Here is a 55,976-nt window from a genome sequence, read left to right as displayed (position 1 = left end):
ATGAAGAACGCTGTACGGTCGGATCAGGATTTTTGTGGGGCTGACGCGGCGGCTGGCGCGCCGGGCCGTCCATCCTCTCGACGACTGGTCGAAGATCAGTTCGCTGATGCCGACGTCATGCAGCATCAGACGATGCAGCAAGAAGCGATTGATCCCCCCGGCGTTCGCCTGCCGCACGACATCATTTCCGAAATGGAGGCGGCGCTCCAGCAGCAGGTCGATCGGCTTGTCGCGAGACGACATTAGCCAGCGCTATCTCGCCTGCCGATGATGCTCCAGAAGATCGCGGCGCCTGGAAACTCGAAGCAAGATCCCCGCCGGATCGATGGAGTCTTGATGGGAGCGATCCTTGGGCGCGCGATCTTCCAGGTCATGGTCGTTCTGGCGGCGGTCGGCATCGTTGCCCTCGCTTGCATGGCGGTCCACGGCGGCTACGCGCGTGCGGCGGCGCAGCTTGCAGCAAGATCACTCCGCCATTTTGATCCATCCGGCGGCTTGCTCATCCCGCGCAACGGAGTACGCTGATGCGCATTAATCGATCCGGATACAGATTATGCGCAAACTTCTTTTGAGCCTCCTCGCCGTCACGGCGTTCGCCGCCGCCTTCACCCCTCCGGCCGCCAACGCCGTGTTCTGGCGCGGCGTCACGGCCCCGATGAATATCGACATCCACGGCTACCCCATCATCAAGGAGCCGCCTCCGAGCACATGCCAGTTGATCCATGTGAACGGATACTGGGTCCGGCAGTGCCTGGAACTGTCGCGCCGCTATTGGCGATGAACGAGACGGCGCCGGAATCCCGGCCTCTCCCGCGAGGAGAGAGGTCGAGTTCGAGGCTAGTTCGACCCGCCCGGCGAATCGTCGAGCGCCTTGAAGGCCTCTTCGAGCTGCGGTGACATCGCGACGTTGAGCTTCTCGCCGGTCGGCAGGCGGGCGACGAACCACTTGTTGTAGAGCGGGACGATGTCGCGGTTCGAGGCGAGCTTGCGGAATGCACGCTCGACCACGTCCTTCATCTGCGGTTCGCCCTTGCGGTACATGATGCCGTAGGGATCGTAGGACAGGTAGTCGCCGGTGACGCGGAATTTGTCCTGCGACTTGTGCCGCGCGATCAGGCCGTAGAGCAGGATGTCGTCGGTCGCGAACGCATCCGCCTTGCCGTCCACCAGCATTTGGTACGACTGCTCGTGGTCGGGTGCGGTGACGATGTTGAGGCCAAGCTGCTGCTTGGCGTCGACATTGTGCATCGCCTGCTCGTTGGTGGTGCCTTTGGTCACCACCACCGTCTTGCCCTTGAGGTCGGCGACCTGGTTGACGCTGGACGCCTTCGGCACCATCAGCTTGGTGCCGGCGACGAACATCAGCGGCGAGAACGCGACCAGCTTGCCGCGCTCGGAATTCGCCGTGGTCGATCCGCATTCGAGATCGATCTTCTTGTCGACGACCGCGGGAATGCGATCGTCGGAGGTAACCTTGACGTAGTCGACCTTGAGATTGGCGTCGTCGACCTCGACCCCGATCTCGTCGACGATCGCATCGCACAGCTCGAGGCTGTAGCCGATCGGCCGGTTGGAGTGGTCGAGGAACGAGAACGGCGGCGAACTCTCGCGATAGCCGATCCGCACCGCGTGCGTGGCCTTGATGTTGGCGAGCGTGGGGCTCAACCCCTCGCCCGCCGGCTGTGCGGCGGCCGGTCCGGCGAGCAGGCCTGCCGCCAGCAGACATGCAGACAGCAGGCAGGTCGACAGGTGAGGCCCCTCAACCCGTACCGGCCTCCAGCGGGCGCGATGCATGCATCCCTCCCGTCAATGGCCGGCCATCACGGCACCGGGCACCGCATCCTGCGGCACCGCATCGTCGGGCCCGAGCTCGTGCTCGGCCTTCAGCTCGCCCTCCCACTTGGCGACCACGGCGGTCGCCAGCGAGTTGCCGATCACGTTGGTGGCGCTGCGGCCCATGTCGAGGAAGGTGTCGATGCCCATGATCATCAGCAGGCCCGCCTCGGGGATGCCGAACTGCGACAGCGTCGAGGCGATCACCACCAGAGAGGCGCGCGGCACGCCGGCCACGCCCTTCGAGGTGATCATCAGCGTCGCCAGCATCGCGAGCTGCGTGCCGAGCGACATCTCGATATGGTAGGTCTGCGCGATGAAGATGCTGGCGAAGGTGCAGTACATCATCGTGCCGTCGAGGTTGAAGGAATAGCCGAGCGGCAGCACGAAGGCCGAGATCCGCGAGGAGGCGCCGAACCTGTTCAGCCCCTCCAGCGTCTTCGGGTAGGCCGCCTCCGAGGAGGCGGTCGAGAACGCGATCATCAGCGGCTCGCGGATCAGCCGGAGCAGATGGCTGTAGCGTGGCCCGATCACCACGAAGCCGACCGCGACCAGGATGCCCCACAGGATCAGCAGCGACAGATAGAAGCCGCCCATGAAGACGATCAGCTTCCAGAGCACGCCGAGACCGTTCTTCGAGACCGTCGCCATGATCGCGGCCCACACCGCGATCGGCGCGAACAGCATGACGTAGCCGGTGACCTTGAGCATGATGTGCGCGAGATCGTCGATCAGGCTCATGATCGGCTTGGCCCGCTCGGGCATGGCGCCGAGCGCAACCGCGAAGAACACCGCGAACACCACGATCTGCAGGATCTCGTTCTGCGCCATCGCATCCGCAATCGAGGTCGGGATCAAATGGGTCAGGAATTTTTCGATCGAGAAGGCCGAGACCGGCAGGCCCGTGGACTGGGCCTTGTCGGGCAGCGTGCCGGGGAAGTTGGCGCCGGGCTGCAGCAGGTTGACCATCACGAGGCCGAGCAGCAGCGAAACGAACGAGGCGGAGACGAACCAGCCCATGGTCTTGGCGAAGATCCGCCCGAGCTTGGCACCGCTGCCCATATGGGCGATGCCGCCGACGAGGGTCGCAAACACGAGTGGTGCGATGATCATCTTGATCAGGCGCAGGAACAGCATCGCGATCAGGTTGACGTCTGCTGCGATCTCGGCGCGGCTGTCAGGCAGATAGTTGAAGACGATCGTCCCCATCGCGATGCCAAGGACCATCGCAATCAGGATGTACTGCGTAAACCTGTTCGACATTCTCTTACCCCCGTAAGTTCCCGGCGAACGGCAAGTGTGGCAGATTTACGCAGCTACGCAACACGCTTCGCGTCGAGCGGGACTTTGCCGAAACGTTCCCGTTGTGGAATGCCAGCGTGCGGACTAGCGTTCATGCAGCGCACAATCTGTGCAAGGAGCTGCGCACGCGGCAGCCAACTGCATGCGAAACGACCAAAGCGAGGGGAGACATCCATGAACGACACCGTCAATCGCCAGATCCTGCTTGTTGAAAAGCCGACCGGCAAGCTCGGGCCCGAGCATTTTCGCCTGACCAATGGTGCGGTCCCCGCGCCGAAGGACGGCGAGGCGCTGGTGCGGACGCGCTACATCTCGCTCGACGCCGCCAACCGCGCCTGGATGCACGGCGCCACCTACCGCGCTGCGGTGGAAGCCAACACCGTGATGGCCGGCGGCAGCATCGCCGAGGTGGTGTCGTCGAACGACCCGAGCCTGAAGCCGGGTGACATCGTGTTCGGCGACACCGGCTGGCAGGACTATGCCGCCGTGCCGGCCAAGCATCTCGCCAAGATGCCGAAGCTCGAGCCGATGACGCATCTGCTCAGCGTCTATGGCGTGGCCGGCCTGACCGCCTATTTCGGCCTGCTCCATGTCGGCAAGCCCAAGGAGGGCGAGACGGTGGTGGTGTCGGCCGCCGCCGGCTCGGTCGGCTCGATCGTCGGCCAGATCGCCAGGATCAAGGGCTGCCGCGTCGTCGGCATCGCCGGCGGCGCGGACAAGTGCCACTGGCTGACGTCAGAACTCGGCTTCGACGCCGCGGTCGACTACAAGGACGGCGCCACCTACAAGGCGCTGCGTGCAGCGGCCCCCAAGGGCATCGACGTCTATTTCGACAATGTCGGCGGCGACATCCTGGAGGCCTGCCTGGCGCAGATGAACAACCGCGGCCGCATCGCCTGCTGCGGCGCGATCTCGCAATATGACGGCGTGCCCTCCGCGCACGGCCCGCGCGGCGTGCCCGGCCTGATCGTGGTGAAGCGGCTGATCATGCAGGGCTTCATCGTGATGGACTACATGGACCAGCGCGACGCCGCGCTCGCCGAGCTGCAATCCTGGGTCTCCTCAGGCAAGCTCAAGGTGCAGGAGGACGTCATCGACGGCATCGAGAACACGCCGCAGGCGCTGATCGGGCTGCTGGCCGGCGAGAACCGCGGCAAGCGCATGGTGAAGGTGTAGTTGGAAGCTCGGTGCCGTAGGGTGGGTTAGCGCAGCGTAACCCACCGGCTTCGCGCCGCGGAGAAGATGGCGGGTTACGCCTTCCGCCTTCGCTCGTTGAGCTACGGCGGACGCAGTCGGCTAACCCGCCCTACGCAGGTGCACAGCGAGCTCTCATTCCCGTCATCCTGAGGTGCGAGCGGAGCGAGCCTCGAAGGATGAATCGGCCCCAATGCGGCGGCGCGGAGAGAGATGGGCCGTTCGCCCTTCGAGACGGCCGCTGCGCGGCCTCCTCAGGGTGACGGGGATAGATTTGGTGCGCGGAGCTAATGCACCGTGCCTGACGCCTGCGGTGCGGCTTGCGGCGCCGCCGCCTTCCCCTTCTTCGCCTTGCGCCAGTTCTCAAAACTCTGCACCACCACGAAGAACGCCGGCACGAACAGCACCGCGAGGCAGGTCGAGGCGATCATGCCGGAGAACACCGTGATGCCGATCGACTTGCGGGCGTTGGCGCCGGCGCCGGTCGCGAGCACCAGCGGCAGCACGCCGAGGATGAAGGCGAACGACGTCATCAGGATCGGCCGGAATCGGGCGCGCGCGGCGTCGATCGCCGACTCCAGCACCGGCTTGGCGTCGCGCACGTGATGTTCGATCGCGACCTCGACGATCAGGATCGCGTTCTTGGCCGACAGCGCGATCAAAAGGATGGTGCCGATCTGGGTGTAGAGGTTGTTCTCGATCCGCAGGCTCAGCAGCACCAGTGTCGGGCCGAGCAGCGACAGCGGCACGGCCAGGATCACCGAGATCGGCGCGTACCAGCTCTCATATTGCCCGGCGAGCACGAGATAGACCAACAGCAGTGCCAGCGCGAACACATAGTAGATCTGGCCGCCGACCTCCTTCTCCTGGTACGACATCGCCGTCCATGCGAAGCCGGTGCCCGGCGGCAGCGTCTTGGCTGCGATCTCCTCCATCAGCGTCATCGACTGGCCGGACGAGTAGCCCTGCGCCGGCAGCCCGATGACGGAGGCTGACGGATAGAGGTTGTAGAGGCTGATCAGCGACGGACCGACCGACGGCGTGATCCTGGCCACCGTGCCGAGCGGGATCATGTCGCCATTGCTGTTGCGCACCATCATGTTCTCGATGTCGCGCAACGACAGCCGGTACTGGGCCTCGGCCTGGGTGTAGACCTGGAAGGTGCGGCCGAACTTGGTGAATTGGTTGACGTAGCTGGCGCCGACATAGGTCGACAGCGCCGCGAAGATCTGGTCGGGGGTGACGTGCAGGGTCTGTGTCTTGACCCGGTCCACATCGACGTCGAATTGCGGCACCGTCGCGCGGAACGACGACTGCACCCGTTGCAGCGCGCTCTGGGTCTGCGCATTGGCCACGATCGCGCCGGTAATCGCCTGCAGTTTGGCGTAATCGGCATTGCCGTCGCGCAGTTCGACCTGCATGGCAAAGCCGGCGGCATTGCCGATGCCCTGGATCGGCGGCGGCGGGATCACCAGGATGCGCGCCTCCGGGATCACCGCGAGCTTGTCGTTCAGCCCATAGACCAGCGAGCGCAAGTCCTCGCCCGGCCCGCGCGCGCTCCAGTCCTTCAGGATCAGGTAGGCGACGCCGGCATTGGCGAGGCTCGACGAGTTGTCGAGCGCGGAAATGCCCGCGATGCTGATCACCTGATCGACACCCGGCGTCTTGCCGGCGATCTCGGTGACCTTGTCGAGCACGTGCTGGGTGCGGTCGAGCGCGGCGCCGTCGGGCAATTGCACCGCCGCGAGCAAATAGCCCTGGTCCTCGATCGGGATGAAGCCGGTCGGCACCCGCGACAGGCCGTAACCGGCCAGCCCGATGATGACAAGCGCAATGGCGACGGAGGTCTTGGCATGCCCGGCGATGCCGCCGACCACCCTTGTATAGCCGCGCTCCAGCCGGTCATAGACCGCGTTGAAGCCGCGATAGAAGAAGTTGCGCTGTTCGGGCGGCGCCGGAGGACGCAGCCACAGCGCGCACTGCGTCGGCTTCAACGTCGCGGCATTGACCGCGCTGAGCAGCGCGGTGGCCGCGATCACCAGCGCGAATTGCGCGTACATCCGCCCGGTCAGCCCGGGCAGGAAGGCTGCCGGCAGGAACACCGAGATCAGGACAAGCGTGATGCCGACGATCGGCGCGAACAACTCGTCCATGGCCTTGATCGCGGCGTCGTGGCCGGACATGCCGCGCTCGATATTGTGCGCGGCGCCCTCGACCACGACGATGGCGTCGTCGACCACGATGCCGATCGCCAGCACGATCGCAAACAGCGTTGACAGATTGATCGTGAAACCCAGCACGGCCATGCCCGCGAACGCGCCGATGATGGTGACCGGCACGGTGGTCGCCGGCACCAGCATGGCCCGCCAATCCTGCAGGAAGACCAGGATCACGACCAGCACCAGGAGGCCGGCCTCGATCAACGTCTTGTAGACCTCCTCGATCGAGGCGTTGACGAATTTGGTGGTGTCGAACGGGGTGTCGTATTTGATGTCCTGCGGAAACTGCTTGGCGAGCTCCGCCATCTTCTTCTCGACGGCCTTCTCGACCTGCAACGCGTTGGCGCCGGGCGACTGGAACACGCCGATGCCGGTCGCGGGCTTCTGGTTCAGCGAGAAGATCTGGCTGTAGGTCTGGGCGCCGAGCTCGACCCAGCCGACGTCGCGGACGCGGGTGACGTCGCCGACAGTGCCTGACTTGACGATGATGTCCTCGAACTGGCTCGTGTCGTCGAGCCGGCCGTTGACGTTCAGCGTGTACTGGAACGCCTGCCCCGCCGGCGTCGGCGGCGCGCCGACCTGGCCGGCGGTGACCTGCTGGCTCTGCTGCTGGATCGCCTGGATGACGTCCTGCGGCACCAGCCCGCGCACCTGCAGCTTGTTCGGATCGAGCCAGACCCGCATCGAGTATTGCCCGGCGCCGAACACCGTGACGTTGCCGACCCCTGGCAGCCGCGACAGCTCGTCACGGATGCTGATGGTGGCGTAATTCGACAGGAACAGGCTGTCATAGGTCTTGTTCGGCGAGGTCAGCGTCACGAACAGCAGGATCGAGGTCGACTTCTTCTGCACCGTGACGCCCTGATTCTGCACCGCGGACGGCAGTTGCGCCAGCGCCGAAGAGACCCGGTTCTGCACCAGCACCTGCGCGAAATTCAGATCGGTACCGATCTTGAAAGTCACCGTCAGCGTGTAGGTGCCGTCGGCGCCGGCGTAGGACTGCATGTACAGCATGTCCTCGACGCCGTTGACCTGCTGCTCGATCGGCAGTGCCACGGTGTCGACCACCGTCTTGGCCGAGGCGCCGGGATAGCGCGTCGTCACCTGCACCGTCGGTGGTACCACGTCGGGATATTGTGCGACCGCGAGATTATACAGCGCCACGCCGCCAAGCAGGATCATCAGGATCGCGATGACGTTGGAAAGGACCGGGCGCTCGATGAAGAATTTCGAGATCATGGCGCGTGCGTCCTACTTGGCCGCGGTTGGCGGCGCCGCATCGGCCTTCTGCACCTGCGGATCGACCTTCTGCCCGGGGATCGCGCGCAGCAAGCCGGCGGTCACGACGCGGTCGTCGGCCTTCAGCCCGCTCTCGATGACGCGCAGTCCCTCCTCGAGCGGGCCGGTCGTCACCTTGCGCTGCTCGACCACGTTGTCGGCATTGACGACCAGCACGTAGCGGCCGGCCTGGTCGCTGCCGATCGCGACATCGGGCACCAGCAGGGCGTCCTCCTGCTTGTCGAACGGCACGCGAACGCGAACGTAGAAGCCGGGCAGCAGGGTGCGGTCCGGATTTGCGAACACGCCGCGGACCGCCAGCGTGCCGGTCGACTGGTTGAGGGTCGGCGAGATGTAATCGATCTTGCCCTTGTGCGGATAACCGGTCTCGGTCTGCAACCCGACCTCGACGGGCAACTGCCGCAACTCGTTCACCGACATGCCGCGACGCCGCGCTTCCTCGCGCACGCGCAGCACGTCCTGTTCATTGACGTTGAAATTCACGTAGATCGGATTGAGCTGCACGATGGTGGCAAGCTGGGTAGGCGACGCCACGCCGACCAGTTCGCCGACCGAGACCAGATGGTTGCTGACGATGCCGTCGAACGGCGCGGCCACGTTGGTGTAGCCGTAATTGACCGCGGCGAGCTTGGTGTTGACCTGGGCCTGTTGCAGACCAGCCTGCGCGTTGTCCCGCGTTGCGGTCGAGGTTTCCAGCGTCGCCTGCGACACGGCCTGGCGCTGCACCAGGTCCGTCTGCCGCTTGAAGTCGGCATCGGCCTGCTTCACGGTCGCCTGCGCGCCGACCTCGGCGGCCTGCGCCTGCTCCAGCTTCAGCTTGTAGGTCTCCGGCTCGATGGTGAACAGGGTGGTCCCTTCCTTCACGAAGGAGCCGTCCTGATAATTGATCGATTGCAGAAAGCCCTGCACGCGCGCGACCAGATCGACGGTCTTGATCGGCGCGGTGTTTCCGGTGGCATCCAGATAGCGGGTGATGGCGCGCTGCACCGGCGGCGCGACCTCGACCTTGGGCGGCGGCGGCGCAACAAAACTGTTTTGCTCGCAGGCACTTAAACTGACAAAGCCGGATATGACCAAAGCGGCGCGCGCCAATCTCGGATTTCGCAGCCGCACAAAATCGCTCTGACTGAAATGTGCCGATGCGCGCGCATGCCTCATTTCCGAGCCTCGATTCAAATGACTTAATTCAAAGCCGTATTCAAAGCCGTCGTGGCGGGCAAAAAAATCCGCCTGCTCATCCATAGCAACAATCCGCTTGCAGCGGAACTCGAAAGCGAAAATGATGTCGCTCGCCGAGGTTGTTACACCAAGACTTTTCAGAGCTCAGTTCAGTTGAGCCGGAGACATCCGGCGCGACCAGAGGATTTATTCAGATGATCAATGCGTTGACACGTGCAACGAAGCTGTCCGCTTGGCTTGCGCTTGCGGCCTTCATGAGCACCGCACCAGCCTTGTCGCAGGCGCCGAGCCAGGCGCAGCGCGACGCCATCAAGTCGCAATGCCGCAACGACTACATCGCACACTGCTCCAGCGTACCGCCGGGAGGCGAAGCCTCACTGCAATGCCTGCAGAAGAACATGGCAAGCCTCGCCCCGGGCTGCGCCAGCGCCGTGAAGGCCGTGGAAGCACCGGCCGCCGCGCCGAAGGCCGACACCGCACCCGCAGCAGCCAGGACCGAAGCGGCGCCCGCGGCGACGGCCAAGCCGGCCACCGAGGCCGCCGCACCGAAGGCGGCCGGGACGCCGTCCAGCGCGCAGATCTCCGCGATCCGCAGCGCATGCCGCTCCGACTACCCCAAGGTCTGCGCCGGTGTACCGACCGGTGGCGCGCCGGCGCTCGAGTGTCTTGAGAAAAACAAGGCGAAGCTTTCACCGGCTTGCGGGAAGGCGGTGGCTGCTGCCGGCGGCGGTGGCGCCGCGCCGGCCGCGGGTGCAGCGGCGACGGCGGCACCGGCCGCTGCTCCTGCGGTCATCATGCTGCGGCCGCTGCGGCCGCGCGAAGAGCTGTTCGTGCTGCGCTCGGCCTGCGGCGCCGACGTGCGCTCGATCTGCGGCGGTGTCCAGCCGGGCGGCGGGCGGATCGTGCAATGTCTGGCGACCAATGCCGGCTCGCTCTCGCCGGCGTGCCGCGACGTGCTGGCGCCGTTCGCGGCACGGTGATCCTGTTGTCACGCGACTTGACCGGAAAAGGGAGCGAACGATGCTACGTATCGTCCTGACCGCCGCACTGCTTTGCGGCTCGACCGCCGTCTACGCCCAGGAAATGACCGCCGCGCAGCGCAACGCCTGCATGGGCGACTATGAGAAGTACTGCAAGGGCGTGGAGCCCGGCGGCGGGCGCATCATCGCCTGTCTCGCCAAGCAGAGCGACAAGCTGGCGCCGGCCTGCAAGAAGGTGCTGGCGGCCGCGGAAAAGAAATAGCCGCGCAGGCGGTGAGACGAGATGTGCCCGGCGATTTGCCGGGCACGCAGCCGGAGCACCTTATTGTCACCTAAAGGCCAACCATACCTCACTCCGGGAGAGGGAATATAATGCGTTCACTATTGCTGAGCGCCACGGCCCTGCTGTCCTTTGCCGCGACCATGACTTTTGAATCCTCCGACGCCAACGCCGTCGTGTGCGGCCGCGGCCCCTATCGTGCCGGATGCGCCAGCACGCGCGGCGCGGTCGTCGTCCGCAAGCCGGTCGTCGCCGGCTGCCGCTGGGTATGGGTCGACGGGATCAAGGTCCGCCGCTGCTACTGAGCCTTTCGACCCCGCGCGGGGTGTCGCCGCGCATTTTCCCTCTGGCGTTCCCGCCAGAGGGCGATTAGTCTGGAGCCAAATTGTAAGTACACTGTCAATCTGGGAGGCAGACGTTGCGGATCGCCGTGATTGGCGGAGGGCCCGGTGGGCTCTATTTCGCCTATCTCTGGAAGAAGCGTCATCCGGACGCCGAGATCGATCTGTTCGAGCAGAATGCGGCCGGCGCCACCTGGGGCTTCGGCGTGGTGTTCTCCGAGCAGGCGCTGGACTTCCTGCGCGCCGACGATCCCGAGACGGTCGACGCCATCACCCCGCGGATGGAGAGCTGGAAGAACATCACGCTCAATCTGCGCGGCGAGAGCGTCGAGATCGACGGCGTCGGCTTCTCCTCGATCGGCCGGCTGGCGCTGCTGACCATCCTGCAAGAGCGCGTGCGCAGCACAGGCGTCACGCCGCGGTTCGACACCGTGGTGCAATCCGTCGATCAGCTCAGGGGTTACGACCTGATCGTCGCCGCCGACGGGCTGAACTCGATGGTCCGCCGCGGCTTCGAGACCGCGTTCGGCGCGTCGGTCACGCATTCCACCAACAAGTTCGCCTGGTACGGCACGACGAAACCCTTTGCGACGCTGTCGCAGACTTTCGTGGCGACCGACCGCGGCAGCTTCAACGCCCATCATTATCGCTACGCCCGCGACATGAGCACCTTCCTGGTCGAATGCGACGCGGCGACCTGGGCGGCCTACGGATTTGCCGACAAGACGATCGAGCAATCGCAGGCGATCTGCGAAGACGTGTTCGCCGCGACGCTGGACGGTCACCGGCTGATCTCGAACAAATCGGTGTGGCGCAATTTCCCGTGGATCTGGAACGAGCGCTGGTCGCACGGCAACATGGTGCTGATCGGAGATGCCTTGCATTCGGCGCATTTCTCGATCGGCTCCGGCACGCGGCTGGCGATCGAGGACGCGATTGCGCTGACCAAGGCGCTGGAGACCGAGGGCAGCGTCGCCGCCGCGCTTGCCCGCTACGAGGCCGAGCGCAAGCCGATCGTCAAGAAGCTCGTCACCGCGGCGCGGACCAGCGCCGACTGGTACGAGCATTTCCCCGCGCACATGAAGCTCGACCTGATGGATTTCGCCTACAGCTACATCACCCGCTCCGGCCGGATCGACGATGCGCGGCTGCGCGCGATGTCGCCCGGCTTCATGGCCCGTTACGAAGCCGCAAAGGGACGCTCATGACTGGGATCGCCGACCAGGTTCCGCCTGATAATCCCGGTGCGCGCGAGATCGGCTTTACGATCGCTGAACGCTACAATGCGAGCCGCATCCTGTTCGACAATCTCGGCAACGGCAATGCCGAACGCCTGGCGCTGACCGGCCCGGCCGGCACCCGCAGCTATCGCGAGCTATGCGCCGATGCGGCGCGTTGGGGGCACGCCTTCCTGTCGCTTGGACTGAAGCGCGGCGACCGCGTGTTGCTGTTCCTCGACGACACGCCGGCCTATCCGGCGGCATTCTTCGGCGCGGTGCGCGCCGGATTTGTGCCGCTGCTCATCAACACGCTGACGACACCGGAGCTGCTGCAATTCTATCTGTCCGATGCCGGCGCGCAGGTCGCGGTCGCCGACGCCGAATTCTGCTCCCGCTTCAACGCCGAAGCCTGCAAGGACACGCCGCCACGTACGCTGGTCGTGGTCAACGGCCCCGCGGGCGATCACGCGGTTGCCGAAACACGCGTGGCGAGCGAATGGCTGCAAGGGTTTCCGACCGAGCTCGATGCAGCCGACACCCACCGCAACGAGATGGCGTTCTGGATGTATTCGTCGGGGTCGACCGGCCGCCCCAAGGGCATCGTGCATCTGCAGCACGACATGGCCTATAGCGAGCTCGCCTTTGCCCGCAATGTGCTGAAGCTCAAGCCCGGCGACATCTGCTTCTCGGTGCCGAAGATCTTCTTCGCCTATGGTTTCGGCAACTCGATCACGTTTCCCTTCTCGGTCGGCGCCGCCACGCTGCTGCTGCCGGGCCAGCCGAAGCCGGCCGCGATCTTCGCGGCGATCGGGCAATATCGGCCGACCGTGTTTTTCGGGCTGCCGACGCTCTACATCTCCCTGACCAAGGCTGAAGGCGCTGATACCGCCGATTTTTCCTCGCTCCGCATGGCGGTCTCGGCGGCGGAGGTGCTGTCAGCCGATGTCTTCAACGGTTGGAAGCGGCTCACCGGGCTCGAAATCATCGAAGGCCTCGGCTCGACCGAAGTGCTGCACGTCTATCTCAGCAATCGTGCGGAACGGAAGAAGCTCGGCGCCGCGGGCCTGCGCGTGCCCGGCTACGAGATCATGCTGCGCGACAGCGACGGCCGCGAGGTCGGCGACAATGAGGAAGGCATTTTGTGGGTGCGCGGCGATTCCGCAACCCCGCTGTACTGGAACCGGCCGGACAAGACCGCCGAGACGGTGCGCGAGGACGGCTGGATCTACACCGGCGACCGCTTCATGCGCGACAGCGACGGCTTCCACTTCTTCCGCGGCCGCGCCGACGATCTGATCAAGATTTCCGGCCAGTGGGTCTATCCGCTGGAGGTCGAGCTCTGCCTCGCCGATCACCCCGACGTCCGTGAATGCGCCGTCTACGCCGCCGAATTGCCGGATCGCCGCATGACGCTGCGCGCCGTGGTGGTGATGAACAAGACCGGCTTCGACACCAATGAGGCGACGCGACGACTGCAGGATTACGTCAAGGCAAAGCTTTTGCCGTACAAATATCCGCGCGAGGTGACGTTCACCGACGAGCTGCCGAAGACCGGTACGGGGAAGATCGACCGGCAGGCGGTGATGCGGATGTGAGGGCGCGCGGGGATAGCGCGCCACGAGCTCCTTTCGAGCCGAAGTCTCTATCGTCTCGCCCGGGGCCACCCCTCTCCCCACCCTCCCCCGCAAGGGGGGAGGGAGCCCAACGGGCGCGCTCACCTCACACCTACCCATCCGACCGATAATTTGCCGCCAGCAATCGATGCTATCCAGCACCGACGTAAGGGACGCGCCGGCGGAAGGGTTCCCTCCCCCCTTGTGGGGGAGGGTTAGGGAGAGGGGTGCCGCGCGGGTGCTCTCTCCGCATCCATTCACACGACAGGATCAGGCCTGCAGCCCCGTGCCGCCATAGAGCCACGCGATATCGTTGCACCATTCATCCTGCGACTTCGCGCTCATGATCGCGTTGCGGATGCGGGCGTGCTCGCCGGCAGGATGGTAGACGTGCTCGCCGATCGCGCGGGACATCAGTTGCACCCGCGCGGTGCGGGGGAAGCGCTGGGCGCTGTAGGCCTCCAGCGCAGCGGCCTGATCGTCGTGATTGGCCAGCATGTGCGACAGGCAGACCGCGTCCTCCATCGCCTGGCAGGCGCCCTGCGCGAAATATTGCATCATCGGATGCGCGGCGTCGCCGAGCAGCACCACGCGGCCGTCGACCCAGCGCTCGTCGGGATCGCGGTCGCACAGCACCCAGAGCTTCCAGTTGGTGCCGTGGCGGATGATGTTCTGCGCGCGCTCGTGGACGTGGGTAAAGCCCCTCATCACCTCTTCCTCGGAGACCGGCTTGCCCGCAACCGGCTCCGGCGCGTTGTTGTGATAGGTGACGACGAGGTTGAACACCTTCCAGCCCGACAGCGGGTAATGCACGATGTGGCATTTCGGTCCGGCCCACAGCGTCGCTGCATTCCAGCGCAGATCCTCCGGCATCCGCTCGGTCGGAATCACGGAGCGATAGGTGGTGTGGCCGGAGACGCGCGGCGGGCCATCTGATGTCACCTGCTTGCGGATGTTCGACCACAGGCCGTCGGCGCCGATCAGGAGGCGTCCGTCGATGCGCTCGCCACCCGCAAGTTTGGCGGCCACGGACGAGCCGTCCTGCTCGTAGCCTGTCACCTCGCTGGATACGCGCAGCTCGATCAGCTCGTGGCTCTGGCAGGCGCGCAGGAACACGCCGTGCAGATCGCCGCGATGCACCACGGCATAGGGATTGCCGAACCGGGCGCGAAAGGCATCGCCGAGGTCGATGTGGGTGATCTCGTCGGCGGTCAGCGCATCCATCAGCCGCAGCTTGTCGATATAAACAGCCATGTTGCGCGCGGCCTCGCCGACGCCGAGATAGTCGAAGGCGTGGAACGCGTTCGGCCCAAGCTGGATGCCGGCGCCGATCTCGCCGAGCGCGGCAGCCTTTTCCAGCAGGATCGAACGGATACCCTTTTGCGCGAGGCCCAGCGCCACGGCGAGGCCGCCGATGCCACCGCCCGCGATCAGGACCGGTCTCGTCTCCGCCATCAGCCTGACCTCCCGAGATGTTCGAGCGCATCCTCGGCGCGCAGCGGCACCCGCGATGCCTCGTTGTTGAGATCGACAAGTTGGGTCAAAAGCGAGAGGAGCGTCTTGCGGTCGGCCGGTTTCAGCGGCTGCAACATCCGCGCCTGCGCCTTGTCGACCGAGGGCATGATCTCGCTCAGCACCGCGGCACCTGCCTTGGTAAGATAGAGCAGCTTGACGCGTTTGTCCTCCGCCGCCGGCTTGCGGACGATGAAGTCCTTGGCCTGCAGCCGCTCGATCACATTGCCGAGCGTGGAGCGGTCGAATGCGATCACGGCGGAGAGCCTTGTGGCGTCGATGCCGGGATGGGTCGAGATCGTGACCAGGGCGGCGTATTGCACCGGCGTCAGGTCGAACGCCCTGCACTCCTCGATGAACAGCGCGACCGCGATCTGCTGCATCCGCCGGAACAGATAGCCGGGCGCGGTATAGACCGCGTCCATGGTAACGGGCGTCGGCTTGCTATTCGGCATCGGGCTGCTTGTCCGGCGCGGCGTCGGCGAACGCCTTGACCTGCTTTGCCGCGGCCTCCGCCTTGAGCAGGCGCGGATAGGCCGAGACATCGACGCCGAAGCGCCGCGCATTGGCGAGCTGCGGCACCAGGCAGAGATCGGCAAGGGTCGGCTGATCGCCGAAGCAGAACGGCCCGGCCTCGTCGGCGATCAGGGTCTCGCAGGCCGACAAGCCCTCGCGGTTGGCCCAGGCCGCCCATTCCGTCACCTGTTCGTCCGGCAGGCCGAGCTGACGCAGCCGCGCCAGCACCTTCAAATTCTGCACCGGGTGAGTGTCGCAGGCGATCGCCTGCGCGAACGCCCGCACCTTGGCGCGGCGCAGCGGATCCTTCGGCAGCAGCGGCGGAGCGGGATTGGTCTCGTCGAGCCATTCGATGATCGCGAGCGACTGGGTGAGGATCGCGCCGGCATCGCTCTCCAGCGTCGGCACCAGCCCCTGCGGATTGATCGCGAGATAGGCCGGCGCGCATTGCTCGCCCTTGCGCAGATGATGCGGCAGGTGCTCCGGCGTCAGCCCCTTCAGATTAAGGGCGATCCGGACCCGGTAGGACGCGCTGCTCCGGAAATAGCCATGCAGCTTCATCGGAACCTCCCTTGCATTTTCGTCATTGGTCTCGTTGATTGACGCTAGCCATATTGTCAGTATACTGTCAATTAAATTGCACCAAACAAGAACGATGGGAGGCTTGCCATGGAAGCCGTGCAGAAGACCCCGGAGCGCGAGGCATTCTACAAGAAGATCGACGGCCAGAACCTCTCGGCGCTGTGGAACGTGATGAACGATCTGATCACGCCGGAGCCGAAAAGCGCCTGCCGCCCGCATCTGTGGAAGTTCGACCAGATCCGCGACTACATGAACGAGGCCGGCAAGCTGATCACGGCCAAGGAAGCCGAGCGTCGCGTGCTGGTGCTGGAAAATCCCGGCCTGCGCGGCCAGTCCAGGATCACGACCTCGCTGTTCGCCGGCGTGCAGATGGTGGTGCCGGGCGACATCGCCCCTGCGCATCGCCACGCGCAATCGGCGCTGCGCTTCGTGCTCGAGGGCAAGGGCGCCTTCACCGCGGTCGATGGCGAGCGTACCGCGATGTCGCCGGGCGACTTCGTCATCACGCCGTCGATGACATGGCACGACCATTCCAACGAAACCAACGAGCCGATGTTCTGGCTCGACGGGCTCGACATCCCGATGGTGCAGTTCTTCGACTGTTCGTTTGCCGAAGGCGCCAAGGAAGATCAGCAGTCAATCTCCAAGCCGGCGGGTGCGAGCTTCGCGCGCTACGGCCACAATCTGCTGCCGATCGACCAGAAGCGGACCTCGAAGACCTCGCCGATCTTCAACTATCCCTATGAATACACCCGCGAGGCGCTGGAGAAGGCCAAGGTCAGCGACGAGTGGGACGCCTGCCACGGCCTCAAGTTGAAATTCTCCAACCCCGAGACCGGCGATTTCGCGATGCCGACCATCGGCACCTTCATCCAGCTGCTGCCGAAGGGTTTCAAGACCGCACGCTATCGCTCCACTGATGCGACCGTGTTTGCCGCGATCGAAGGCAAGGGCCGCACCCGGGTCGGCGACCAGACCTTCGAATGGGGCCCGCGCGATTTGTTCGTGGTGCCGAGCTGGCACTGGGTCACCCACGAGGCCGACGCCGATGCCGTGCTGTTCTCGTTCTCGGACCGTCCGGTGCAGCAGAAGCTGGATCTGTTCCGCGAGGACAGGGGGAACGCGTAGCCAGGAATGCGTAATCGTCGTCCCGGCGAAAGCCGGGACGACCGCGCAATTTGTGGCGAGCGACGCGTCTCACCGCCAGTGCAGCAGCCGCGTCTCCAGCAGATTGATCAGCTTGCCGACCACAAGCCCGAACAGCGACAGGATCACGACGCCGGCGAGCAGCTGATCGGTCTGCATCAGATTGCCGGCCTGCAGCACGAACGCGCCGATGCCGTATTGCGCGCCGATCATCTCGGCGCTGACGACGAGCAACAGCGCGACCGACGCGGTGATGCGGAAGCCGGCGAGGATCGACGGCAGCGCGCCCGGCCAGATCACCCGGCGCACGATGGCGTGGAACGGCACGTTGAAGCTCTGCGCCATCCGGATCAGGTTGCGGGGCACCGCATCGACGCCGCTATAGACCGAGATCGCGGTCGAGAAGAACACCCCGAGCGCAATGGTCGCGATCTTCGGCTCCTCGCCGATCCCGAGCCACAGGATCAGCAGCGGCAGCAGCGCGATCTTCGGGATCGGGAACAGCGCCGAGATGAAGGTGATGCCGACGCCCCGCGCCATGGTCGACAGCCCGATCGCGAATCCGACGATGATTCCGGCGGCCGTGCCGATGATCCAGCCGGCGCCGATCCGCATGATCGACCACGAGAGATGCTGCCATAGCGCACCCGACATCGCGAGCTTAGTGATCGCGACCGCGATCGCCGACGGCGCCGGCAGGAACAGCGGGTTGACCCAGCCTGCGCTGCCCGCGAGTTGCCAGACTGCGATGACAAGCGCGAGCGCGATCCAGCCGGCGTGGCGGCTGCCGCTCGGGGTGAAGCCGGCGCCGCGAAACGCGACCGGCCGCGTCGCTTCCGCCGATTGGTCTTTGGCGTCCTGCGGCGCACGATCAAGCATGCTGGACCTCGCGCTCGGCATCGATCGCTTCTTTGCGGATCAGCGACCACAGCTCACTTTGCAGCGCAGCCATCGGTCCGCGTGCGTCCGCCGTGCCACGCTCGGCACGCGTCATCGGGATGGTCACGATCTCCCTGATCCGCCCGGGGCGGCGCGACAGCACGACGACGCGATCGGCGAGCCGCACCGCCTCCTCGAGATTATGCGTGACATAGACCGCGCCCATCGCGCCGTCAGCCAGCAGGCGCACGAAATCCTCCATCAGGAGCTCGCGGGTCTGCGAATCCAGCGCCGACAGCGGCTCGTCCATCAACAGGATCGCGGGACGCACCGCGAGCGCACGTGCGATACCGACGCGCTGGCGCATGCCGCCGGACAGCTGCTTCGGATAGGCTGCGCGGAAATCCGTCAAGCCCGTGCGGCGCAGCGCATCGTCGATCACCGCGCGGCGCTCGCCGGCGCTCAAGCTCGTGTGCAACAGCGGAAACGCGACATTCTCCTCGACCGTATTCCACGGCAGCAAGGCAAAATCCTGGAACACGAAGGTCAGCGGATTGAGGCTGCCGGCCGGCGCCGCGCCGCGCAGCTCGGCGCCACCCGCAGCTGGCCGCAGCAGGCCGCCGAGGATCGACAGCAGCGTGCTCTTGCCGCAGCCGGACGGGCCGACGATCGCGACGATCTCGCCGGCGCGCACCGTAAAGGAGACGCCGTCGAGCACGTCGAGCGCGCCGAAGCGATGGCTGATATGGTCGGCGATCAGGTCCATTCAGTGCCCCACAACCCAACCCGTCACCCTGAGGAGCGCGCACTTGCGCGCGTCTCGAAGGGTCGACGGCCGAGCTGCATCCGGGCCGTCGACCCTTCGAGACGCCGCTGCGCGGCTCCTCAGGGTGACGGGGATAGAGTGGCGTGTGCGGTCTACCATCAATCCGCCTTCACATAATCCTTGGCGATGATCGCATCGGCATCAAAGCCCTTGTCGACAAAACCCTGCCCCTGCAGCCATTTGATCTGGTTGTCGAGGTTCTTCACGTCGAGCTTGCCGTCGGGATCGATATAGGCGCAGTTGCCGACCACCTGCTCGACCGGCAGGTTGGTGTACTTGGCGATGATCTCGAGCAGCGGTTTCGTCTTGTCGTTGATCGGCGCCACGCCGCCCTTGATCGCGGTGAGGATCACGTCGTGATATTCGTGGTCGGCACGGGTCAGCGCCGTGAGCAGCCGGGTCACCAATTGCGGGTTGGTCAGCGTCTTCGGCGAGGCGAAGATGGCCCCTAGCTGCCACGGCGTCTCGTCGCCGACCCAGCCGAGCAATTTTGCGCCGTTGGAATCCATCAATGTCCGCGCGGTGGAGACCGGCAGCAGCGCGGCGTCGACGGTTTCGCCCTTCAGCGCCGCGGCCGCGTTCGACAGCGACTGTAGCGGCACGATTTTCACGTCGGACAGCTTGAAGCCGTATTTGTCGGCGAGCAGGCCGAGCGAATAGTGGAAGCTGGAGCCGACCTGGGTCACCGCGACGCGCTTGCCCGCCAGATCCTTCGGCGTCTTGAGGCCGGCGGCATAGGCGTTGTTGCTGGCGAAATAGCCGATCAGGGGATAGCCGGCCTTCTCGCGGCTCATGCCGCCGATCACCTTCAGCGTGCCCTTGCCGGCGAGATTGTAGAGGCCTGCGGTGACGGCGGTGACGCCGAAATCGACGTCGCCCGACGCGGTCGCGACCGCGATCGGCTGCGCGGCGTCGAAGAACTTCAGCTCGACGTCGAGGCCGGCGTCGCGGAAATAGCCCTTGTCCTGCGCGATGAACACCGGCGCCGAGGACGACAGCCGCAGCACGCCGATCTTCGCCTTCAGGAGATCATCGGCCCGCGCGATGCCGCTTGCGGCCCACACCAGGAGACCCGCGAGTGCGAGCCGCGCCCAACCCTTCATCCCAGTACTCCGCTTATAGTCCCTCGGGCACGGCCTGATCGCGGCCGATGAATGCGCCCTGCATGCTGAGCTGTTGTTGCAACTTTTCGACGGAAATGTCGCGCGGAATCGTATTGCCCGACAGCGCCAGCGCAGCCGCGGTTCCCGCCGCCTCGCCCATCACGAAGCAGGCACCGGAGACGCGCGCCGCCGATTGCCCTTCATGGGTCATCGAGGCGCAGCGGCCGGCGACCAAGAGATTGTCGACACCGTCAGGCACCAGCATGCGGTACGGCAATTCGTTGAAGCCGCGGCTCTCCGGGATCGGCGGAAACTCGAAGGTCACATCGCCGGGTACGTGCTTTTCCATCGGCCAGCCATTGACGCCGATCGAGTCGGCGAACGAGGCGCAGCCCAGCACGTCCTCGCCTGTGAGCATGTAGCCGCCGATCACGCGCCGCGTCTCGCGGATGCCGAGCTGCGGCGGCAGATCGACGATGTAGGAATTCTCGAACCCCGGCACCGTGCGCAGGAACTTGAATGCTTCGACAGCCTGGCGGCGGCCTTCGATCTCGCCGCGCGTCATGTCGTCGGGATCGATACCGGAAATGGCGCCGCCGTCGCTGCGCGTCACCTGGGTAAAGTTCACCCGCCATTCGATCTGCGATTTCTGTGGCCGCACGATCGCCGACTTGCGCGGAAATTTGTGCGTGCCGGCGGCCTCGGCCTGCGCCATCCGCTCCGGGATCGTGCGCCACGCATCACCGGCCTTCGCCGGATCGATGCCGTTGAGGCGGAACATCATCGAGGGGTAGAGCATGCCGCCGGCATTATCACCGACCTCATAGGGCGCGCCGGCCCACACCGCGAGATCGCCGTCACCGGAGCAATCGATGAAGATGCCGGCGCGCACCGCCTGACGGCCGGCCTTGGTCTCGACCATCAGCGCACGGATGTGCGTGCCGTCCATCACGACGCCGGCGCCGAGCGCGTGGAACAGGAGGTCGACCTTGTGATGCGCCAGGAGATCGTCCGCCGCGATCTTGTAGGCCGCGGTGTCATAGGCCTGCGCAAAAATCTTGCCGAGGATCAGATGCGGCGCATTCAAGCCGCCGAGCCGGTCGATCCGCGCGAGCAGGTCGGAGGCAATCCCCTGCACCACGCGGTGCATCTCGCCGAAGATGTTGGCGTGCAGCCCGCAGAAGTTGGTCACGCCCGCCGCGGTGCCCATGCCGCCGAGAAATCCGTACCGCTCGATCAGGAGCGTCCGCCGTCCGGCACGCGCTGCGCCGACCGCTGCCGCGATGCCGGCCGGTCCGCCGCCGAGCACCGCCACGTCATATTCGCCATAGACCGGAATCTGCCGCGCAGGTTCTTCGATCGTGCTCGCTCGCATCATTTTCCGCCCTGAACAAAGTTATTGGGCCAACTATGAATTGATGCGGATTGCAGTACAATCCACCAAATTATGTAATCAGCTTTCACGAATCGAGAAAGGCTCGGGCAAGGCGGATGGATACGCTGATCAATCTCGAAGCCTTCCTCGCCACCGCCGACGCCGGTGGCTTCTCCGCCGCGGCGCGCAAGCTCAACGTCGCGACATCGGTCGTCGCCAAGCGCGTCACCCAACTTGAGGAGCGGATCGGCACCGCGCTGTTCCACCGCTCGACCCGCCAGTTGCGGCTGACCGAGGCCGGGCTGCAATATGTGCATCGCGCCCGCGGCGTCGTTGCCGATGTCGGCGATCTCTTGTCGCGGATGGGCGAGAAGCAGCGCGACCTCTCCGATCATCTGCGCGTCAAGGCGCCGACCTCGCTGACGGTGGCGCGGCTCGCCGATGCCTTCACCATCTTCCAGCGGCAGAACTCGAGCGTGAAGCTCGAGATCGTGATGATCGACCGTCCGGTCGATCCGGTGACCGAAGGCTTTGACATCGCGATCGGCGCCTTCCCGCACTCCTTCGGCGGTGTCGTCGACGAGCCTTTGTGCCGGCTGCCGCGGCTCCTGTGCGCCTCACCGGCCTATCTGAAGAAGCACGGCACGCCGAAACATCCGCGCGATCTTGTCGATCATCGCTGCCTCAGCTTCCTGCCGACCGGGCCGGAATGGCCGTTCGAGGGGCCGCGCGGCCGTATCAATGTCCAGGTGCGGCCGATACTCTCTTCGAACGAGGGCCGCGTGCTGACGCAAAGCGCGATCGCCGGCAACGGCATCGCGCTGCTGTCGCATTATCTGGTCGCCGACGCGCTGCGCCACCGCGCGTTGCAGCCGGTGCTGGTGGACTTTCCGATCCCGGAACTATGGGTGAAAGCGGCCGTTCCCGAGCGCCGCATCGACGCCGCCGCGGTGCAGGCGCTGCTGAAGACCTTGAAAACGTCGCTGGCGCAGCCGCTGTGACACGGCGCAGGCCTTGCCCCTCGCATGCCGACCTGAGACAAGGACAGGATAAGGATCCGTCGCTTGAAACTCCTGATCTCAATGTCGCTCGGTCTCATCATCGCCGGCCGGACCCGAGGCCGCGATCGAGACCTGCCGCTTCATCGAGGCCAAGGCGGAGCGCGAGGCTTGCTATCATCGGCAGGAGCAAGAGCTGGCGGCCCGGCGCAAGCCCGAGCCGTCGATCGCCCGGTCGAACGAATCCAAAACGTTCGAGTCGCTGCAACAGATGCGCCGCGACGACGCAGAGGTCTATCGCAGCATGCGCGGCATCTGCAACGGCTGCTGAGCGGGCTTACGCGCCGCCGCCCCAACGGCCCGCACGCTTCTCGGCAAAGGACGCAAGCCCTTCGGCCGCCTCGGCGGTCTGCCGCTTGGCCGAATGCAGATGGACCAGACGCTTGTAGGCCGCATCATCGACGGCCATGCCGCCGAACGAGCTTTCCATCGCGAGCTTCTTGGTCTCGGCCATCGCATCCGGAGCGTTGCCGAGCAGTTGCTCCACGACCCTGGCACCGGCGCTTTCGAGGTCGGCAAGCGGCACGACTTCATGCACGAGGCCGATGCGGCGCGCATCCTCGGCGCCGAAGCGTTCGCCAGTCAGCGCATAGCGGCGCACCTGGCGGACGCCGATCGCGTCGCAGAGCTGCGGGATGATGATCGCAGCGGTTAGGCCCCAGCGCACCTCGGTGATCGAGAACAGCGCATTGTCGGCCGCGATCACGATATCGCAGGCCGAGATCACGCCGGTGCCGCCGCCGAAGCAGCCGCCCTGCACCAGCGCGACGGTCGGGACCGGCAGCGTGTTGAGGCGCTGCACCGCCTCGAAGGTGGCGCGCGACGCCGCCTCGTTCTCCTCTGACGATTTCGGCCGCACGCCGTTGATCCATTTCAGGTCGGCGCCAGCCTGGAAATGCTTGCCGTTGCCGTTCAGCACGACGACGCGCACCGGCTTGGTCGAGAGATCGTCGATCGCGGCCAGCACGCCCGCGATCAGCGCGCCGTCATAGGCATTGTTGACCTCGGGCCTGTTCAGCGTGACGGTCGCGACCCCGCGCGCATCGAGGCTCCACAGGACTGGGCTGGCCGACATGAATTTTCTCCCTCGTTCGGCATTGCTCTTGCCCGGCACTATGGCGAGAGGCACTGCCGTGATCCATCACTTTCGGGCGCGCGCGGCCGCGCCACGCGCATGACGGGTTGCACGATGCCCTGCGCTTGTGGAAACTGACGCGACACGTTGCAAGGACTAGTTCCACTGATGCGTATTTGTATTTTCGGCGCAGGCGCCGTCGGCAGCCACTTCGCGGTCCGGCTGGCCCACGCCGGCCACGATGTGTCCTGCGTGATGCGCGGAGCACATCTCGACGCGGTCAGGACCAACGGGCTGACGCTGAAGGTCGGCGAGGCCAGCATCACGGCCAAGGTGAAGGCATCGGCGGATCCTTCGGATCTGGGGCCGCAGGACGTCGTCATCAGCACGCTGAAGGCGACCGGCATCGGCGCGCTCGCAACCGGGCTGCCGCCGCTGCTCCAGCACGACACATCGCTCGTGTTCGCACAGAACGGCATTCCCTGGTGGTACGATCTCGGCCTGCCGCCGCAGCATCCCGCGATTTCCGATCTCGGCTTCCTCGATCCCGGCCGGCGTCTGCGCGGCGCCATCCCGAAGCAGCGGATCATCGGCGGCGTGATCTTCTCCTCCAACGAGGTGGTCGCACCCGGCGTGGTGGCAAACCTGTCGCCGGAGCGCAATCGCCTGCTGATCGGCGAATGCGACGATCGCCGGAGCGAACGCATCGCCGGGCTGCGTTCGGCACTGAATGACGCCGCGATCGAATCGCCCGAGGTCAAGGAAATCCGCGAGACGATCTGGTCGAAGCTGCTCACCAACATGTCGATGTCGGTGCTCTGCCTATTGACCGGGCTGACCGCGCGCGGCGTCCGTGACGATCCCGACATGCAGGACGTGATCCCGCGGCTGCTTGACGAGGCCAATGCTGTTGCGACCCACTACATTCCCGGAGTCAAGCGCGTCACCCGCTCAGGACCCGCACCGGACCACAAGCCCTCGATCCTGCAGGATTACGAACTCGGCCGCGCCATGGAGATCGACGTGTTGGTCCGCGCACCGGCGGCGTTTGCCCGCGCAGCCGGCATTCCGACCCCGATGCTCGACCTGATGGCCGCGCTTGCGATCCAGAAGGCGCGTGACAAGGGGCTGTATCAGGGCTGACAATCCGGACACCACGACAACAAGCAGGGATATCGAACCATGCAAGTCAAGGACAAGGTCTGCATCGTCACCGGCGGCGCCAGCGGGATCGGCGAGGCAGTGGCGCGGGCCTATGCCGAGGCGGGCGCGCGCGGCGTCGTGGTCGCAGACCTCAAGACCTCGCGCGACCGGCTCGCCAGCGTCGCCGGCGATATCGACGGACTTGCAGTCACCGCCGATGTCGGGCTCGAGGAGGACATCAAGGCGCTGATCGCCGCGGCCGAGGACAAGTATGGCCCGGTCGACGTGTTCTTCTCCAATGCCGGGCTGTCGCGCAAGGGACAGGAGACCGCGTCGGACGCCGACTGGGATGTGAGCTGGCGCGTGCATGTGATGAGCCACGTGTTCGCGGCTCGCGCGCTGGTGCCCGGCATGCTCGCGCGCGGCTCCGGCTATCTCATCAACACCGCATCGGCCGCGGGGTTATTGGCCTCGCTGAACTCGATGCCTTACGGCGTGACCAAGAATGCCGCGGTCGCGCTCGCCGAGCATCTCGCCATTCAGTATGGCGATCGCGGCATCCGCGTCTCCGTGCTCTGTCCGCAATCGGTGCAGACCGGCATGACCACGCCGGGCCCGAGCGCGGCGCGCGTCGACGGCGTGCTGCAGCCGGGCGAGGTCGCGCGGATGGTGATCGAGGCGATGGTTGAAGAGCGCTTCCTGATTCTCTCGCATCCGCAGGTGCAGGAATACATGCAGCGCAAGGCCACCAATCGAGACCGCTGGCTGTCCGGCATGCGCCGCCTGCGCGACCGCATCTACGGCGGCGCGGCGTCGTGACGGCTCCATCGTCATTGCGAGGAGCGACACTGTTTCGCAGTTGACGCGTTGCCCGGATGAGCGGAGCGATATCCGGGACTGGCGTCACCCGGCATGCAGGCCCCGGATGTCGCTTCGTTCATCCGGGCTACGGATGCGACCTGCTCACGAATGCTTCGCGACCCAGGCCGCGAACGCATCGAGCACCTCGGCCATCACCTCGCGATCGTTGCGGCCGGAACGCTTGAGAACATGGAAGGAATGGTCGGCCTCCCGTACCAGATGCAAGGTCGCGCGCGCGCCGAGCCCCTTCACGACGGGTTCGAGCAGATCGAGCTCGGCCAGCGCGTCGCGCGTGCCCTGCAGGAACAGCATCGGGATCTCGACCTCGGCGAGATGCTTGGCCCGCTCGCTCGCCGGAGTGCCGGCGGGATGCAAAGGGAAGCCGAGAAATGCCAGTCCGCGCACGCCGGCGAGCGGCGTTTTCGCCTGCGCCTGCGAGGTCATGCGACCGCCGAACGATTTTCCGCCGGCGAACAGCGGCAGGTCGCCGCAATGACGTGAGGTCTCCGCCACCGCGGCGCGCACCGTCGCCTGCGCAACCGCAGGAGGATCGGGCCGCTTGCTGCCCTTCTCCATGTAGGGAAACTGATAACGCAAGGTCGCGATACCGCGCTCCGCCAACCCCTCGGCGATCTCGGCCATCGACGGATGCGTCATGCCGGCACCGGCGCCATGGGCGAACACATAGGCGCTACGGGCCTGCGCCGGTCGCAGCAGCAGCGCGGACACCGTGCTATCCGAGACGGCGATCGTGAGCGGTTGTGCAGCTGACGCGTTCAAGATGACATCTCGAAGAATTGTTGCGCCGCTATTTCTAGCCTCAGGCTTCGATGCGCGCAAATGCCGCCGCGCCGCAAGTGAACTGGCTCACAGCCAATCCAGGTTTCCTTTGCAACATTTCCGTTGGTAGACCCAGCGCCGCCACTGTAGGATGGCGCACATCGTGATACACGCTTAGCGCGAACCTGTTTTGGCGATTCTTAAGATCTCAACAATATGACGCGCAGGTACCGCGAATTTGGGGGATGGGGCATGCCTCGCAAGACGATTTTTATCATCGGACTGCTGATTGTCGCCGGCGTCCTCTACTTCAAGGACGATCTCGAGACTGTCGTGAGCGGCTTCCGCGTCAAGGTCGTCGACTACCAGCCGCCGGCCAAGACCGTGTGGCTGGATCAAAACGTCAGCGCCGAGCAGCTGCGCTGGTTCTACCACGCCGACCAGGGCACGCGGACCTTCGGCATTCCCCATGAATGGTTCATGGCGCTGGAGCAGCCGACGATCTGGCCGCCGTTCACGGCGGCGCCAAAGCTCAGCGAGACCAATTATCTCGGCCGCTTCGGCTTTATTCCCGACACCGTGATCCCGGGCAAGCCCGATGCGCTGCCGATCGGCTTTGCGCAGGGCGGCCCGATGGCCGATGCCAACGGCGCGCCGTGGCGTAACCCGCACAGCAAGGCCGACATGACCGGGGTCGGGCTGACCTGCGCGGCCTGCCACACCGGAAGCTTCACCTTTCGTGGCACCGAGATCGTGATCGACGGCGGGCCGGCCAATACCAATCTGTTCGAGTTCCAGAAGGGCGTCGGCGTCTCGCTGCTGCTGACGCGGTTCTGGCCGGGCCGCTTCGCGCGCTTCGCCGACGAGATCCTCGGCAAGGATTCGACCGTCGACGAGCGCATGGCGCTGCGCGGCCAGCTCGATCTGGTGCTGAAGCAGTACGCCAATATCAATGCGCTGGAGAACAAGGTCGCCGCCAACAGCGTCGTGGAGGGCTATGCGCGGCTCGACGCGCTCAACCGGATCGGCAACCAGGTGTTCTCGATCGACCTGAACAATCCGAACAACTACGCCTCGCATTCGGCGCCGGTGCATTTCCCGCGGATCTGGAACGCGCCGTGGTTCAGCTGGGTGCAGTATGACGGCTCGATCATGCAGCCGATGGTGCGCAATGCCGGCGAGGCGCTCGGCGTCAGCGCCGAGCTCAATCTGCTCGACGAGTCCAAGGGCCTGTTCAAGTCGAGCGCGCGGATCGACGTGCTGCACGAGATGGAACGGATGATCGCCGGCGAGCCGCCCAGCAAGACGAAAGGCTTTGACGGCTTGGCATCGCCGAAATGGCCCGAGAACATCCTGGGGCAGATCAACATGCCTCTCGCGACGGAGGGCGGCAGACTCTACAACACGCATTGCAAGGGTTGCCACGGCCCGGCGATCAACAGCAAAGCGCTCCCGCCGGGCGACGCCTTAGCGCTGTTCGAGGACGACAAGCGCTGGATCAAGAACGACGCCGGCCAGATGCTGCTCGACGTCGAGATGATTCCGATCAGTCATATCGGTACCGACAGCGCGCAGGCCGAAGGCCTTGCGAGCCGCACGGTCGAAACGCCGGCTAATCTGAAGATCAAGGACGGCAGCTTTGGGCCGGCGCTCGGCGAGCTCGTCGAGAAGACCGTCGACTACTGGTACGACCAGAACAAGATCCCGTCCGAGGATCGCAAGCGCATCAACGGCTACCGGCCCAACGAGATCCAGGCGCCGCTCGCCTACAAGGTCCGGCCACTCAACGGCATCTGGGCGACGCCGCCCTACCTGCACAACGGGTCGGTGCCGACCATCTACGCGCTGCTGTCGCCGGTGAAGGAGCGTCCCTCGATGGTCTATCTCGGCGGTCGCGAGTATGATCCGAAGGATCTCGGATACTTCTCGAACAAGATCAAGAACGTCTTCGCGCTCGACACCACCAAGCGCGGCAACAGCAATGCCGGCCACGAATTCTCGGACGAGAAGGGCCCCGGCGTGATCGGACCGGGGCTTAGCAAGGACGAGCGTCGCGCCCTGATCGAGTTCATCAAGACGCTGTAGCCGTCGGTGATCAACACATACCGTCATGGCCGGGCTTGGCCCGGCCATCCACGTCTTTTGCGCAAGCGACATTGAAGGCGTGGACGCCCGCGACAAGCCCGAGCACGACGAATCGCAGGTTCGTGTGTCCGGCCTCGCGCTCCGTGGCGCCTGCTCTCAACTCTCCTTCAACTTGGGCACGGGCTGCCGGCGCGCCGGGCGGGTCATGGCTTCGAGCTCGAGCAGCTGGTTGAGCTGCTCCTCGGTCAAGAGCTTTTCCTCCAGCACGATGTCGGCGACCGAGCGATTCTCCTTCAGCGCGCGGCGCGCCACGCGCGAGCTCGCTTCATAGCCGAGCGCCGGTGCCAGAGCCGTGATCAGGCCGATCGAGCCCTGCACCAGGCTGCGGCAACGCTCGCGATCGGCCTCGATGCCGTCGACGCAACGCTTGGTCAGCGTATCGATCGCCGCCGTCAGCATGCGCAGCGAGCTCAGCACGCAATAGCCGATGGTCGGCTCGAACGCGTTGAGCTGGAGCTGGCCGCCTTCGGCGCACATCGTCACCGTGAGGTCGTGCCCGATCACGAGGAACGCCACCTGGTTGACCACCTCCGGGATCACGGGATTGACCTTGCCGGGCATGATCGACGAGCCGGCCTGCACCGCCGGCAGGCGGATTTCGCCGATGCCGGTGCGCGGCCCAGACGACAGCAGCCGCAGGTCGTTGCAGATCTTCGACACCTTGACCGCAACGCGTTTCAGCACGCCCGAGAACAGCACGAAGGCGCCGAGATCGGAGGTCGCCTCGATCAGGTTCGAGGCCAGCACCATCGGCTGGCCCGACAGCCGCGACAGCTCCTCGACCGCAAGCGCCGCATAGCGCGGATCGGCATTGATGCCGGTGCCGATCGCGGTGGCGCCGAGATTGACCTCGCGGAACAGGCTCGAGATCTCGTTCAGCCGTGCGACGTCTTCCTTCACGGTGGCGTGGAAGGCGTCGAACTCCTGGCCGAGCGTCATCGGCACCGCATCCTGAAGCTGGGTGCGGCCCATCTTCAGGACGTCGGCGAATTCCACCGCCTTGCCCTTGAAGGCATAGGCGAGGTCATCGAGCGCGCGTATCAGCGGCTGGGTGGCGAAGATCACCGCAAGCCGCAGCGCGGTCGGATAGGCGTCGTTGGTCGACTGCGCCATGTTGACGTCGTCGTTCGGATGCAGCGTGTGGTAATCGCCCGGCTTCTTGCCCATCAGCTTGAGCGCGACGTTGGCGATCACCTCGTTGGCGTTCATGTTGGTCGAGGTGCCGGCTCCGCCCTGGATCGCATCGACGACGAAGGACTCGGCATAGACCTTGTCGGTCGCGACCTTGGTGCAGGCCTTGTCGATCGCATCGGCCTTTTCGGGCGAGAGATAGCCGAGGCGCTTGTTGGCGCGTGCCGCCGCCTGCTTCACCAGCGCCAGGGCGCGGACGAATTCCGGGAAATGGCCAACCGGCACGCCGGTGATCGGAAAGTTCATCACCGCGCGCTTGGTGTGGATGCCCCACAGCGCATTGGCCGGCACGTCATCCTCGCCGAGCAGATCGTGCTCGGTACGGGACTGCGCCTGCTCGATCGGCACGGTGCGGACGGTCGCGATCGCAAGCTCGCTCACATTGCCGCTGTCGCCGGAGGGTGGCGCGGCGCCTGCGGTGTTGACGGTCTCAACCTTCGATTCGGCCATCGGTCCCTCCGTTACCTGCTGCAAACCTTGTCGTCAGCGACAGCAGCCATGATGCGCCCGACAGCCATCGAAAGCCAATGCCTATCGGCAAAGTCTTGCACACCGGCGAACCGAAAGACGCCTCAAAACAGGATCGGCATCCGCGCCGCACCGGGAATCGAGGGCTTGCCTTATCCGTCATGATAACAACAACTTATAGCTCCATACCGCAGTCAGCCCCGCGACCGATGCGGCTGCTTTCTCCGCCCCGTCATCGCATGCTAGAGCAGCATCGACTGGCGCAAGGGCGCTGCCGACACCGAACGAACCAAGGGCCAAAGCCGTGTCCAACAACAACGAAGCGATAACCATCAAATTCCGCTGCCCGGCGGAGCTTGAAGGCAAGATTCCGCCGCCGGTGCCTGCGTCAATGGGTCTTCCCGGATGGCTCAAGGCGATGCCGACGCAGGCCTTCAACACGATGAGCAATCGCGAGGAAGATACCGTCAAGCGCTGCCCGCCATTCGTCGATGCGATGACATCGGGTTTCCTGATGCCGCTGGTCTGCGATCTCAAGGTCGAGAACGGCGAGATCACGTGGGACAACGACCTTCCGGCCGGAGGCGCGCTCGAATTCCCGCGCTCGCCGGTCGGCTTCCACGACGAAAGCCAGGTGGTCGGCTCACCGCTGTTCGAGGCCGACCGCTTCGTCATCAAGTTCGTCAATCTGTGGACCATCGAGGCGCCGGCGGGCTACTCGCTGTTCTTCACCCATCCGGTCAATCGGTTCGACCTGCCGTTCACCACGCTGACCGGAATGGTCGATTGCGATCTGTTTCATGACAGCTGGGTGCATTTCCCGGCGCGCTGGCACGACACCAATTTCAACGGCGTCTTGCCCAAGGGCACTCCGGTCGCGCAGTGCTTCCCGGTGAAGCGCGAAAACTGGGTCGCGCAGACTGCGGCGATGACGCCGGACGAAACATCGCGCGCCCAGGAATTGTCCAACAGGATGGCCCGCGAACCGGGACTCTATCGCCGCCAGTTCCGGACGTAGCGTAGATCGGGCGTGCGGGAGGCCTGGCGGCGCACCCGTGGACGGGTGTCGGTGGGGACAAAACTCCCACCGCTTGTCGTCCCTGCGAAAGCAGGGACCCATACGCCGCGGCGGATGTTGTGAACGGGACTCGTCGTTCCAGCGTCGTGTAACAATGACCGTTCGTGGTTATGGGTCCCTGCTTTCGCAGGGACGACGGCAAGTGCGTGGCGCGGCCGTCGGCCGCCTGCTTCGCTCGACCGCGCTAGCTCAGAAACTTGGCAAACGCGCTGCGACGGAAGAAGAAGCGGCCATGCGATGACATGATCAGCGCGGCCGTGGTGCGGCCGATCATTTGCGGCCGGCCGCGCAACGCCAGACGCAAATTGGCTTCGCCGGCGGCGCGGTCGCCCATTTCCAGAAGGCTGGCGGAGAAGCTGAGACGCATCAGGGGATCGTCGGGGCGCTGCGCCACGACCTGGCGGTAGAGATCCGCCGCGGCTGCATACTCGCCATCGAGCAGCAGCACGCGTGCGAGTGCGGCCAGCACATCGGGATGTCCCGGCGCGGCCATGCGCAGCTTCTCCAGAATCTCGCGCGCGCGGCCGCGCTCGTTACGCTGGGGCAGCAGCTGCGCGAGCAGGAGTTGAAACTCGAGGCTCCCGGGCGCGAGCACGAGCGCGCTCTCGATGACGGCAACCGCCTCGTCGATGCGGCCGGCCGCATGCAATTGCCCCGCCAGCGCCTGAAATGCGGGAAGGTATGGCGGCCGCCGCGCGGTGGTCCGCCGCAACACGTCGATCGCCTCGTTGCCGCGACCGGCGCCGCCGAGCGCCGCGCCGAGCAGGGTCTCGAGACCGGGATCCTCGACGCGGCGCGTGGCGCGCTCGAGCGGCGCGATCGCCTCCGCGTTGCGGTTCTGGATCATCAGCGCCCGTGCCAGGATCGAGGCCGCACCGACATCGTTCCGGTTGGCCTTCAAGACCTCGGCCGCCAGCCGCTCGGCTTCGACGATCTGCCCCATCTGCAATGCGGCGACGGCACGTTGCAGAACCGGGGATGGGCTGGGCCCGCGATTGGCGGAAGGGGGCGGAGGTTTCGGCATGCGATCCGTCGAGAGATGTCTCCTCAGCCGTTATCACTGCCGCCGACGGAGCGTCCAGCGAAACTCGCATCCGGCCGCCCGCCAGGAACCGGGCACCAAGATACCACCCATTCCGGCACCACCCTCCCCGGCCGATTTTTCGACTGTTTAACCTATTCGACCTAGCCTGAATTGCCGAAACAGGGCCCGGCTTGATGTTCGCAACTACCCTTGAAGCAATTCAATCGACCACGTCGAAACGATCCGCTTACGTCCGCGGAATCCTCGTGCTTCTGGCCATAGCCATCGTCTTCAAGGCGGTGTGGCTCGCCCAGGTGGGGCTCGGGCATGGCCGCGAGCTGGTCGACTTTGCTGCCTTCTACATCACCGCGAAGCTGGTGTGGCTCGGCACCGTGGATCAGGCCTATCAGTTCGCAAAACTCATCGCCATCCAGAAGGAGGCGTCGGGCGGACATGACGGCTTCATGTCGTGGACCTATCCGCCGCAGTTCAGCCTGCTGCTGGCACCGTTCGCGCTGATCCCGGTCGGGATTGCCTATCTGTTGTTCGCGGCCTCGACGTTCGCGCTCTACCTCGCCGTGCTGCGCCGCCTCGCAGGCAACAGCTTCGTGCTCGTGCTCATCGTGTTCTTTCCGACGATCGGGATCACGCTGGCATGCGGACAGAACGGCCTGCTGACGGCCGCGCTGATCGGCATGGTCTGCCTGTTCTTTGAAGAGCGGCCGATGCTCGCAGGCATCGCCCTTGGCCTCATGGTCATCAAGCCGCATCTCGCCATCGCGTTCGCGGTCTACGCCGTCCTGCGACGTTCCTGGGTCGTGGTGACGACAGCCGCCGCCGTCGTGCTGATCAGCTCCGCGATCTGCACGGCGATCTTTGGCATCGGGATCTGGAGCGCATTCCTGCAGAGCGTGCGCGATTCGTCGGTGTTCCTGGAGCACGGCAATTACCCGATGCATCGCATGATCTCGATCTATGCGGCGTTGCGAACCGTAGGGATGTCCGCCTCGGCATCGTTTGTCGCCCAGGGCGTCGTCGCGGTGCTGGCGCTTGCCGTGGTTCTCATCGCAGCCTACCGGAGGATGCCGGCACGCGACAGCCTCGGCCTCGTCGCGATCGTGTCGGCCTGCATCAGCCCTTACGCTTACGACTACGACTTCCTGATCTTCAGCATTGGCCTTGCGCTGTTGTTGCCGGCGCTGCTGGCGAGCGCGCGGGAGTGGGAGCGAGGCATCATCTACGCCTTGCCGATCCCGATCGGCGCGGCCGGCTACCTGCAGGCGACACAGATGGCGGCTCCCCACCAGGGCGAAGCGTCGCTCGGCGCGCTGTCGATCGGCGGCTTTGCGATGCTTCCGCTGATCACGCTGATTGTCGGGATCCTGCTGCTGCGCAGCTCGCGAACGGAAGCGATTGGCGACGCCGGCGTCAGATGCGCATCCGCTTGAAAATCGGCTCCGGCAGCGCGCAAATGATCGTCATCACCAGCCGGAACCGCCTGGCCACATAGATCACGTCGCGCGGCCTGGTCACATCGGCCCGGTAGATATCCTCCGCAACCCGATCCGGCTCGACGGTCAGTGGCGCCGGCAGTTTCATATGCGCCGTCATCTTCGTGCGCACGAATCCGGGCTTGACGGTGACGACGCGGACCTTGCCCGCCAGCGCCAGGCGGTTGCGCAAGCCGGAGAGGAATTGCGAGAAGCCGGCCTTGGCCGCGCCGTAATAGTAGTTCGAGGCCCGCCCGCGGTCGCCGGCAACCGAGCTGACGCCGACGATCGTGCCGTAACCGCGCGCGCCGAAGGCTTGCGCGAACTGTTCGAGCAACAGGCTCGGTGCCTCGAAGTTGGTCCGCATGATCGTCGTCGCAAGCTCGGGATCGGTCTGGGCACGCAGCTGATCGCCGAGCTCCCCGACGACGCACACCACAGTGTCCGGAAGCGTGGACAGGCCGGCGACAAAGCCGGCAAGCTGCCCGGCCTGCAGCAGGTCCAGCGCCTGAACCGATGTTTCGACGCCGCTGCGCGTCCTGATATCGTCGGCGTTACGCTGTGCGGCCTCGAGATCGCGGGCGGCGAGCGTCACGCGCCATCCCTCCTTCGCATAGCGCAGCGCGGTCGCGTGCCCGATATCCGAACTGCCGCCGATCACCAGAATTGATTTCGTATCGGTCATCAAATTCCAAGCCGTGCTGAAAGATGGGAAACGAGGCGCGTGCTCGCGCCGGTCTGCTGGCGGATGTCCCGCAAGGCCGCGAGGCCGGGATATCCGGATTCGAATGTGGCGCGGGACTGCCGCGCGTCCTTGGCGAGGTAGAGCCGGCCGCCGGCATCGACCACCAGCGCGTCGAGCTGATCAAGAAACGCGAACAGCGTGTCGGTGACCGGGAAATCCATCGTCAATGTGTAGCCGCGTCGCGGAAATGATATCAGTCCGCTTGCGTCGCCGAGCTGCTTCAGCACGGCAAGAAACGAGGCGTCGCCGCGGCGGGATACAAGATCGAGAATGTCGGCAAGCACGCGCCGTGCGCGGTCGAGCGGGATCACGCATTGATACTGCACGAAGCCGCGCCGGCCGTAGACCCTGTTCCAGTCGGCGATCGCATCGAGCGGAAAGAAATAGGGATCCCAATGCACGAGCCGCGGCCTGCCCTGCTGCGCGGCGCCGCGCCGGAAGTACAATTCGTTGAATGCCCGCATCGAAGCGCGATTGAGCAGCCATCCGGGAAACAATTCCGGCACCGACAATCGCGCCGTTCGACGGCTAGGAAACGGCTCGAGGTCGGGGCCCAGCAACTCCCTGTCGCGGCGCGAGGCGTGCTCGGCCAGATAGACCAGCGAGCGTCCGAGCGCTGCGCCGCGCGCAAGGCAGTCGATCCAGGCCACCGAATAGGTGGTCGATGCGTTGTTCTCCAATTGATCGATCGCCGCATCGAGATTGCCGGCGACGCGCGTGTCCTGCCGCAGCCAGGCGGTCTCGATCGGAAGCAGCCGCAGGGTCGCGTCGAGAATCATGCCGGTCAGGCCCATGCCTCCGAGCGTCGCCGCGAACAACGCGGCGTTTTCCGAGCGCGAGCAGCTGACGATCTCGCCGCCCGGCAGCGCGAGGCGGAATGACTCGACGATCGTGCCGAAGCCGCCGTCGCGATGGTGGTTCTTGCCATGCACGTCGGCCGCGATCGCGCCTCCGACCGTCACGAATTTCGTGCCAGGTACGACTTTGAGGAAAAAGCCGCGCGGCTCGAACGCGGCAAGGATGTCGGCGATGGTCACGCCGGCTTCGACCGTCAGCTGGGCGGTCGCGGCATCGAAGCTTCGCATCCGGTTCAGGCCGCGCGATGAAATCGTCGAATGCGTCCCGACCGCCGCATCGCCATAGGCGCGGCCCGCGCCGCGTGCAACGACCCCGGACCGCCCGAGCAGAAGGTCCCGCGCACCCGCGGGCGTGCGCGGCGCCAGCAGTTCAGTCGGCACCCTGGGGTAGTTGCCCCAGCCGGAGAGGCCAACCTCTCCCGGATCAGAGGCCACTGTCGCGCGTCCTGGCAAGGCGGCCGCCGGCATCGCTAGATGGCGGCGAGCATGATGACGCCGATCGCGCCGAGGGCGATCCAGCTGGCGCGGTCCCGCAGCGCGAACATCACCGGATCGTCGTCGATCAATCCGCGCTGCGCGAACAGCATCACACGGCCGATCCAGTACATCAGGATCGGACAGCCGGCCCAGAGCAGTTGCGGATGGCCGTAGAGCGCACGGACCGTATCGGATGAGATGTAGAGCGTGAAGATCACGACGGCATTGAAGCCCGACGCGGCCGCGAGGATCGCGACCATCGACTTGTCGTCGACCTGGTAGCCGCGCGCCGCCAGCACGGCACCGTCCGGCTGGCCGGCGAGCTCGACATAGCGCTTCACCAGCGCCAGCGACATGAAGATGAACAGCGAGAACGCCAGCAGCCATTCCGACATCGGCACGTCGATCGCGACCGCGCCGCCGATCACGCGAACGGTATAGAGCGTGGCCAGCACGACGACATCGACGGTCGCGATGCGCTTGAGCCACAGCGAATAGCAAGTCGTCAGCGCGAAATAGCCGAGCAGGACGCCGCCGAACTCGGCCGATATCGACAATGCGATCGCGCATGCGGCGACCAGCGCCAGGACCATCGCGCCGACAGCCTGCGGCGTCGCAATCGTGCCGCTTGCGAGCGGACGGTCGCGCTTGGCCGGATGCGCGCGGTCGGCCTCGATGTCGAGAATGTCGTTCAGGATGTAGGCGGCTGATGCACAGAGCGAGAAGGCGATCACGGCCAGCAGCGATGTCGCGGCCGTTCCCGCAGCGAATTTGTGCGCGGTCAGCAACGGCACCAGCACGAGGGCGTTCTTGGCATATTGATGCACCCGGAACAGCTTCAGCCAGCTGCGCACACCAGCCCGCGCGGGCGCAGCCGGCCCGGATCGAGCGGGGCGCGCGACGCGCGTTGCGAAGTCCAGCAACGCGACCGTCGCGCTGCCGATATAGTCAAAGCCCTGACGGAGCACGGGCGGCAATTCTTCGCTCCGCGCCGGCGATTGGCCGCCAGGCACGGCAGCCCAGGCAGTGAAGACGCCGAGATGCTCGGCGACCGCGCTGACGAACGGCTCGGGGTAGGTTTCCGAACAGAGATAGACGGGACGGCCTTCGCCCAGCACCTGCAACAGCAACGTCACGACGTCGCGGTCGAATTGCGCGCGGGACGGATCGAAACCCGATGCATCAGCGCCGGGCACCGTTCGCGCTTGCAGTCCGAAGGCAACTGCGATCGCTGCGGTGAACGCGCGAAAGCGATGGCTCAATTGGGAAGCGATGTCGGGCAGGAAGGAGCTTCCCGGAACCATGACCTCGTCGACATCGACAACGAGCGGCCGGCCCTTGGCGCGCGACGGATCGCGAAGGGCGTCGCGCGCCCCCTGCTCAACCCGTTCTGGAACGCTAGCTCGCATACGCGCGGTCTTCCGGTGGCCCCCTCCCCATTGTCCCGGGCGTTCCCTAATTTGGGGTGAACTTGGGGGAGGTAGCGGCCAGCAGGTCGCGCGGCGAGGTCATCACCTCACCGGGCCGCGCGCTAGTTCCGTTGCGCGGTCCAGTAGCCCGAGCAGCGCGCGGCGCCCGAATGGCCGTTCCAAGTGCCGCGGCCGGAATTCCTGGTGAGCCTGCCCGAACCGGAGGCGTACTTTTCGTGAACGGTCACGGAAGCACGGACCGCCCCCGAGCGCGTCACATGGCCACTGAACCGCACCAGATTTGGATGCGTGACCACTCCGTTGGTGATGTTGACGGCGAAGTTGTAGGTCGGATCGCATTCGCCTCGTTGCGTCACGAAAACGAGGTCCCAGGATCCGTCATAGGCCGAGTCGGCCTGCGCGACAGGAGGCAGGGCAAGACAACCTGCAATCGTCGTCAATAACAAGAGCGTCTTCATCGTCGCTTCTCCGAAGCATTGAGTGTTGGTCATGTCCCACGGTCAGGCGAAAGACAGATTGGATCGAGACCACAATCGACGGCGCGAACAACCGGGCGTGAACTTACGACGCTATGAGCACCCGTCCCGGCTCGGCCCGAAGCCAACAAGCGGGAGGTCCTTCCCGATCATCGGCCATCCTCGTCCATCCCTTGGACAGGGTAATTGTCTAACCGATCAGCTCGGCGGCTGCGCCAGAGCGATTGCCGTTCCTGTCGAACGATTGCTGCCAACGCACGCGCTTCCACCGGTCGCTCGGGGTTTCGCCCGCGGGACCTGCCGCCGGTGACTTCCGATCACCCGCAGCTGCATGCTTTCGATCGTCCGAGCGATTCGCGAAGCTAAGCGCTGGTGACGCAGTTCCGCGTGATCTGACTGGTATTCACCGCGCCCACCTGCCGCATGATCGTGATGAACTCGTCGTCGAGGATCTGGAGCACACGGTCCACGCCGGCCTCGCCGAACGACGCGAGGCCCCACACATAGGGTCGGCCGATACCGACGGCCGTCGCGCCCAAGGCGAGCGCCTTCAGCACTTCAGTGCCGCGGCGAACGCCGCCGTCGATCAGCACCGGAATGCGACCGCCGACCCCGTCCACGACTTCCGTCAAGACACCGATCGTCGCCTGCCCGCTTTCTTCCGCGCGCCCGCCATGGTTCGAGACGATCAGGCCGTCCACGCCATGGCGCAGCGCTTCCTTGGCGTCCTCACCCGTCATGATGCCCTTGAGCACGAGCTTGCCCTTGACGATCGAGCGCAGGCGATCGACGAATTCCCACGTCATCCCGGTCCCGTAGAGATTGGTGACCTTGGAGACATCGATATCGGCGAAGTTGGCCTTGCGGCTGACTTCGTTGGTGAAGCCCGGCGTGTGGCAGCCGGTGCAGTCGCGCTGGTCGAGGCGCCGCTCGCGGAACAGGGTTTCGGTGTTGCGGCCGCCCTGGCGGTCGACCGTGAGGACGACCGCCGGAGAACCGGCGCCCTCAGCCCGCTGCACCAGCGCCTTCGTCACATTCCAGTCGTCGGTCGGATACAGCATGAACCAGGCGGGCCGGCCATGCGCCTTGTTGACATCGACGATGCTCGCATTGTCGACCGTCGAGAGGATCATCTGATGGTCGCGCTTGGCGGTGGCGCGCGCCACCGTGACCCCGGCCTCGGGATCGTAGGCGCCGAGGCTGCTGACCGGGCAAAGGAAGATCGGGCTGGCCCAGGTCTCGCCGAAAATCTTCACGCTGGTGTCGACCTTGCGCGCATCGATCAGGCGCCGGACGCGGATGTTGTATTTCGCGTAGGCCGTGTGGTTGGCATCGCGCGTCACGTCGCCATCGACGCCGCTCTGAAGGTAGCCCCAATGCGCCGGAGCCTCCTGGCTGAACGCGGCCTTCTTCGCCGCGGGCTCGAACTCGAAGACGTCGAGCGCATCGGCTGCCGAGGTGATGATGCCGTCCGAGCCGAGCGTTCGCCGGGAGCCGCGCAGCACGTCATAGCTCTGCGCCAACGCCTGCTGCGGGTTGGCCGTCAACAAGCTGGCGATCGTCCCGAGCGAACCCGCCGTGAGCAGAGGACTGCCGGCGAAAAACCGCAGCAGCTGGCGGCGTGCGATCATGGTGCGATGTGGAACGTCCGATGCGCCGATTGCATCCGTGGTCAGCATCGTGGTGTTACGCATGAGACCTGGCATGGCATTCTTTCAAGAGACAATGAGCGCCGCGGGTCGGGTCGTGCATGACAGCGCGGCAAGGTGAGCCTTGCGAAAGGTTGGCGTGACGCGGGGTAGATGTCAATTTCGGGCTTGTGCCGAAATGGTTGTGTCGCGATTTCTCGGCGCAGATTGCAGCAATCTCTCTACAAGTGCGTCAATCACGCTGGAGCGGCGGCATCGCGATGGTCCGCCAATCGCGCGCAGCCGACTTGTGCGGCTCTGTCACATTCGCACGCATTGCGGGCGGGCCGAAAATGCGCCGCCATTTTCTCCGAACTCGCCGCCGGCCGTTACCCCGCCAAGCTGCCGAGCTCGCCGCCAACAAATGCCGGTAGATGGCGAAGACGTCGTCGACGACGAACAGGACGGAGCGAAAATTGTTGATTTTGTTGCATTAAGCTCGGCAACAGCGCTGGCGATCCCGGGAAGACTCGAACTTCCGACCTACGGTTTAGGAAACCGTCGCTCTATCCGGCTGAGCTACGGGACCGCACCGCCCGCGAGCCGAAGCACGCGGGCGCCGCCATCCCATAGCAGAGGCGCCGCGTGATCGCCAGCCCGCGTCATACCGGTCGCGCGCGAAGTTGCGCGGAGCTCGGCGCTTGCCGCGTTATGCGACCTGCCGGGCCGGGCTCGCGGCGGCATCGGCCGCGCTTGCCCGCTGTGCGGGCAGAAACTCGATCGCTTCATCCTTCAGCGCGCCGAAGCGCAGCGTCATGATGTCGAGTGCATAGTTCTGGTAGAGCCGCCACGGCCGGCGCGAGCCTTGCTTGGGGAACCTGGCGGCCGCGCGCTGGATATAGCCCGAGGAGAAATCCACCCAGGGCAGTTCGGTGACAGTCGGATCGTTCCGCCGCGGCGTGACTTGCGCGTAGCCATGCGCCTTCATGTGGTTGAGCATGCGGCAGACATATTCGCAGGTCAGGTCGCATTTCAGCGTCCATGACGCGTTGGTGTAGCCGAAGGCGGCGGCGAGGTTCGGCACGCCCGAGTACATCAGCCCCTTGTAGTTCATGGTCTTCGACAGATCGACATCAGCGCCGTCGACCTTGATCTCGAGCCCGCCGAGCACCTGCAGATCGAGGCCGGTCGCGGTCACCACGACGTCGGCGTCGAGGACGTTGCCGCTCTTGAGCTTGATGCCGCCGGGCGTGAAAGTTTCGATCTGGTCCGTGACCACGGACGACTCGCCGCTGCGCAGCGATTGAAAGAGATCGCCGTTCGGTACCAGGCAGAGCCGCTGGTCCCACGGATTGTAGCTCGGCGTGAAATGCTTGGCGACGTCGTAGGCGGGGCCGAGCGCATGGCGCACGCCGCCGAGGATCAGCTTCTTCACGCGCTCCGGATCGCGCTTGCAGAGCCGGTAGAAATACATGCCGAACAGCACGTTCTTCCAGCGCGTGAGGCCATAAGCGAGCTTGGCCGGCAGCCGCGCCCGCAGCCAGTTGGCGACCTTGTCTTCATCCGGCCGCGCCACGACATAGGTCGGCGAACGCTGCAGCATCGTGACATGGGCCGCGGTCTTGGCCATTTCCGGCACCAGCGTCACCGCGGTGGCGCCGCTGCCGATCACCACGACCTTCTTGCCGGCATAGTCGATGTCGTCGGTCCATTTCTGCGGATGGACGACGCGGCCGGCGAAATCGGCGATGCCGGGGAAGTCGGGCGTGTAGCCGTGCTCGTATTTGTAGTAGCCGCTGCACATGAACAGGAAGGTGCAGGTCAAGCGCTCGATCGTCTTCTCCGGCCCGCGCTCGACCTCGACCGTCCATTGTGAATCCGCCGACGACCAGTCGGCGCGCACGACGCGGTGGTTGAAGCGGATGTTCTTGTCGATGCCGTAGATGCGCGCGGTCTCGCGCACATAGTTCAGGATCGAGGGACCATCGGCGATCGCCTTCGGCTCGGTCCACGGCCGGAACGAATAGCCGAGCGTGTACATGTCGGAGTCGGAGCGGATGCCGGGATAGCGGAACAGGTCCCAGGTGCCGCCGATGCAATCGCGCCCTTCGAGGATGGCGTAGCTGCGGTCGGGGCAGTTGGCCTGCAAATGATAGCCGGCGCCGATGCCCGACAATCCCGCACCCACGATCAACACGTCGAAATGAGCAGACATTCCCTGACCCTCCCGCAGCAGTATTGACAATCCGTATTGTCAGATAACTTGACATCTGACAACGCCTCATGTCAATAGACTTTCATGGCAAGCAGCCGGAGAGCCCGCCTCTATGGCGGTATGGACGCCGAGGAACGTCGCGCGGAGCGGCGGCTGAAGCTGATCGATGCGGCGATCGAGGTCTATGGCGAGGTCGGCTATCGCGGCGCGACCGTGAAGGCGATCTGCGAGGCGGCCGAGCTGACCGAGCGCTATTTCTACGAATCCTTCGCCAACAGCGAGGCGTTGCTGATCGCGGCCTACAACCATGTCGTCGGCCACCTCCATGAGGAGATGACGGCCGCTGCCGCGGCTGGCGGCGACGATGCCGAGATGAGGCTGCGCGCCGCCTTGACGCTGTATTTCACTCGGCTGAAGGAGCACCCGAAGCCCGCGCGGGTCTTCCTGCTGGAGATCTCCGGCATCAGCCCGGCGGTCGATGCCGTCAAGCTCGACGCGCTGCGCGTCTTCAGCGACATCCTGGTGCCGCCGGCGCTCGATGCGAAAGGCAGCGACAAGAGCGGAACGGCCACGCTGCTCTCGAACGGCATGGTCGGCGCCGTCATCTCGATCGCGCTGCGCTGGGTCTCCAGGCAATATCCGCAACCGGTCGAGGACGTCGTTGCGGTTGCCGCCAGTTTCTGCCGCGTGGCGCTGACCGAGGCCAATCACCGCCAGGATCCGCGTTTGCGGTAGCGGTGGGTCCGCACCGCTCGCCGATTTTCGATGATGTTTCGCCAGAAGTTCCGGGGCCCGGCCTTGGCCGTGTGGTCGATTTCACTTGCATGTCGGGCGGCCGGGGCCTTCTTATGCACGGTACCGGGCGAAAACAGGCGCAATCTATTTCGCCACACGAAACAACGAACCTCTGCATAGGGCGGAGCTGAACCTTTGGTCGACCTGCACAGGCTTGACGATGTGACTGCGCGCCTCGGCGACGTGGTTCTCGATCCAACGACCTGGCCGTCCTTCATGGACGAGGTCTGCGCCGCTGTCGGCGCGACCGGGGCTGCGATGCTTCAGAGCGATATTCGCACCGAAGACATTCCGCGCACGAAATCGATCACCGAGTATTTCACCAAGACCTACTTCCCGCATAATCTTCATGTCACCGACATCCGCGCGGCCCGCGGTGTACCGCTGATGCACGCCGGTGTCGACGTCATCACTGATGGCGATCTGTTCGGCTCCGAGACCGAGATGCTGCGCGATCCGCTCTACGCCACGCTCGGCGATTTCGGACTGAAATGGTTCGCCGCGATCGGCTTCCACTCCGGCCCGGCATTGTGGGCCCTGACCATCCAGCGCACACCCAAGGAAGGCATGTTCGATGCCGACGAGGTCAAGGCGCTCTCAAGGGTGTCGGCGCGGCTCACGGAGGCCGCGACTCTGTCCGCCGCGGTCGGCCGCTCCACAATTGCCGGCATCGCCAGCGCACTCGATCTGATCCAGCTCGCCGCGATTGCCGTCGGCCGCTTCGGCGCCATCATCGGTATGAACGGCCAGGCCGAAGCCTGCCTCGGCCATGACCTTGCGATCCGCAACAACCGCCTCACGCTGCTCGACCGGCAAGCCAATGCCGATCTCACCAGGCTGATCGACCAGCTGGCCCACAGCTCCGACCTGAACCCGCTGCCGTCATCGCCGATCGTGGTACGCAGGATCGACAAGCGGCCGATCGTGATCCAGATGCAGCCGGTGCCGCCCGCCGCGCGCTCGCCCTTCCTCGGCGCGCGCGCGATCCTGTTGATCCGCGATCTCGAAGGCAGCGCCGCGTTCGACCAGGCGCTGCTGGCGGCGACATTCGAGCTGACGCCGGCACAGGCGCGCCTTGCGACGCGGCTTGCACGCGGCGATTCCGTCGAAGCGGCAGCGCAAGAGGCCGGCGTGGCGCTTGCCACCGCGCGCAATCAGCTCAAGACGATCTTCCAGAAGACCGGCACGCACCGGCAGGCGGAACTGGTCGCCTTGCTGCACCGGGTGAAGTGAACGATTCGAGCCGAATTGTTCCCAAGTTCCGCGGTACCACCGGCTGCGAATTCTTCAGGTATTCCAATGATGCGCGCCAAATATTTCATCAGATCAAGCATGACAAATGGTCAGGGAAATCGGCCGGTTCCGGGGTGACAAGCGTCACCAAAATGGCGACAATCCGTTCACTCTGTGTCGTTCGAGTTTGGTTTAAATGTCCGTGATGCTGTCACGATCATCGGCGTTAGCCGTTGCCGTTGTCAGCGCCGCTTTCATGCTGGCGCCGATGAGCGCGCACGCCCAATGGTGGCGCAGCGCGCCGAAGGATTTCGAAGATTGCGCCGACCTCGCCGAGAAGGCGAAGACCAAGGAAGACAGGACCGCGCAGCTTGCCGATTGCAACGCCAAGTTTGCCGGGCGCCGCAAGCCCGGCGGCGGCTACACCTACTACGACTTCATGCAGGACCGCAGCTTCGACATCGCCGGCCCCAATCCGACGCCGGACGAGCAGAAGAAGATCGACCAAGAATATACCGGCTACCTCGAGAAGGAGCGCCGCTCGAGCATCGTCGCGGCGTTCAACGCCAAGCAGCTGGAGCGGCAGGAAAAGCAGCCGCCGCAGATTCAGCAGGCATCACTGCAGAGCGAGCCGGTGAAGGTCCCCGTCCCGGCCGCACGGCCGGTCAAGCCGCGGGTTGCCGTTGCCCCTCTTCCCAAGGTGCGGCCGCAGGCAGCGAACTGCGTGAAGGGCACGTTCTCCTGCGAATGGCCGCGGCTTTCCGAGGGACTGGATGGCTTGAAGAAGCTGTTCACACCGGCCTCGCCGCCACCAACCAAGCTGGCTAAGCGAACGAACTGACCTCAGTCGGTGATCACCATCGCCCAGAACCTGCGGTACGGCGATTTCGGGTTGTCGACGAAGGCCACGCCGACGCGCTTGGCGCCCGGCATCAACAGGTTCTCGCGATGGCCCGGCGAATTCTCCCACTGCTTCAACATCTCGGCGAAGGCGATGAACCCCGCGCCGATATTTTCGGCGGCGCGCTGCTTCTTCAAAGGCGCGATCCGCGTGAAGAAGCTGCCGCCGGCCGAATGGCTGACCGATCCGGTCGCCGACATTGCCTGCGCCTGCTTCAGCGCCATCGCATTCAGCTTCGCGTCGAGCTTCACCGCGGGCATGCGGTTGGCGCGCCGGTAGGCACTGATCGAACCGGCATAGTCGGCGGCGCTTGCCGCCGTAACCGAGCCAAGCAGCAGGGTGAGCGCGAGAACGAGCGGCTTCATCTCAGATCTTCTCTCTCATCGATCAGCGCATGTCGCCGCGCCTGTGGTGTCGGTGCCTGACCGGCCTGTGCGCAGGCATGGCCGATCGGCTCGCGGCCGCGGCCGCCGCGCGCTGCTCCTGCAAGCGCGCATCATAGCCCGGCGACGGCACCACGGTCGGCGGCGCGGCGCGAACGGGGCCGGCCGCGAACGCAACAAGCGTGAGCAGCATGATGCAAGACCGTTTCATGATGTCACCTCCTCGGTTGCCCGATTGATCGGCCGGACGATCGCCGGTGCTCATGGCATCGCCGCACGAATCTGCTCCGGTGTCAGCCCCGGCGATCCCTTGCCGTCAGCCTCCGCCTTCCGGATCAGCGCGATGACGCGGCGCGACAGCGGCACCTCAAGGCCGCGGCGATCGGCGATCGCGGTGATCACGCCCTGCAGATAATCGATCTCGGTGCGGCGGCCGCGCTGCAGATCCTCCCACATCGAGGAACGCGCTTCGGGATCGATCTTCATGGTGCGGCCGAGCAGCAGGTCGAACAGCGCATCCGGCAGCCGCAACAAGGGCGGCATCCAGCTCGAGGGCAGCGGCGTCGGCGACGCCGGCGCGATGCCCTCGGCGCGCACCGCGGCGAGGCCCTCGGCCATCTGGTCGGCAAACAATTGTCGCCAGCCGCGCTGTGCGAGTTGCTGCCGCAGCGGAATGTTGGACAGCGCGTTGAGCGCATTGTTGAGATTGACGACGAGCTTGCCCCACTGCACGCCGTCGATATTGGAGGTCGGCTTGACCGCAAGGCCCGGCACCGAGAGCCGCGCCGCGGTGCCGGCATCATCCTGCGCGATCACGATGTCGCCCGAGGTCGAGCGATGGAAGCGGCCGTCGCCGAGCGCCACCACATTGAACGGCACCATGCCGCCGAGCACCTTGCGGCCCGGCAAGCGGTCGCGCAGCAAGGGCACATTGCCGACGCCATTCTGCAGGCTGATCACCGCGGCATCAGCGGGTGCGTGGCGTGCGACGACGTCGGCCATCTCGCCGGTATCGGCGCTCTTCACCGTCACCAGCACCGTCTGCACGTCGCGCAGGATCGACGGATCGTCGGACAGAATGAGCCGGTCGGCCGACACCGTTCGTGCCGAGCCGTCGAAACTGCTGACCCGCAATCCGCCTGCGGTGATCTCCCCGATCAGCCGCGGCCGCGCCAGCAGAACGACGCGGCGGCCCGAGGCAGCCAGCATGCCGCCGACGAAGCAGCCGATGCTTCCGGCGCCCGCAATTCCGATCGGCCGATCCTCGTTCATCTGGCTAAACGTCCGTTCATCAAAACTCGATAGCAGCCTCGATAGCAGACCTCGATAGCAGACCTGGGGTTGCCTGCCTATTTCGACGCACCGGCCGCGGGCGGCCCGCCTTGTAACCGTCATGGGCCGAAGCTATGTTTCGCGCACGGGGCACGGTTGCGGCAGGAGACGATCATGGGTCTACTCGACGTACTCAACGGCATGCAGAACGGCCCCCGCGGTCCGAGCGCGCCCAGCACATCATCCGACAGTTCGAGCGGCGGCGGCATGTCGCCGATGACGATGGCTATCCTGGCGCTGCTCGCCTGGAAGGCAGTCAAGCATTTCTCCGGCGGCCAGCCGGGCGCGACCGCCTCTGAGCCTGAGCCGAAGCCGGCGCAGGCGCCGCAACTCCCCGGCAACGTCACGGCGAGCCTGCCGGGTGGTGGCGGTCTCGGTGATCTCCTCAAGGGCGGCCTCGGCGGCCTTCTCGCCGGCGGCGCTGCCGGCACTGTGCTCAGCGGCGGCCTCGGCGATCTGCTCAACCAGTTGCAGCAGAAGGGCCATGGCGACGCGGCCAATTCCTGGGTCAGCAACGGTCCCAACAAGCAGATCGCGCCCGGCGATCTCGCCAACGCGCTCGGCGCCGATCAGATCGATTCGCTGGCGTCGCAGAGCGGCATGTCGCGCGACCAATTGCTGCAGGGCCTCAGCCAATATCTGCCCGACGCGATCAATCATTTGACGCCGGACGGCCGGCTGCCGAGCGGCGACGAGCTGCACCGCAGGCTTTAGCGGCAGCGTTGATTCCATCTGAGGAGGACGACAGTCATGGGCGGCATCATCTGGATCATCATCGTCGGCTTTGTCGCGGGGATCATCGCGCGGTTCCTGTCACCGGGCCCGAACAATCCAAGCGGCTTCATTCTCACCACCGTGCTCGGCATCGCCGGCGCGTTTCTCGCGACCTTCATCGGTCAGGCGATCGGCCATTACGGTCCTGAACAGGGTGCTGGCTTCATCACCGCCACGATCGGCGCGCTGGTGGTTCTGTTCATCTGGAACCGGCTGGTGGCGGCGCGCGTGATTCCGGATATCGGCAACAAATAAAGCAAGCCGCGACACTGCTGCAAAATCAAAATGCCCGGGCCTTGGCCCGGGCATTGTCGTTTCTGCAACCACGCGAAAGCCGCGTCACTGAATGAGATGCATGCCGGCGTCCATGCGGACGAACTCGCCGGTCATGTTGCTCGACGCCGGGCTCGCCAGGAAGCAGACCAGGTTGGCGATGTCTTCCGCCGTCGATGCGACCTTCAGCGGCACGCGCGCGATCACGGTATCGCGCACCTGCTTCGCCTGCTCCTCGCCGCGGCCCTTGGTGAACCAGGGCGTATCGATATAGCCCGGGCACACGGTGTTGACGCGGATCAAGGGCGCCAGCGCGCGCGCCAGCGACTGCGTCATGGTGTTCAGCGCGCCCTTGCTCGCGGCATAGGCGACCGACGAACCGCCGCCGGAAATGCCGGCGACCGAGGAGACGTTGACCACTGCCGAGGGACGGCCCGAGGCCTTCGCGCCGGCTTCGAGCAGAGCGCGCGCTGCACGGACCATCTGGAACGGGCCGATGGTGTTGACGGCATAGATGCGCTGGAAATCCTCTGCGGTCAGGCCGTCGAGATCGTGATGCGGCACATGCTTGGTTGTGCCGGCATTGTTGACCAGCACGTCGATCCGCCCCCAGCTCTGCGCGGCGGCCGCGATCTTCTTGCAGTCCTCGTCGCGCGAGACGTCGCCCTGCACCACCAGCACCTCGGCGCCCTGCTTGCGGCAGGCTTCCGCGGTCGCTTCGGCTTCCGCCTTGCTGTTGGAATAGTTGATGATGAGGCGCGCGCCCTGCGTGGCGAGGATTTGCGCGGTGGCGGCGCCGAGTCCCGATGCCGACCCCGTCACGATCGCGCACAAACCATCCTTGGACATCTGCATTTTCCTTGTTGTTGTGAGCCAGATGAACTCCGGCGGTGGCGTACCATATCGCGCGGAAATAAATCTGCAAACCGCGCCAGTCCATCACAAATAGGCGTTTGGACCCTTCTGCAGACCGGCCCACTGCGCTTCGTCATGGCCGCAAATGATCTTGACGCCTGACGCCTCGAGCTTCGCGATCTCGTCGAGCGAGTTCAGGAACTGCTCGACATCGAGGCTGTTCCTCGGTGAGGTCCGCTGATCGAGATTGGCGCGCACGCTGAGCGCGTCGGACGCGAGCAGGTATTCTCCGCTCTGGTCGAGCTTGACCAGCGCGCCGGTCGTTCCCTTCGAATGTCCCGGCAGCGGGACCAGCGTCAGTCTGCCGTCGCCGAACACATCCATCTGCTTATCGAAGATTTCCATCTTCAGCGGATGATCCCAATCCGCCTTGATGTATCCGCGATCGAACGCGTTGTCGGCATTCGCAGCCTCGAGCTCGAGCGCGTGCACGAAGATCGTCGCCTTCTTGAAGAAGGCGTTGCAGCCGCAATGATCGGTGTGCAGGTGAGAGCAGATCACCACGTCGATATCATCAGGCCCAAGGCCGACCGCCTTCAGGCTCGTCAGCACATGGTCGCCCGCCGGCATGAGCGGGCGCATGTATTTTGCCAGCGTGCCGAGCCGTCCTTCGGGATCGGTCGCGACATCGGGATGGCATCCGGTGTCGAACAGCACGTTGCCCTGCGCGTGCCGCAACAGCACGCAGGACACCGGAAGATCGATCGTTTCGCCGCGCGGCGCATCGGGCAGATAGGTCCGCTTCGACATCTGGAGACGTCCGCCCGACAGCATATGCATCTTCATCTCGTTACCTCCCATTTCGACTTCAAACTACATATGAGTTTTATGGAAACTCATAATGGATTTGACAGCATATTATTCGTCCTTATAGCTTCCGCAACGTCGCGATCGCATGACGATGCGCTCAACGAAGCACCCGGCTCTTTCGGAACCGCATCGTTGACATCGATCAGCGGCAGTCAAAGGGAAGTCTCGCCACGATGTACACCGTGTTCAGCGCGTTCGCTGCGACATCAGATGCGGCAGCGTTCAAACCTTTCCTCTGCATTCCCGCACGCCCCGACCGCGCCTATTTTCCCAATGGCGTCGAACTGTCCTATGGCGACATTGCGCGGCAGGTCTGCGCATTGCGCGATCAGTACCGCGCGGCCGGCTTCGGCCATGGACATCGCACCTGCCTGCTGCTGGAGAACCGGCCCGATTTCATCGTGCATTGGCTGGCGCTCAACGGTCTCGGCGTCTCGATCGTTCCGATCAACCCGGCCTACCGCGCGGCTGAGATCGCGTACCTGATCGCGCATGCCGAACCCGATTTGATCGTCACGCTGCACGACCAGAAGGAATTGCAGAAGGCGCTCAGCGGCGATGTCCCGCTGCTCACCGTCTCCGGTGACGACCTCGGCGCGGGCGTCGCGCAAATCCCACGTGCCCTGCGCGCACCGCCACGCACCGGCGAGCCGGGCAGCGAGACCGAGGCTGCGCTGCTCTACACGTCAGGCACGACGGCGCGTCCGAAGGGATGCATCCTGACCAATGAATACGTGGTCTCGACCGGCCGTTGGTACATCAGCCACGGCGGCGAGGCGACGTATCATATCGGAACGGAGCGCCTGTACAGCCCACTGCCGCTGTTCCACATGGCCGGCCTGACGCTGACCCCGATCGCGATGATGCTGACCGGCGGCTGCCTGATCCTGCCGGAACGCTTCAATGCGAAGTTTGCCTGGCGCGACGTCGTCTCCTGCCGCGCAACCGTGCTGCATTATCTCGGCGTGATCGTCGCGGCCCTGCTCGCACAGCCGGAAACGCCGGATGAGAAAGCCCACGCGCTGCGCTTCTCGATGGGCGTCGGCGCCAATCCCGAGCAGCGCGCGCGGGCCCGCGAACGCTTCGGCATCCCCTTTGTCGAGGGCTGGGGCATGACCGAGACCGGTCGCAGCCCGTTCAACACGGTCGAGCCGCGCCATCTCGAGACCAACACGATCGGCCGCAGCGTTCCCGGGCTAGAGATGATCATCCTCGATGCCGACGACAATGCGCTGCCACCGGGCTCGGTCGGCGAACTCTGTGTGCGCCATTCGGAGGCAACGCCGCGGCGCGGCTTCTTCTCGGGTTACCTAAGGGATCCCGAAGCCACCGAGCAGGCCTGGCGCGGTGGCTGGTTTCATACCGGCGACAGCGCCTGGCAGCACGAGGACGGCGCCTTCGTGTTCGTCGACCGGCTGAAGCATCTGGTCCGGCGCGCCGGCGAGAACATTTCGGCGGCGGAGGTCGAGGCCGTTCTGACGACATCGGACCTGGTCAAGCAGGCGGCCGTGGTTGCCGCGCGCGATCCGATCCGCGACGAGGAGGTTGCGGCCTTCATCGTCATCAACGACGGCGCCGACCCCTCACGTCAACTCGCGCAGGACATCTTCCAGTTCTGCCGTGAGCGCCTGGCACCGTTCAAGCTGCCGGCGTGGATCGCCTTCGTCGCCGAGCTGCCGCTGACCTCGACCAACAAGATCCAGAAGCACACGCTGCTCGGCACCGACAGGGACCCGCAGGCGCATCCCGGCATGATCGACCTGCGGCAAGACAAGACCAACGCCATAAGGCAAGCGAACTAGAGGAAACCAGGGACAATGACATCGAGATACGGGTGGATCGCCGCGAGCGCTGCAATCCTGTCGGCCGCTTTCGCAGCGCCATCTCACGCGCAGGTCTCCGACGACATGGTGAAGATCGGCGTGCTGACCGATCAGGCCGGCCTCTATGCCGACGCTGCCGGCCCCGGCGCGGTCGAAGCGGTCCGGATGGCGATCGCGGATTTCGGCGGCAAGGTCTTGGGCAAGCCGATCGCGATGGTCGATGCCGACCATCAGAACAAGGCCGACATCGGCGCCGGCATCGCGCGGCGTTGGTACGAGCAGGAGAATGTCGACGTCATCGTCGACTTCGCCAATTCCGCTGTCGCATTCGCGGTGCTGGAACTCACCAAGCAGAAGAACAAGGCGATGCTGGTGTCGTCGGCCGGCTCGTCCGACCTGACCGGAAAGGGCTGCTCGCCGAATTCGGTGCAGTGGACCTACAACACCTATGCGCTCGCCAACAGCACGGTTCGGGCGCTGGCTAAATCAGGCGCCAAGAGCTGGTACTTCGTCACGGTCGACTACGCCTTCGGCCACGCGTTGCGCAACGACGCCGCCAAGACCGTGGAGAAAGTCGGCGGCAGCATCGCCGGCGAGGTCCGGCATCCGCTCAACAGCATGGATTTCTCGTCCTATCTGCTGCAGGCCCAGAGCTCGAAGGCGGATGTGATCGCCTTTGCCAACACCGGCGGCGACCTCGCCAACTCGATCCGGCAGGCGCAGGAATTCGGCATGGCGCAGAAGCAAAAGCTCGCCGCCTTCCTGATGCAGACCAGCGACATCCACGCGATCGGGTTGCAGGCCGCCCAGGGGCTGCAGCTCGCCACCGCCTTCTATTGGGACCTCGACGACAAGACCCGCGACTTTGCCGCGCGCTTCATGGCCAGGACCAAGAAGCGGCCGACCATGGTGCAGGCCGGCCTCTACTCCGCGGTCATGAACTATCTCAAGGCGGTCGAGAAATCAGGCACCGATGACGGCCCCAAGGTGATCGCGCAGATGAAGGACATGCCGATCGACGACTTCTTTGCCCGCAACGCCTTCCTGCGCGAGGACGGCCAGTTGATCCACGACATGTATCTCGTGCAGGTGAAATCGCCGGCGGAATCCAAGGGCGCCTGGGACTACGAGAAGCTGGTTCAGGTGATCCCGGGCAAGGAAGCGTTCGCGACACCCGAAGAAAGCGCCTGCCCGCTGCTGAAGAAATGACCGCCATCACGAACCCACACACCACAAGCAAGGCTGGACATCGCATGACCGAACTGCCGCTGCTGTTTACCCCGCTGCAACTTCGCGACCTCGAGCTGAAGAACCGGATCATGGTCTCGCCGATGGCGACCTATTCGGCGCAGGACGGCCGCGCCACCGACTGGCATACCGCGCATATCGGCAAGCTCGCCGCCGGCGGCGCCGCTCTCGTATTCGTCGAGCAGAGCTCGGTGAACACCCAGGGACGCATCACCCACGGATGCCTCGGCATCTGGGATGATGCGCACATCGCAGACCACGCCGCCCTCGCCGCGCTGATCCACAGCTTCAACGCCAAGGCCGCGATCCAGATCGCACATGGCGGCCGCAAGGGCTCGTCGCAGCGGCCGTGGGAAGGCGGCAATCCGCTCGGCGAGGCCGATATCAAGGCGCGCGGCGAAGGCCCATGGCAGATCGCGGCCTCGAGCGGCATTCCGTTCGACGACGGCTGGCCGGCACCGCAGATGATGACTTCAGAGCAGATCGACGCCCTGGTTGACGACTACCGCCAGGCGTTTCGCCGCGCCAGGACGGCCGGCTACGACGTCATCGAACTGCACTGCGCGCACGGCTATCTGATGCACTCGTTCCTGTCGCCGCTGGCCAACAACCGCAACGACGAGTATGGCGGGTCGCGCGAGAATCGCATGCGGCTGCCGCTGCGGATCGCTGCAATCATGCGCGAGGAATGGCCCGATCACCTGCCGGCCTTCGTCCGGATCTCGTCGGTCGACGGCGTCGATATCGGCTGGTCGATCGAGGACTCCGTTGCGTTTGCTGCGGAGCTGAAGGCGATCGGGATCGACATGGTGGACTGCTCGTCGGGCGGCATGAAATTGCCGCGCGGCAATTCGCTGGTGTCGCGTACCCCGGGCTTCCAGGTGCCCTTCGCCGAGCGCATCCAGAAGGAAGCCGGCGTTCCGACGGTGGCGGTCGGGCTGATCCGCGAACCCGACTACGCCGAAGCCATTTTGCGCGACGGCAAGGCGACGCTTATTGCGCTCGGCCGCGAACTGCTGTGGAATCCGAACTGGCCCGCGCAAACGGCACTTGCGCTCGGATGCGATCCGGAGTGGACAAGCTGGCCCGAGCAGTATGGCTGGTGGCTGAAGCGGCGGGTGGCGCAGCAGGGACGATAGCGATGCCGGTGGCGAAGAAGGATGTGGCGAAGGCCGGCACGGCTGCCGGCCCGCGGTCTTTCGACGGCCCCGACTTCCCCGGCGATACCTCGCGCGATCTGCCGAAGATGGACAATGCGGTCAAGTCGGCGCGGCGCGTGTTCGATGTGCTCGAATTCTTCGAGGAGCACCAGCGCGCCGCCTCCGCCATCGAGGTCGCAGCCGCGCTGAAGTTTCCGCAGTCCAGCACCTCGGCGCTGATGCGAACGATGACGGCGTTCGGCTACCTGCACTACGACACCAGCCGCCGCACCTATATCCCGACGCCGCGGATCTCGATGCTGGGGCACTGGCTGAGCCCGGCGCTGTTCACCAAGGGGCGCCTGATCAATTTGATGAACGAGCTCTCCGAGAGAACCGGAGAGACCATCATGCTGGCGGTGCGCAACGGGCTCAGCGCGCAATATGTCCATATCATCCAGGCCAAGCTGCCGATGCGGCTCTATGTCAAAGCCGGAACGCTGCGGCCGCTGGCGCGATCCGCATCGGGTTACGCGCTGCTGTCGGCCTATCCGGACAAGGAGGTCCGCCGTCTGGTGCGCCTGATCAATGCCAACGAGACGCGGCCCGACCGGCAGATCGACATCAAGGCGTTGCTGCTGGAGCTGAAGAAGGTCCGCACCAAGGGGCATGCCTTCTCGCTCGGCCTTGTCACGCCGGGGGCCGGCGCCGTTGCCATGAACCTGCCGCCGATTGCGGAATCGAACGAACCGCTGGTGCTGTGCGTGGCCGGATTGAACGACGCGCTGGTCACCCAGGAGACCGAATTCGCCGACCTGATGCGGAAGGCGATCGAGTTTCATCTGGCGGATTGAACTGATGTCACAGGCCGATTTGCCGCCGTGTGTGGGATACAAACCGGGGCGTCGCAAAGTTCACTCTGCGGAATTCATGCAGCCCGTCCGGCTTCATGCCATCTGCGCAAGTGGCCCTGCGGGCAGCGCTTGTCACGGCTATGGCTTTTCCGCATCATTGAGCGCAAGACAACATCGCAAGCAGGGCATGGCCGAACAGCTGGCCCCAAGCCAATCAACACGAGGAACGCTGTGGCGGAGAGTGAAAACATCGTCGCCGAGACCGCGGAAAAGATTTTCGCTGATCTCGCGGATGCCCAAACCATCAATCACGACAAGCAGGGCGCATGGAAGGCGCCGCTGTGGCAGGCGCTGACCGAAGCCGGCCTGCCGCTGTCCTGGGTACCCGACAATCTCGGCGGTTCCGGCGCCAGTCTCGCGGAAGGCTTTAGCGTGCTCAACGTCGCAGGCCGCCATGCGATCGCTGTTCCGCTGGCCGAAACAATGCTGGCCGGCTGGCTGCTGACGCAAGCCAAGATCGCCTCCCCCGAAGGCGAGATGACGGTTGTCCCTGCGAGCCCGAAGGACCGCGTCACGCTCAACGCCGACGGCTCGCTCTCCGGCCGCGCCCGCGGCGTGCCGTTTGCCAAGGACGCGAAGCATTTTGCCGTACTCGCGAGCGGCAAGGACGGCATCTCGATCGCGCTGGTCGATGCCGTGAAGTGCCGGATCGAATCCGGTATCGGACTTGGCGGCGATCACAACGACACCGTCACGCTCGACAAGGTGCAGCCGGTCATCACCAAGCCGGCGCCGAAGGGATTTGAGCAGACCACGCTGATGCTGATGGGCGGCGTGGCGCGCAGCCTGCAGATCGCGGGCGCGCTGGAAGCGATGCTCGACATCTCGGTGCGCTATTCCAACGAGCGCGTCGCCTTCGAGAAGAAGATCTCCAAATTCCAGGCGGTGCAGCACAACCTCGCCCGCCTCGCCGGCGAAAACGCCGCGGCACTGGCCGCCGCGACCTCCGCGGCCGACACGATCGTGAGCGCCAAGTCGCTGGACACGGACGCAGTGTTCCTCGAAGCGGCTTCGGCAAAAATCCGTTGCTCGGAAGCGGCCGAGAAGGGCAGCGGCATCGCGCATCAGGTGCACGGTGCGATCGGCTTCACTATCGAACACATCCTGCACCGCTATTCGCTGCGCGCGCTGGCGTGGCGCGACGATTTCGGCTCGGAGAGCTACTGGGCGGTCGAGCTCGGCAAGCTCGTTGCCAATCGTGGCGCCGATGAATTGTGGCCGCTGGTGGCTTCGCGCTGAGATCAGGCAGAAAGATCAGGACTGGACATCATGACTGCAGCCCTTCGTTTCGATCCGATCCGCCTGCCCGAGAAATGCGAGCAGCTCCGCAAGGAGGTGCGCGCCTTCCTCGCCGAGGAAATCGCCGCCGGCACCTTCGATCCCCACGCGCCGAACCGCGAGGACAATGACGCGCCGGAATTCTCCCGCCGCGTCGGCGCCAAGGGTTGGCTCGGCATGACCTGGCCGAAGAAGTATGGCGGCCAGGAACGCTCGTTCCTCGAACGCTATGTGGTGACAGAGGAGATGCGGGTGGCGAACGCGCCGACCCGGCGCTTCTTCGTCGCCGACCGCCAGAGCGGGCCGGTGCTGCTGAAATACGCGCCCGAGCACATCAAGATGGACATCCTGCCGCGGATCTGCCGCGGCGAGGTCTGCTTCGCGATCGGCATGAGCGAGCCGAACTCCGGCTCCGACCTGTTCGCGGCGAAGACCCGCGCCACCAAGACCGACGGCGGCTATCTGATCAACGGCACCAAGATCTGGACCTCGTCGGCGCACATCGCCGACTACATGATCGCGATTTTCCGCACCTCGCCGCCGACCAAGGAAAACCGCCGCCACGGCCTGACCCAGTTCCTGGTCAAGATGAAGCAGCCCGGCATCCAGGTGAACCCG

At 65.1% G+C, this 55,976-nt stretch carries 53 protein-coding genes and 1 tRNA gene (2 of these 54 cut by a window edge); 26 read left to right on the top strand and 28 right to left on the bottom strand.

Annotated elements, in window-relative coordinates; translation table 11 throughout:
• Positions 1-243, bottom strand: the 5' end (the start) of a protein-coding gene (locus tag BI327_RS43290) for a response regulator (RefSeq protein WP_245334935.1). 552 nt of this gene lie to the left of the window's left edge; 243 of the gene's 795 nt are visible here — the first part of the coding sequence; its start codon is at positions 241-243; the stop codon falls past the left edge of the window.
• Between the two features lie 93 nt (positions 244-336).
• On the opposite strand from BI327_RS43290, the gene BI327_RS43285 reads away from it, so the two are divergent.
• Together BI327_RS43285 and BI327_RS26070 are read left to right on the top strand one after the other, a co-directional pair.
• A complete protein-coding gene (locus tag BI327_RS43285; protein WP_245334934.1) occupies positions 337-525 on the top strand; it encodes a hypothetical protein in 189 nt (62 codons plus the stop codon).
• Positions 526-553: 28 nt separating this feature from the next.
• A complete protein-coding gene (locus BI327_RS26070; protein ID WP_076864118.1) occupies positions 554-781 on the top strand; it encodes a hypothetical protein in 228 nt (75 codons plus the stop codon).
• Positions 782-837: 56 nt separating this feature from the next.
• Here the strand turns inward: BI327_RS26070 and BI327_RS26065 are convergent, their stop codons facing one another.
• Entirely contained in the window at positions 838-1,794 is a 957-nt protein-coding gene (locus BI327_RS26065; protein ID WP_076864117.1) for an amino acid ABC transporter substrate-binding protein, read from the bottom strand.
• A 12-nt stretch (positions 1,795-1,806) separates the two neighbouring features.
• Complete coding sequence (locus tag BI327_RS26060; protein ID WP_076864116.1) at positions 1,807-3,096, bottom strand: dicarboxylate/amino acid:cation symporter; 1,290 nt, start codon at positions 3,094-3,096, stop codon at positions 1,807-1,809.
• A gap of 213 nt (positions 3,097-3,309) precedes the next feature.
• Here BI327_RS26060 and BI327_RS26055 point away from each other — a divergent pair, with 213 nt between their 5' ends.
• Positions 3,310-4,311: an NADP-dependent oxidoreductase gene (locus tag BI327_RS26055; protein WP_076864115.1), complete on the top strand. Its 1,002-nt coding sequence runs from the start codon at positions 3,310-3,312 to the stop codon at positions 4,309-4,311.
• Between the two features lie 305 nt (positions 4,312-4,616).
• Here BI327_RS26055 and BI327_RS26050 read toward each other — a convergent pair whose 3' ends face one another.
• Together BI327_RS26050 and BI327_RS26045 are read right to left on the bottom strand one after the other, a co-directional pair.
• Positions 4,617-7,787: an efflux RND transporter permease subunit gene (locus tag BI327_RS26050; protein WP_076864114.1), complete on the bottom strand. Its 3,171-nt coding sequence runs from the start codon at positions 7,785-7,787 to the stop codon at positions 4,617-4,619.
• Positions 7,788-7,799: 12 nt separating this feature from the next.
• Positions 7,800-9,005, bottom strand: coding sequence for an efflux RND transporter periplasmic adaptor subunit (locus BI327_RS26045; protein ID WP_245334933.1), 1,206 nt, complete (start codon positions 9,003-9,005; stop codon positions 7,800-7,802).
• A 215-nt stretch (positions 9,006-9,220) separates the two neighbouring features.
• Here BI327_RS26045 and BI327_RS26040 point away from each other — a divergent pair, with 215 nt between their 5' ends.
• The 5 genes from BI327_RS26040 (at position 9,221) to BI327_RS26020 (ending at position 13,442) form a co-directional block, all read left to right on the top strand.
• Complete coding sequence (locus BI327_RS26040) at positions 9,221-10,006, top strand: cysteine rich repeat-containing protein (RefSeq protein WP_076864113.1); 786 nt, start codon at positions 9,221-9,223, stop codon at positions 10,004-10,006.
• 40 nt (positions 10,007-10,046) lie between these two features.
• Positions 10,047-10,268 (top strand): cysteine rich repeat-containing protein, encoded by a 222-nt coding sequence (locus tag BI327_RS26035; RefSeq protein WP_076864112.1) that lies wholly within the window; start codon positions 10,047-10,049, stop codon positions 10,266-10,268.
• Positions 10,269-10,378: 110 nt separating this feature from the next.
• The gene (locus tag BI327_RS26030) at positions 10,379-10,591 is read left to right on the top strand and encodes a hypothetical protein (RefSeq protein ID WP_076864111.1); all 213 of its coding nucleotides are present in this window, start codon (positions 10,379-10,381) and stop codon (positions 10,589-10,591) included.
• 113 nt (positions 10,592-10,704) lie between these two features.
• Positions 10,705-11,835, top strand: a complete 1,131-nt coding sequence (locus BI327_RS26025) for an FAD-dependent monooxygenase (protein ID WP_076864110.1) — start codon at positions 10,705-10,707, stop codon at positions 11,833-11,835.
• Complete coding sequence (locus BI327_RS26020; RefSeq protein WP_076864109.1) at positions 11,832-13,442, top strand: benzoate-CoA ligase family protein; 1,611 nt, start codon at positions 11,832-11,834, stop codon at positions 13,440-13,442. Before BI327_RS26025 ends, BI327_RS26020 begins: the two co-directional genes overlap by 4 nt.
• Before the next feature lie 288 nt (positions 13,443-13,730).
• Here BI327_RS26020 and BI327_RS26015 read toward each other — a convergent pair whose 3' ends face one another.
• The 3 genes from BI327_RS26015 to maiA are packed head-to-tail and all read right to left on the bottom strand — an operon-like array spanning position 13,731 to position 16,049.
• Positions 13,731-14,915 carry a 3-hydroxybenzoate 6-monooxygenase gene (locus tag BI327_RS26015; RefSeq protein WP_076864108.1) on the bottom strand — a complete coding sequence of 395 codons (1,185 nt, stop codon included), beginning with the start codon at positions 14,913-14,915 and terminating at the stop codon, positions 13,731-13,733.
• The gene (locus BI327_RS26010; RefSeq protein WP_076864107.1) at positions 14,915-15,427 is read right to left on the bottom strand and encodes a MarR family winged helix-turn-helix transcriptional regulator; all 513 of its coding nucleotides are present in this window, start codon (positions 15,425-15,427) and stop codon (positions 14,915-14,917) included. Before BI327_RS26010 ends, BI327_RS26015 begins: the two co-directional genes overlap by 1 nt.
• The gene (maiA, locus tag BI327_RS26005; RefSeq protein WP_076864106.1) at positions 15,417-16,049 is read right to left on the bottom strand and encodes a maleylacetoacetate isomerase; all 633 of its coding nucleotides are present in this window, start codon (positions 16,047-16,049) and stop codon (positions 15,417-15,419) included. The genes BI327_RS26010 and maiA overlap by 11 nt, the downstream gene beginning before the upstream one ends.
• 108 nt (positions 16,050-16,157) lie before the next feature.
• Here maiA and gtdA point away from each other — a divergent pair, with 108 nt between their 5' ends.
• Positions 16,158-17,198 (top strand): gentisate 1,2-dioxygenase, encoded by a 1,041-nt coding sequence (gtdA, locus tag BI327_RS26000; RefSeq protein WP_076864105.1) that lies wholly within the window; start codon positions 16,158-16,160, stop codon positions 17,196-17,198.
• Positions 17,199-17,267: 69 nt separating this feature from the next.
• On the opposite strand, the gene BI327_RS25995 is transcribed toward gtdA, so the two are convergent.
• The 4 genes from BI327_RS25995 to BI327_RS25980 form a co-directional block, all read right to left on the bottom strand.
• Complete coding sequence (locus tag BI327_RS25995) at positions 17,268-18,095, bottom strand: ABC transporter permease (protein ID WP_076864104.1); 828 nt, start codon at positions 18,093-18,095, stop codon at positions 17,268-17,270.
• Complete coding sequence (locus BI327_RS25990) at positions 18,088-18,861, bottom strand: ABC transporter ATP-binding protein (protein WP_076864103.1); 774 nt, start codon at positions 18,859-18,861, stop codon at positions 18,088-18,090. The genes BI327_RS25995 and BI327_RS25990 overlap by 8 nt, the downstream gene beginning before the upstream one ends.
• A gap of 158 nt (positions 18,862-19,019) precedes the next feature.
• A complete protein-coding gene (locus tag BI327_RS25985; protein WP_076864102.1) occupies positions 19,020-20,024 on the bottom strand; it encodes an ABC transporter substrate-binding protein in 1,005 nt (334 codons plus the stop codon).
• A gap of 13 nt (positions 20,025-20,037) precedes the next feature.
• Positions 20,038-21,399 (bottom strand): FAD-dependent oxidoreductase, encoded by a 1,362-nt coding sequence (locus BI327_RS25980; RefSeq protein ID WP_076864101.1) that lies wholly within the window; start codon positions 21,397-21,399, stop codon positions 20,038-20,040.
• A gap of 116 nt (positions 21,400-21,515) precedes the next feature.
• On the opposite strand from BI327_RS25980, the gene BI327_RS25975 reads away from it, so the two are divergent.
• Positions 21,516-22,400, top strand: coding sequence for a LysR family transcriptional regulator (locus BI327_RS25975; RefSeq protein WP_076864100.1), 885 nt, complete (start codon positions 21,516-21,518; stop codon positions 22,398-22,400).
• Between the two features lie 334 nt (positions 22,401-22,734).
• Here the strand turns inward: BI327_RS25975 and BI327_RS25965 are convergent, their stop codons facing one another.
• On the bottom strand, positions 22,735-23,532 hold the full coding sequence (locus BI327_RS25965) for an enoyl-CoA hydratase-related protein (protein WP_076864099.1): 798 nt from the start codon (positions 23,530-23,532) through the stop codon (positions 22,735-22,737).
• Positions 23,533-23,700: 168 nt separating this feature from the next.
• Between BI327_RS25965 and BI327_RS25960 the strand changes: the two genes are divergently transcribed.
• Positions 23,701-24,675 (top strand): ketopantoate reductase family protein, encoded by a 975-nt coding sequence (locus BI327_RS25960; protein ID WP_076864098.1) that lies wholly within the window; start codon positions 23,701-23,703, stop codon positions 24,673-24,675.
• A gap of 39 nt (positions 24,676-24,714) precedes the next feature.
• Positions 24,715-25,494 carry an SDR family oxidoreductase gene (locus BI327_RS25955; RefSeq protein ID WP_076864097.1) on the top strand — a complete coding sequence of 260 codons (780 nt, stop codon included), beginning with the start codon at positions 24,715-24,717 and terminating at the stop codon, positions 25,492-25,494.
• Positions 25,495-25,638: 144 nt separating this feature from the next.
• On the opposite strand, the gene BI327_RS25950 is transcribed toward BI327_RS25955, so the two are convergent.
• Positions 25,639-26,316 (bottom strand): alpha/beta hydrolase family protein, encoded by a 678-nt coding sequence (locus BI327_RS25950; RefSeq protein ID WP_076864096.1) that lies wholly within the window; start codon positions 26,314-26,316, stop codon positions 25,639-25,641.
• A 252-nt stretch (positions 26,317-26,568) separates the two neighbouring features.
• Between BI327_RS25950 and BI327_RS25945 the strand changes: the two genes are divergently transcribed.
• Complete coding sequence (locus tag BI327_RS25945) at positions 26,569-28,401, top strand: di-heme-cytochrome C peroxidase (RefSeq protein ID WP_076864095.1); 1,833 nt, start codon at positions 26,569-26,571, stop codon at positions 28,399-28,401.
• Positions 28,402-28,557: 156 nt separating this feature from the next.
• Here BI327_RS25945 and BI327_RS25940 read toward each other — a convergent pair whose 3' ends face one another.
• Positions 28,558-30,102 carry an aspartate ammonia-lyase gene (locus BI327_RS25940; RefSeq protein WP_076864094.1) on the bottom strand — a complete coding sequence of 515 codons (1,545 nt, stop codon included), beginning with the start codon at positions 30,100-30,102 and terminating at the stop codon, positions 28,558-28,560.
• Positions 30,103-30,424: 322 nt separating this feature from the next.
• Here BI327_RS25940 and BI327_RS25935 point away from each other — a divergent pair, with 322 nt between their 5' ends.
• Entirely contained in the window at positions 30,425-31,138 is a 714-nt protein-coding gene (locus BI327_RS25935) for a hypothetical protein (RefSeq protein WP_076864093.1), read from the top strand.
• A 244-nt stretch (positions 31,139-31,382) separates the two neighbouring features.
• Here the strand turns inward: BI327_RS25935 and BI327_RS25930 are convergent, their stop codons facing one another.
• The gene (locus BI327_RS25930) at positions 31,383-32,222 is read right to left on the bottom strand and encodes a tetratricopeptide repeat protein (protein ID WP_076864092.1); all 840 of its coding nucleotides are present in this window, start codon (positions 32,220-32,222) and stop codon (positions 31,383-31,385) included.
• 266 nt (positions 32,223-32,488) lie between these two features.
• Here BI327_RS25930 and BI327_RS25925 point away from each other — a divergent pair, with 266 nt between their 5' ends.
• Positions 32,489-33,670: a glycosyltransferase family 87 protein gene (locus BI327_RS25925; RefSeq protein ID WP_245334932.1), complete on the top strand. Its 1,182-nt coding sequence runs from the start codon at positions 32,489-32,491 to the stop codon at positions 33,668-33,670.
• Here the strand turns inward: BI327_RS25925 and BI327_RS25920 are convergent.
• From BI327_RS25920 to BI327_RS25890, 7 genes are all read right to left on the bottom strand, one after another.
• Positions 33,651-34,397 (bottom strand): SDR family oxidoreductase, encoded by a 747-nt coding sequence (locus BI327_RS25920; RefSeq protein ID WP_076864090.1) that lies wholly within the window; start codon positions 34,395-34,397, stop codon positions 33,651-33,653. The genes BI327_RS25925 and BI327_RS25920 overlap by 20 nt on opposite strands.
• Positions 34,397-35,782 carry an FAD-binding oxidoreductase gene (locus tag BI327_RS25915; protein ID WP_076864089.1) on the bottom strand — a complete coding sequence of 462 codons (1,386 nt, stop codon included), beginning with the start codon at positions 35,780-35,782 and terminating at the stop codon, positions 34,397-34,399. Before BI327_RS25915 ends, BI327_RS25920 begins: the two co-directional genes overlap by 1 nt.
• A gap of 2 nt (positions 35,783-35,784) precedes the next feature.
• Positions 35,785-37,200: a UbiA family prenyltransferase gene (locus BI327_RS25910; RefSeq protein ID WP_076864088.1), complete on the bottom strand. Its 1,416-nt coding sequence runs from the start codon at positions 37,198-37,200 to the stop codon at positions 35,785-35,787.
• A gap of 122 nt (positions 37,201-37,322) precedes the next feature.
• Entirely contained in the window at positions 37,323-37,679 is a 357-nt protein-coding gene (locus BI327_RS25905) for a hypothetical protein (RefSeq protein WP_245334931.1), read from the bottom strand.
• Between the two features lie 380 nt (positions 37,680-38,059).
• Entirely contained in the window at positions 38,060-39,403 is a 1,344-nt protein-coding gene (locus BI327_RS25900; protein WP_245334930.1) for an alpha-hydroxy acid oxidase, read from the bottom strand.
• A 434-nt stretch (positions 39,404-39,837) separates the two neighbouring features.
• Positions 39,838-39,914: transfer RNA gene (locus BI327_RS25895), tRNA-Arg, on the bottom strand.
• Positions 39,915-40,034: 120 nt separating this feature from the next.
• Complete coding sequence (locus BI327_RS25890; protein WP_076864086.1) at positions 40,035-41,540, bottom strand: flavin-containing monooxygenase; 1,506 nt, start codon at positions 41,538-41,540, stop codon at positions 40,035-40,037.
• Between the two features lie 84 nt (positions 41,541-41,624).
• On the opposite strand from BI327_RS25890, the gene BI327_RS25885 reads away from it, so the two are divergent.
• The 3 genes from BI327_RS25885 to BI327_RS25875 all read left to right on the top strand — a co-directional run bounded on the left by BI327_RS25885 (position 41,625) and on the right by BI327_RS25875 (position 44,409).
• Positions 41,625-42,275, top strand: a complete 651-nt coding sequence (locus tag BI327_RS25885; protein WP_076864085.1) for a TetR/AcrR family transcriptional regulator — start codon at positions 41,625-41,627, stop codon at positions 42,273-42,275.
• Between the two features lie 222 nt (positions 42,276-42,497).
• On the top strand, positions 42,498-43,568 hold the full coding sequence (locus tag BI327_RS25880) for a helix-turn-helix transcriptional regulator (RefSeq protein WP_143271693.1): 1,071 nt from the start codon (positions 42,498-42,500) through the stop codon (positions 43,566-43,568).
• A gap of 196 nt (positions 43,569-43,764) precedes the next feature.
• Positions 43,765-44,409 carry a hypothetical protein gene (locus BI327_RS25875; RefSeq protein WP_076864083.1) on the top strand — a complete coding sequence of 215 codons (645 nt, stop codon included), beginning with the start codon at positions 43,765-43,767 and terminating at the stop codon, positions 44,407-44,409.
• Positions 44,410-44,411: 2 nt separating this feature from the next.
• Here the strand turns inward: BI327_RS25875 and BI327_RS25870 are convergent, their stop codons facing one another.
• Genes BI327_RS25870 through BI327_RS25860 form a run of 3 tightly spaced genes read right to left on the bottom strand, consistent with a single transcriptional unit; the run spans position 44,412 to position 46,124 of the window.
• Positions 44,412-44,834 (bottom strand): CAP domain-containing protein, encoded by a 423-nt coding sequence (locus BI327_RS25870; protein ID WP_076864082.1) that lies wholly within the window; start codon positions 44,832-44,834, stop codon positions 44,412-44,414.
• Positions 44,835-44,856: 22 nt separating this feature from the next.
• Positions 44,857-45,063: a hypothetical protein gene (locus BI327_RS25865; protein WP_076864290.1), complete on the bottom strand. Its 207-nt coding sequence runs from the start codon at positions 45,061-45,063 to the stop codon at positions 44,857-44,859.
• A gap of 50 nt (positions 45,064-45,113) precedes the next feature.
• Positions 45,114-46,124, bottom strand: a complete 1,011-nt coding sequence (locus tag BI327_RS25860; RefSeq protein WP_076864081.1) for a 2-dehydropantoate 2-reductase — start codon at positions 46,122-46,124, stop codon at positions 45,114-45,116.
• A gap of 174 nt (positions 46,125-46,298) precedes the next feature.
• Here BI327_RS25860 and BI327_RS25855 point away from each other — a divergent pair, with 174 nt between their 5' ends.
• Positions 46,299-46,898, top strand: a complete 600-nt coding sequence (locus tag BI327_RS25855; RefSeq protein ID WP_076864080.1) for a YidB family protein — start codon at positions 46,299-46,301, stop codon at positions 46,896-46,898.
• Positions 46,899-46,934: 36 nt separating this feature from the next.
• Entirely contained in the window at positions 46,935-47,213 is a 279-nt protein-coding gene (locus BI327_RS25850) for a GlsB/YeaQ/YmgE family stress response membrane protein (protein WP_076864079.1), read from the top strand.
• A gap of 84 nt (positions 47,214-47,297) precedes the next feature.
• Here the strand turns inward: BI327_RS25850 and BI327_RS25845 are convergent, their stop codons facing one another.
• Entirely contained in the window at positions 47,298-48,080 is a 783-nt protein-coding gene (locus tag BI327_RS25845) for an SDR family NAD(P)-dependent oxidoreductase (RefSeq protein WP_076864289.1), read from the bottom strand.
• A gap of 90 nt (positions 48,081-48,170) precedes the next feature.
• Positions 48,171-48,932, bottom strand: coding sequence for an N-acyl homoserine lactonase family protein (locus BI327_RS25840; protein ID WP_076864078.1), 762 nt, complete (start codon positions 48,930-48,932; stop codon positions 48,171-48,173).
• Positions 48,933-49,129: 197 nt separating this feature from the next.
• Between BI327_RS25840 and BI327_RS25835 the strand changes: the two genes are divergently transcribed.
• The 6 genes from BI327_RS25835 to BI327_RS25810 form a co-directional block, all read left to right on the top strand.
• Positions 49,130-50,758, top strand: coding sequence for an AMP-binding protein (locus BI327_RS25835; protein ID WP_076864077.1), 1,629 nt, complete (start codon positions 49,130-49,132; stop codon positions 50,756-50,758).
• A gap of 15 nt (positions 50,759-50,773) precedes the next feature.
• Positions 50,774-51,988: an ABC transporter substrate-binding protein gene (locus tag BI327_RS25830; RefSeq protein WP_076864076.1), complete on the top strand. Its 1,215-nt coding sequence runs from the start codon at positions 50,774-50,776 to the stop codon at positions 51,986-51,988.
• Between the two features lie 44 nt (positions 51,989-52,032).
• On the top strand, positions 52,033-53,166 hold the full coding sequence (locus BI327_RS25825; protein ID WP_076864075.1) for an NADH:flavin oxidoreductase/NADH oxidase: 1,134 nt from the start codon (positions 52,033-52,035) through the stop codon (positions 53,164-53,166).
• A 2-nt stretch (positions 53,167-53,168) separates the two neighbouring features.
• Entirely contained in the window at positions 53,169-54,020 is an 852-nt protein-coding gene (locus BI327_RS25820) for an IclR family transcriptional regulator (protein WP_076864074.1), read from the top strand.
• 231 nt (positions 54,021-54,251) lie between these two features.
• On the top strand, positions 54,252-55,319 hold the full coding sequence (locus BI327_RS25815) for an acyl-CoA dehydrogenase family protein (protein WP_076864073.1): 1,068 nt from the start codon (positions 54,252-54,254) through the stop codon (positions 55,317-55,319).
• 30 nt (positions 55,320-55,349) lie between these two features.
• A protein-coding gene (locus tag BI327_RS25810) for an acyl-CoA dehydrogenase family protein (protein WP_018269158.1) crosses the window boundary here: on the top strand, positions 55,350-55,976 show its 5' portion. It continues 534 nt past the right edge of the window; only the first 627 of its 1,161 coding nucleotides appear in the window; it begins with the start codon at positions 55,350-55,352; its stop codon lies beyond the right edge, outside the window.

The sequence above is a fragment of the Bradyrhizobium mercantei genome, assembly GCF_001982635.1.
Classification (GTDB): domain Bacteria; phylum Pseudomonadota; class Alphaproteobacteria; order Rhizobiales; family Xanthobacteraceae; genus Bradyrhizobium; species Bradyrhizobium mercantei.
This window is presented reverse-complemented; position numbering and strand designations above follow the sequence as displayed.

What these genes read in the sequence shown, in the direction of transcription:
- BI327_RS25835 (WP_076864077.1), top strand. Translation starts at nt 49,130, where the DNA reads ATGTACACCGTGTTCAGCGCGTTCGCTGCGACATCAGATGCGGCAGCG.
- BI327_RS25905 (WP_245334931.1), bottom strand. Translation starts at nt 37,679, where the DNA reads ATGAAGACGCTCTTGTTATTGACGACGATTGCAGGTTGTCTTGCCCTG.
- BI327_RS26040 (WP_076864113.1), top strand. Translation starts at nt 9,221, where the DNA reads ATGATCAATGCGTTGACACGTGCAACGAAGCTGTCCGCTTGGCTTGCG.
- BI327_RS25990 (WP_076864103.1), bottom strand. Translation starts at nt 18,861, where the DNA reads ATGGACCTGATCGCCGACCATATCAGCCATCGCTTCGGCGCGCTCGAC.
- BI327_RS25930 (WP_076864092.1), bottom strand. Translation starts at nt 32,222, where the DNA reads ATGCCGAAACCTCCGCCCCCTTCCGCCAATCGCGGGCCCAGCCCATCC.
- BI327_RS26010 (WP_076864107.1), bottom strand. Translation starts at nt 15,427, where the DNA reads ATGCCGAATAGCAAGCCGACGCCCGTTACCATGGACGCGGTCTATACC.
- BI327_RS25940 (WP_076864094.1), bottom strand. Translation starts at nt 30,102, where the DNA reads ATGGCCGAATCGAAGGTTGAGACCGTCAACACCGCAGGCGCCGCGCCA.
- BI327_RS25875 (WP_076864083.1), top strand. Translation starts at nt 43,765, where the DNA reads ATGTCCGTGATGCTGTCACGATCATCGGCGTTAGCCGTTGCCGTTGTC.
- BI327_RS25985 (WP_076864102.1), bottom strand. Translation starts at nt 20,024, where the DNA reads ATGAAGGGTTGGGCGCGGCTCGCACTCGCGGGTCTCCTGGTGTGGGCC.
- BI327_RS25890 (WP_076864086.1), bottom strand. Translation starts at nt 41,540, where the DNA reads ATGTCTGCTCATTTCGACGTGTTGATCGTGGGTGCGGGATTGTCGGGC.
- BI327_RS25860 (WP_076864081.1), bottom strand. Translation starts at nt 46,124, where the DNA reads ATGAACGAGGATCGGCCGATCGGAATTGCGGGCGCCGGAAGCATCGGC.
- BI327_RS25910 (WP_076864088.1), bottom strand. Translation starts at nt 37,200, where the DNA reads ATGCGAGCTAGCGTTCCAGAACGGGTTGAGCAGGGGGCGCGCGACGCC.
- BI327_RS25915 (WP_076864089.1), bottom strand. Translation starts at nt 35,782, where the DNA reads ATGCCGGCGGCCGCCTTGCCAGGACGCGCGACAGTGGCCTCTGATCCG.
- BI327_RS43285 (WP_245334934.1), top strand. Translation starts at nt 337, where the DNA reads ATGGGAGCGATCCTTGGGCGCGCGATCTTCCAGGTCATGGTCGTTCTG.
- BI327_RS25960 (WP_076864098.1), top strand. Translation starts at nt 23,701, where the DNA reads ATGCGTATTTGTATTTTCGGCGCAGGCGCCGTCGGCAGCCACTTCGCG.
- BI327_RS25870 (WP_076864082.1), bottom strand. Translation starts at nt 44,834, where the DNA reads ATGAAGCCGCTCGTTCTCGCGCTCACCCTGCTGCTTGGCTCGGTTACG.
- BI327_RS26060 (WP_076864116.1), bottom strand. Translation starts at nt 3,096, where the DNA reads ATGTCGAACAGGTTTACGCAGTACATCCTGATTGCGATGGTCCTTGGC.
- BI327_RS25845 (WP_076864289.1), bottom strand. Translation starts at nt 48,080, where the DNA reads ATGTCCAAGGATGGTTTGTGCGCGATCGTGACGGGGTCGGCATCGGGA.
- BI327_RS25865 (WP_076864290.1), bottom strand. Translation starts at nt 45,063, where the DNA reads ATGAAACGGTCTTGCATCATGCTGCTCACGCTTGTTGCGTTCGCGGCC.
- BI327_RS25955 (WP_076864097.1), top strand. Translation starts at nt 24,715, where the DNA reads ATGCAAGTCAAGGACAAGGTCTGCATCGTCACCGGCGGCGCCAGCGGG.
- BI327_RS25840 (WP_076864078.1), bottom strand. Translation starts at nt 48,932, where the DNA reads ATGAAGATGCATATGCTGTCGGGCGGACGTCTCCAGATGTCGAAGCGG.
- BI327_RS25900 (WP_245334930.1), bottom strand. Translation starts at nt 39,403, where the DNA reads ATGCCAGGTCTCATGCGTAACACCACGATGCTGACCACGGATGCAATC.
- BI327_RS25980 (WP_076864101.1), bottom strand. Translation starts at nt 21,399, where the DNA reads ATGCGAGCGAGCACGATCGAAGAACCTGCGCGGCAGATTCCGGTCTAT.
- BI327_RS25975 (WP_076864100.1), top strand. Translation starts at nt 21,516, where the DNA reads ATGGATACGCTGATCAATCTCGAAGCCTTCCTCGCCACCGCCGACGCC.
- BI327_RS25995 (WP_076864104.1), bottom strand. Translation starts at nt 18,095, where the DNA reads ATGCTTGATCGTGCGCCGCAGGACGCCAAAGACCAATCGGCGGAAGCG.
- BI327_RS26065 (WP_076864117.1), bottom strand. Translation starts at nt 1,794, where the DNA reads ATGCATCGCGCCCGCTGGAGGCCGGTACGGGTTGAGGGGCCTCACCTG.
- BI327_RS26055 (WP_076864115.1), top strand. Translation starts at nt 3,310, where the DNA reads ATGAACGACACCGTCAATCGCCAGATCCTGCTTGTTGAAAAGCCGACC.
- BI327_RS25820 (WP_076864074.1), top strand. Translation starts at nt 53,169, where the DNA reads ATGCCGGTGGCGAAGAAGGATGTGGCGAAGGCCGGCACGGCTGCCGGC.
- BI327_RS25830 (WP_076864076.1), top strand. Translation starts at nt 50,774, where the DNA reads ATGACATCGAGATACGGGTGGATCGCCGCGAGCGCTGCAATCCTGTCG.
- BI327_RS25855 (WP_076864080.1), top strand. Translation starts at nt 46,299, where the DNA reads ATGGGTCTACTCGACGTACTCAACGGCATGCAGAACGGCCCCCGCGGT.
- BI327_RS26050 (WP_076864114.1), bottom strand. Translation starts at nt 7,787, where the DNA reads ATGATCTCGAAATTCTTCATCGAGCGCCCGGTCCTTTCCAACGTCATC.
- gtdA (WP_076864105.1), top strand. Translation starts at nt 16,158, where the DNA reads ATGGAAGCCGTGCAGAAGACCCCGGAGCGCGAGGCATTCTACAAGAAG.
- BI327_RS26070 (WP_076864118.1), top strand. Translation starts at nt 554, where the DNA reads ATGCGCAAACTTCTTTTGAGCCTCCTCGCCGTCACGGCGTTCGCCGCC.
- BI327_RS26035 (WP_076864112.1), top strand. Translation starts at nt 10,047, where the DNA reads ATGCTACGTATCGTCCTGACCGCCGCACTGCTTTGCGGCTCGACCGCC.
- BI327_RS26020 (WP_076864109.1), top strand. Translation starts at nt 11,832, where the DNA reads ATGACTGGGATCGCCGACCAGGTTCCGCCTGATAATCCCGGTGCGCGC.
- BI327_RS25920 (WP_076864090.1), bottom strand. Translation starts at nt 34,397, where the DNA reads ATGACCGATACGAAATCAATTCTGGTGATCGGCGGCAGTTCGGATATC.
- maiA (WP_076864106.1), bottom strand. Translation starts at nt 16,049, where the DNA reads ATGAAGCTGCATGGCTATTTCCGGAGCAGCGCGTCCTACCGGGTCCGG.
- BI327_RS26045 (WP_245334933.1), bottom strand. Translation starts at nt 9,005, where the DNA reads ATGAGGCATGCGCGCGCATCGGCACATTTCAGTCAGAGCGATTTTGTG.
- BI327_RS25945 (WP_076864095.1), top strand. Translation starts at nt 26,569, where the DNA reads ATGCCTCGCAAGACGATTTTTATCATCGGACTGCTGATTGTCGCCGGC.
- BI327_RS25825 (WP_076864075.1), top strand. Translation starts at nt 52,033, where the DNA reads ATGACCGAACTGCCGCTGCTGTTTACCCCGCTGCAACTTCGCGACCTC.
- BI327_RS25965 (WP_076864099.1), bottom strand. Translation starts at nt 23,532, where the DNA reads ATGTCGGCCAGCCCAGTCCTGTGGAGCCTCGATGCGCGCGGGGTCGCG.
- BI327_RS25885 (WP_076864085.1), top strand. Translation starts at nt 41,625, where the DNA reads ATGGCAAGCAGCCGGAGAGCCCGCCTCTATGGCGGTATGGACGCCGAG.
- BI327_RS26030 (WP_076864111.1), top strand. Translation starts at nt 10,379, where the DNA reads ATGCGTTCACTATTGCTGAGCGCCACGGCCCTGCTGTCCTTTGCCGCG.
- BI327_RS26015 (WP_076864108.1), bottom strand. Translation starts at nt 14,915, where the DNA reads ATGGCGGAGACGAGACCGGTCCTGATCGCGGGCGGTGGCATCGGCGGC.
- BI327_RS25850 (WP_076864079.1), top strand. Translation starts at nt 46,935, where the DNA reads ATGGGCGGCATCATCTGGATCATCATCGTCGGCTTTGTCGCGGGGATC.